The organism is Halorubrum coriense DSM 10284 (genome assembly GCF_000337035.1).
GTDB classification, from domain to species: domain Archaea; phylum Halobacteriota; class Halobacteria; order Halobacteriales; family Haloferacaceae; genus Halorubrum; species Halorubrum coriense.
On sequence record NZ_AOJL01000027.1, the window covers coordinates 1 to 53,880 of the forward strand.

56 protein-coding genes and 1 pseudogene (1 of these 57 only partly in view) are annotated in these 53,880 nt (G+C 71.1%); 27 read left to right on the forward strand and 30 right to left on the reverse strand.

Annotation, left to right across the window (positions count from 1 at the left end):
- Window positions 1-23 precede the first annotated feature (23 nt).
- Window positions 24-416, forward strand: a pseudogene (locus C464_RS06240) (acetamidase/formamidase family protein); the annotation flags it as partial.
- A 12-nt stretch (window positions 417-428) separates the two neighbouring features.
- On the opposite strand, the gene C464_RS06245 reads toward C464_RS06240, so the two are convergent.
- On the reverse strand, window positions 429-2,450 hold the full coding sequence (locus tag C464_RS06245; protein WP_006112783.1) for a helicase HerA domain-containing protein: 2,022 nt from the start codon (window positions 2,448-2,450) through the stop codon (window positions 429-431).
- 125 nt (window positions 2,451-2,575) lie between these two features.
- Here C464_RS06245 and C464_RS06250 point away from each other — a divergent pair, with 125 nt between their 5' ends.
- Entirely contained in the window at window positions 2,576-2,956 is a 381-nt protein-coding gene (locus tag C464_RS06250; RefSeq protein ID WP_006112784.1) for a DUF5518 domain-containing protein, read from the forward strand.
- A gap of 36 nt (window positions 2,957-2,992) precedes the next feature.
- Here the strand turns inward: C464_RS06250 and C464_RS06255 are convergent, their stop codons facing one another.
- Window positions 2,993-4,681, reverse strand: coding sequence for a tryptophan--tRNA ligase (locus tag C464_RS06255; RefSeq protein WP_006112785.1), 1,689 nt, complete (start codon window positions 4,679-4,681; stop codon window positions 2,993-2,995).
- Between the two features lie 77 nt (window positions 4,682-4,758).
- Complete coding sequence (locus tag C464_RS06260; RefSeq protein WP_006112786.1) at window positions 4,759-5,550, reverse strand: TOBE domain-containing protein; 792 nt, start codon at window positions 5,548-5,550, stop codon at window positions 4,759-4,761.
- Window positions 5,551-5,677: 127 nt separating this feature from the next.
- Here C464_RS06260 and C464_RS06265 point away from each other — a divergent pair, with 127 nt between their 5' ends.
- Genes C464_RS06265 through C464_RS06275 form a run of 3 tightly spaced genes read left to right on the forward strand, consistent with a single transcriptional unit; the run spans window position 5,678 to window position 8,170 of the window.
- The gene (locus tag C464_RS06265; RefSeq protein WP_049910920.1) at window positions 5,678-6,643 is read left to right on the forward strand and encodes a substrate-binding domain-containing protein; all 966 of its coding nucleotides are present in this window, start codon (window positions 5,678-5,680) and stop codon (window positions 6,641-6,643) included.
- 2 nt (window positions 6,644-6,645) lie between these two features.
- Complete coding sequence (locus tag C464_RS06270; RefSeq protein WP_006112788.1) at window positions 6,646-7,395, forward strand: ABC transporter permease; 750 nt, start codon at window positions 6,646-6,648, stop codon at window positions 7,393-7,395.
- 22 nt (window positions 7,396-7,417) lie between these two features.
- Complete coding sequence (locus C464_RS06275) at window positions 7,418-8,170, forward strand: amino acid ABC transporter ATP-binding protein (RefSeq protein ID WP_006112789.1); 753 nt, start codon at window positions 7,418-7,420, stop codon at window positions 8,168-8,170.
- A gap of 266 nt (window positions 8,171-8,436) precedes the next feature.
- Here C464_RS06275 and C464_RS06280 read toward each other — a convergent pair whose 3' ends face one another.
- The 3 genes from C464_RS06280 to C464_RS06290 all read right to left on the reverse strand — a co-directional run bounded on the left by C464_RS06280 (window position 8,437) and on the right by C464_RS06290 (window position 12,072).
- Entirely contained in the window at window positions 8,437-8,988 is a 552-nt protein-coding gene (locus C464_RS06280) for an HIT family protein (RefSeq protein ID WP_006112790.1), read from the reverse strand.
- Window positions 8,988-9,896: a type II methionyl aminopeptidase gene (gene map / locus C464_RS06285; RefSeq protein ID WP_006112791.1), complete on the reverse strand. Its 909-nt coding sequence runs from the start codon at window positions 9,894-9,896 to the stop codon at window positions 8,988-8,990. Before map ends, C464_RS06280 begins: the two co-directional genes overlap by 1 nt.
- A 124-nt stretch (window positions 9,897-10,020) precedes the next feature.
- The gene (locus C464_RS06290) at window positions 10,021-12,072 is read right to left on the reverse strand and encodes a histidine kinase N-terminal 7TM domain-containing protein (protein ID WP_006112792.1); all 2,052 of its coding nucleotides are present in this window, start codon (window positions 12,070-12,072) and stop codon (window positions 10,021-10,023) included.
- 74 nt (window positions 12,073-12,146) lie between these two features.
- Here C464_RS06290 and C464_RS06295 point away from each other — a divergent pair, with 74 nt between their 5' ends.
- Complete coding sequence (locus C464_RS06295) at window positions 12,147-12,614, forward strand: peroxiredoxin (protein ID WP_006112793.1); 468 nt, start codon at window positions 12,147-12,149, stop codon at window positions 12,612-12,614.
- 139 nt (window positions 12,615-12,753) lie between these two features.
- Window positions 12,754-13,905, forward strand: a complete 1,152-nt coding sequence (locus C464_RS06300; protein WP_006112794.1) for a hypothetical protein — start codon at window positions 12,754-12,756, stop codon at window positions 13,903-13,905.
- A 26-nt stretch (window positions 13,906-13,931) separates the two neighbouring features.
- Here the strand turns inward: C464_RS06300 and C464_RS06305 are convergent, their stop codons facing one another.
- From C464_RS06305 to C464_RS06315, 3 genes are all read right to left on the reverse strand, one after another.
- Window positions 13,932-14,846: a DMT family transporter gene (locus tag C464_RS06305; RefSeq protein ID WP_006112795.1), complete on the reverse strand. Its 915-nt coding sequence runs from the start codon at window positions 14,844-14,846 to the stop codon at window positions 13,932-13,934.
- Window positions 14,847-14,932: 86 nt separating this feature from the next.
- Window positions 14,933-15,979 carry a geranylfarnesyl diphosphate synthase gene (gene idsA3, locus C464_RS06310; RefSeq protein WP_006112796.1) on the reverse strand — a complete coding sequence of 349 codons (1,047 nt, stop codon included), beginning with the start codon at window positions 15,977-15,979 and terminating at the stop codon, window positions 14,933-14,935.
- Window positions 15,976-17,328, reverse strand: a complete 1,353-nt coding sequence (locus tag C464_RS06315) for a ribonuclease J (RefSeq protein WP_006112797.1) — start codon at window positions 17,326-17,328, stop codon at window positions 15,976-15,978. The genes idsA3 and C464_RS06315 overlap by 4 nt, the downstream gene beginning before the upstream one ends.
- A 255-nt stretch (window positions 17,329-17,583) precedes the next feature.
- On the opposite strand from C464_RS06315, the gene C464_RS06320 reads away from it, so the two are divergent.
- The 6 genes from C464_RS06320 to C464_RS06345 all read left to right on the forward strand — a co-directional run bounded on the left by C464_RS06320 (window position 17,584) and on the right by C464_RS06345 (window position 22,752).
- On the forward strand, window positions 17,584-18,234 hold the full coding sequence (locus C464_RS06320) for a hypothetical protein (RefSeq protein WP_006112798.1): 651 nt from the start codon (window positions 17,584-17,586) through the stop codon (window positions 18,232-18,234).
- The gene (locus tag C464_RS06325; protein WP_006112799.1) at window positions 18,231-19,523 is read left to right on the forward strand and encodes a hypothetical protein; all 1,293 of its coding nucleotides are present in this window, start codon (window positions 18,231-18,233) and stop codon (window positions 19,521-19,523) included. The genes C464_RS06320 and C464_RS06325 overlap by 4 nt, the downstream gene beginning before the upstream one ends.
- Before the next feature lie 80 nt (window positions 19,524-19,603).
- Window positions 19,604-19,846: an LSM domain-containing protein gene (locus C464_RS06330; RefSeq protein WP_049910922.1), complete on the forward strand. Its 243-nt coding sequence runs from the start codon at window positions 19,604-19,606 to the stop codon at window positions 19,844-19,846.
- Entirely contained in the window at window positions 19,843-20,019 is a 177-nt protein-coding gene (locus C464_RS06335) for a 50S ribosomal protein L37e (RefSeq protein WP_006112801.1), read from the forward strand. The genes C464_RS06330 and C464_RS06335 overlap by 4 nt, the downstream gene beginning before the upstream one ends.
- A 174-nt stretch (window positions 20,020-20,193) precedes the next feature.
- Window positions 20,194-21,231 (forward strand): MsnO8 family LLM class oxidoreductase, encoded by a 1,038-nt coding sequence (locus C464_RS06340; protein ID WP_006112802.1) that lies wholly within the window; start codon window positions 20,194-20,196, stop codon window positions 21,229-21,231.
- 111 nt (window positions 21,232-21,342) lie between these two features.
- Entirely contained in the window at window positions 21,343-22,752 is a 1,410-nt protein-coding gene (locus C464_RS06345) for a carotenoid oxygenase family protein (RefSeq protein ID WP_006112803.1), read from the forward strand.
- A gap of 39 nt (window positions 22,753-22,791) precedes the next feature.
- Here the strand turns inward: C464_RS06345 and C464_RS06350 are convergent, their stop codons facing one another.
- Genes C464_RS06350 through C464_RS06370 form a run of 5 tightly spaced genes read right to left on the reverse strand, consistent with a single transcriptional unit; the run spans window position 22,792 to window position 27,664 of the window.
- Window positions 22,792-23,511, reverse strand: coding sequence for an SDR family NAD(P)-dependent oxidoreductase (locus C464_RS06350; protein WP_006112804.1), 720 nt, complete (start codon window positions 23,509-23,511; stop codon window positions 22,792-22,794).
- Window positions 23,512-23,559: 48 nt separating this feature from the next.
- Entirely contained in the window at window positions 23,560-24,678 is a 1,119-nt protein-coding gene (locus tag C464_RS06355; RefSeq protein ID WP_006112805.1) for a deoxyhypusine synthase, read from the reverse strand.
- A 39-nt stretch (window positions 24,679-24,717) separates the two neighbouring features.
- Window positions 24,718-25,002 (reverse strand): ubiquitin-like small modifier protein 1, encoded by a 285-nt coding sequence (locus tag C464_RS06360; RefSeq protein ID WP_006112806.1) that lies wholly within the window; start codon window positions 25,000-25,002, stop codon window positions 24,718-24,720.
- A 23-nt stretch (window positions 25,003-25,025) separates the two neighbouring features.
- A complete protein-coding gene (locus C464_RS06365; protein WP_006112807.1) occupies window positions 25,026-26,402 on the reverse strand; it encodes a TrkA C-terminal domain-containing protein in 1,377 nt (458 codons plus the stop codon).
- Complete coding sequence (locus tag C464_RS06370; protein ID WP_006112808.1) at window positions 26,399-27,664, reverse strand: potassium channel family protein; 1,266 nt, start codon at window positions 27,662-27,664, stop codon at window positions 26,399-26,401. The genes C464_RS06365 and C464_RS06370 overlap by 4 nt, the downstream gene beginning before the upstream one ends.
- Before the next feature lie 122 nt (window positions 27,665-27,786).
- Between C464_RS06370 and C464_RS06375 the strand changes: the two genes are divergently transcribed.
- Window positions 27,787-28,953 carry an NAD-binding protein gene (locus tag C464_RS06375; protein ID WP_006112809.1) on the forward strand — a complete coding sequence of 389 codons (1,167 nt, stop codon included), beginning with the start codon at window positions 27,787-27,789 and terminating at the stop codon, window positions 28,951-28,953.
- A gap of 27 nt (window positions 28,954-28,980) precedes the next feature.
- Here C464_RS06375 and C464_RS06380 read toward each other — a convergent pair whose 3' ends face one another.
- The 6 genes from C464_RS06380 to sdhC all read right to left on the reverse strand — a co-directional run bounded on the left by C464_RS06380 (window position 28,981) and on the right by sdhC (window position 33,825).
- On the reverse strand, window positions 28,981-29,616 hold the full coding sequence (locus C464_RS06380; RefSeq protein ID WP_006112810.1) for a uracil-DNA glycosylase: 636 nt from the start codon (window positions 29,614-29,616) through the stop codon (window positions 28,981-28,983).
- Window positions 29,617-29,718: 102 nt separating this feature from the next.
- Window positions 29,719-29,946, reverse strand: coding sequence for a helix-turn-helix domain-containing protein (locus C464_RS06385; protein ID WP_006112811.1), 228 nt, complete (start codon window positions 29,944-29,946; stop codon window positions 29,719-29,721).
- Between the two features lie 299 nt (window positions 29,947-30,245).
- Window positions 30,246-32,075, reverse strand: a complete 1,830-nt coding sequence (locus C464_RS06390) for an FAD-binding protein (protein ID WP_006112812.1) — start codon at window positions 32,073-32,075, stop codon at window positions 30,246-30,248.
- A gap of 53 nt (window positions 32,076-32,128) precedes the next feature.
- On the reverse strand, window positions 32,129-33,019 hold the full coding sequence (locus tag C464_RS06395; protein ID WP_006112813.1) for a succinate dehydrogenase/fumarate reductase iron-sulfur subunit: 891 nt from the start codon (window positions 33,017-33,019) through the stop codon (window positions 32,129-32,131).
- Window positions 33,020-33,026: 7 nt separating this feature from the next.
- Window positions 33,027-33,398: a succinate dehydrogenase hydrophobic membrane anchor subunit gene (locus C464_RS06400; RefSeq protein ID WP_006112814.1), complete on the reverse strand. Its 372-nt coding sequence runs from the start codon at window positions 33,396-33,398 to the stop codon at window positions 33,027-33,029.
- 1 nt (window position 33,399) lies between these two features.
- Window positions 33,400-33,825: a succinate dehydrogenase, cytochrome b556 subunit gene (sdhC, locus tag C464_RS06405; protein ID WP_006112815.1), complete on the reverse strand. Its 426-nt coding sequence runs from the start codon at window positions 33,823-33,825 to the stop codon at window positions 33,400-33,402.
- 243 nt (window positions 33,826-34,068) lie between these two features.
- Between sdhC and C464_RS06410 the strand changes: the two genes are divergently transcribed.
- From C464_RS06410 to C464_RS06425, 4 genes are all read left to right on the forward strand, one after another.
- Window positions 34,069-34,263 carry a cold-shock protein gene (locus tag C464_RS06410; RefSeq protein WP_004046659.1) on the forward strand — a complete coding sequence of 65 codons (195 nt, stop codon included), beginning with the start codon at window positions 34,069-34,071 and terminating at the stop codon, window positions 34,261-34,263.
- Window positions 34,264-34,437: 174 nt separating this feature from the next.
- A complete protein-coding gene (locus C464_RS06415) occupies window positions 34,438-35,184 on the forward strand; it encodes a TetR/AcrR family transcriptional regulator (RefSeq protein WP_006112816.1) in 747 nt (248 codons plus the stop codon).
- A complete protein-coding gene (locus C464_RS06420) occupies window positions 35,181-36,554 on the forward strand; it encodes an MFS transporter (protein WP_006112817.1) in 1,374 nt (457 codons plus the stop codon). The genes C464_RS06415 and C464_RS06420 overlap by 4 nt, the downstream gene beginning before the upstream one ends.
- Window positions 36,555-36,679: 125 nt before the next feature.
- The gene (locus tag C464_RS06425) at window positions 36,680-37,156 is read left to right on the forward strand and encodes a 50S ribosomal protein L11 (RefSeq protein WP_006112818.1); all 477 of its coding nucleotides are present in this window, start codon (window positions 36,680-36,682) and stop codon (window positions 37,154-37,156) included.
- Window positions 37,157-37,202: 46 nt separating this feature from the next.
- On the opposite strand, the gene C464_RS06430 is transcribed toward C464_RS06425, so the two are convergent.
- Window positions 37,203-37,925 (reverse strand): DUF4013 domain-containing protein, encoded by a 723-nt coding sequence (locus C464_RS06430; protein ID WP_006112819.1) that lies wholly within the window; start codon window positions 37,923-37,925, stop codon window positions 37,203-37,205.
- Between the two features lie 128 nt (window positions 37,926-38,053).
- Between C464_RS06430 and C464_RS06435 the strand changes: the two genes are divergently transcribed.
- Entirely contained in the window at window positions 38,054-38,341 is a 288-nt protein-coding gene (locus C464_RS06435; RefSeq protein WP_006112820.1) for a hypothetical protein, read from the forward strand.
- A 23-nt stretch (window positions 38,342-38,364) separates the two neighbouring features.
- On the opposite strand, the gene C464_RS06440 is transcribed toward C464_RS06435, so the two are convergent.
- On the reverse strand, window positions 38,365-38,817 hold the full coding sequence (locus tag C464_RS06440; RefSeq protein ID WP_006112821.1) for a universal stress protein: 453 nt from the start codon (window positions 38,815-38,817) through the stop codon (window positions 38,365-38,367).
- A 123-nt stretch (window positions 38,818-38,940) separates the two neighbouring features.
- On the opposite strand from C464_RS06440, the gene C464_RS06445 reads away from it, so the two are divergent.
- Window positions 38,941-39,351, forward strand: coding sequence for an RDD family protein (locus C464_RS06445; RefSeq protein WP_006112822.1), 411 nt, complete (start codon window positions 38,941-38,943; stop codon window positions 39,349-39,351).
- 13 nt (window positions 39,352-39,364) lie between these two features.
- On the opposite strand, the gene C464_RS06450 is transcribed toward C464_RS06445, so the two are convergent.
- Complete coding sequence (locus C464_RS06450; protein ID WP_006112823.1) at window positions 39,365-41,257, reverse strand: ATP-binding protein; 1,893 nt, start codon at window positions 41,255-41,257, stop codon at window positions 39,365-39,367.
- Window positions 41,258-41,382: 125 nt separating this feature from the next.
- Here C464_RS06450 and C464_RS06455 point away from each other — a divergent pair, with 125 nt between their 5' ends.
- Entirely contained in the window at window positions 41,383-41,718 is a 336-nt protein-coding gene (locus tag C464_RS06455) for a DUF7113 family protein (RefSeq protein ID WP_006112824.1), read from the forward strand.
- 79 nt (window positions 41,719-41,797) lie between these two features.
- The gene (locus tag C464_RS06460) at window positions 41,798-43,192 is read left to right on the forward strand and encodes a M28 family peptidase (RefSeq protein ID WP_006112825.1); all 1,395 of its coding nucleotides are present in this window, start codon (window positions 41,798-41,800) and stop codon (window positions 43,190-43,192) included.
- A gap of 54 nt (window positions 43,193-43,246) precedes the next feature.
- On the opposite strand, the gene C464_RS06465 is transcribed toward C464_RS06460, so the two are convergent.
- The 4 genes from C464_RS06465 to C464_RS06480 form a co-directional block, all read right to left on the reverse strand.
- Complete coding sequence (locus C464_RS06465) at window positions 43,247-43,453, reverse strand: hypothetical protein (protein ID WP_006112826.1); 207 nt, start codon at window positions 43,451-43,453, stop codon at window positions 43,247-43,249.
- 157 nt (window positions 43,454-43,610) lie between these two features.
- A complete protein-coding gene (locus tag C464_RS06470; protein ID WP_006112827.1) occupies window positions 43,611-43,802 on the reverse strand; it encodes a hypothetical protein in 192 nt (63 codons plus the stop codon).
- 47 nt (window positions 43,803-43,849) lie between these two features.
- On the reverse strand, window positions 43,850-44,590 hold the full coding sequence (locus C464_RS06475; RefSeq protein WP_006112828.1) for a helix-turn-helix domain-containing protein: 741 nt from the start codon (window positions 44,588-44,590) through the stop codon (window positions 43,850-43,852).
- Between the two features lie 340 nt (window positions 44,591-44,930).
- Window positions 44,931-46,004, reverse strand: coding sequence for an aldo/keto reductase (locus C464_RS06480; RefSeq protein ID WP_006112829.1), 1,074 nt, complete (start codon window positions 46,002-46,004; stop codon window positions 44,931-44,933).
- Window positions 46,005-46,181: 177 nt separating this feature from the next.
- On the opposite strand from C464_RS06480, the gene C464_RS18920 reads away from it, so the two are divergent.
- From C464_RS18920 to C464_RS06500, 5 genes are all read left to right on the forward strand, one after another.
- Window positions 46,182-46,358, forward strand: coding sequence for a hypothetical protein (locus C464_RS18920; protein WP_161781665.1), 177 nt, complete (start codon window positions 46,182-46,184; stop codon window positions 46,356-46,358).
- A 62-nt stretch (window positions 46,359-46,420) separates the two neighbouring features.
- Complete coding sequence (locus C464_RS06485; RefSeq protein ID WP_006112830.1) at window positions 46,421-47,332, forward strand: acyltransferase; 912 nt, start codon at window positions 46,421-46,423, stop codon at window positions 47,330-47,332.
- Window positions 47,333-47,446: 114 nt separating this feature from the next.
- The gene (locus C464_RS06490) at window positions 47,447-48,040 is read left to right on the forward strand and encodes a DJ-1/PfpI family protein (RefSeq protein ID WP_049910923.1); all 594 of its coding nucleotides are present in this window, start codon (window positions 47,447-47,449) and stop codon (window positions 48,038-48,040) included.
- 15 nt (window positions 48,041-48,055) lie between these two features.
- On the forward strand, window positions 48,056-48,874 hold the full coding sequence (locus C464_RS06495) for an Nmad3 family putative nucleotide modification protein (protein ID WP_006112832.1): 819 nt from the start codon (window positions 48,056-48,058) through the stop codon (window positions 48,872-48,874).
- A gap of 82 nt (window positions 48,875-48,956) precedes the next feature.
- Complete coding sequence (locus C464_RS06500; protein WP_006112833.1) at window positions 48,957-49,370, forward strand: DoxX family protein; 414 nt, start codon at window positions 48,957-48,959, stop codon at window positions 49,368-49,370.
- Between the two features lie 18 nt (window positions 49,371-49,388).
- Here C464_RS06500 and C464_RS06505 read toward each other — a convergent pair whose 3' ends face one another.
- The 3 genes from C464_RS06505 to C464_RS06515 form a co-directional block, all read right to left on the reverse strand.
- A complete protein-coding gene (locus tag C464_RS06505) occupies window positions 49,389-50,465 on the reverse strand; it encodes a CNNM domain-containing protein (RefSeq protein ID WP_006112834.1) in 1,077 nt (358 codons plus the stop codon).
- A gap of 55 nt (window positions 50,466-50,520) precedes the next feature.
- Window positions 50,521-51,843, reverse strand: coding sequence for a histidine--tRNA ligase (gene hisS, locus C464_RS06510; protein WP_006112835.1), 1,323 nt, complete (start codon window positions 51,841-51,843; stop codon window positions 50,521-50,523).
- Window positions 51,844-51,921: 78 nt separating this feature from the next.
- Window positions 51,922-53,880 carry the 3' portion of a methyl-accepting chemotaxis protein gene (locus tag C464_RS06515; protein ID WP_006112836.1) on the reverse strand. It continues 441 nt past the right edge of the window, so 1,959 of the gene's 2,400 nt are visible here — the last part of the coding sequence; its start codon lies beyond the right edge, outside the window; the stop codon is at window positions 51,922-51,924.

The following is a 53,880-nucleotide window of genomic DNA, read 5'->3' on the forward strand; positions in this document are numbered from 1 at the left end:
AGAGATGTGTATAAGAGACAGACTTCCCCGTCTTCCAGCCGGGCGCGATGCTGGCGATGGGCGACGCGAAGGCGGCAATGGCCGACGGCGAGATGTGCGGGACCGGCGCGGAGATCGCGGTCGAGGTCGACGCGACGCTCTCCGTGATCGACGACCCGGCCGTCCCGCTGGACCGGCCCCTCCTCGACACCGGCGACGCGGTGAAGACGGTCGCGAGCGCCGAGACGCTGGAGGAGGCGGTCGAGAAGGCGAACCGCGACATGCTGGGGCTGCTGGCGCACCACCACGGCTTCTCGCGCACCGAGGCGTACCTCTTCTCCAGCCTCGTCGGCGGCCTAGAGATCAGTCAGGTTGTCGACCCGCAGGTCACGGCGCGGAACGCCGTGCCGAGCGAGTACCTCTCGGTCCCGTTCTGATCCCGGCGAGAGTCAGCGCTCCGTCCGCTCGGCGAACCGGCGCGCGGCGTCGCTCAGGCCGGCGTCGGCCGCCGTTTCGCCCTCGTCGGCGTCGGCGGCGTCGGGGGGCGCCGCGTCCCGAGCGCGGTCCGCGGCGGTCCCGTCGTCCGCGGTGACGGGGTCCTCGCCGTCGGCCGACGCCGTCGTCTCGGCCTGATCCCCGCCGGACCGGTCGGTCGGCCCTCCCGCGGGCGGCTCGCCGACGTCGGTCGGGGCGGCGTCCGGCGGGTAGCTCAGCTCCGCGGGCGGGACGAAGACCGATTCGACGGCGCTCACGACCTCGTCGACCTGCGCCTCGTCGAGCCGGTCGGCGTACGCCTCGCGGACGAGGTCCGGGACCGCGTAGGCGTAGTGCCCGCGGCCGGCGTGACGGATGAGCCCCGCGCGGCGGATCGGGCGGTGGCGGCTGTAGGCGTGTCCGGAGTCGCCGTCGCCGCCGGCGTCGATATGGGCCGCGACGGGGTCGCTCGCGCCCTCGCGCCGGTAGTGACGGAGCATCCCGCGGGAGAGCTCCGGGAGCGCCTCGATGCGCGAGCGGAGCTCCTCGATGACCGCCTCGCGGGTGCCGAGTTCGATCGCGTCGTCGAACCGGAGCGCGCTCTCGGCCACGTCGTCGCGGGTGACCGGGTCGACGTCGTCCGGCGGCCCCGACGCGGACGCGACCGCGGCGTCGGAGTTGGGAGTTGCGGAGTCGTCGGAGTCGCCCTCGGAGGCGTCGGCCGGAGATTCGCTGCCCGTCGACGCGGCGGCCTCGGAGCCGTCGTCGGCCCCGGGACCGCCGTCCGCGGCCGACGCCGCCGAGTCGCCCTCGGTCGCGGCGACCGCCTCGTCGTACGACTTGAGCACCGACTGGTCGCCGTTTCCGTCGTCGCCGCCCGCTCCGCCGTCGTCTCGGGACCGGTCAGGGCTCGCCGCGGACGGACCACCGCCGCGGTACGGGGCCTCCGCCTTGCCCAGCAGCGCCTGCGCGAACTGGTCGGCCATGTTGCTCAGGTCGCGGGCCTCCTCCAGCTCGCGTTCGAGGTCGGCGATCCGCCGGTCCCTCTTCTCTAGCTCCTGCTTGAGGTCCGCGATCTCGGACTCGCGGCGCTCCTTCTCGTCGGAGATCGATTCGAGCTCGCCGACGAGGTCGCTGGAGACGGACTTCAGCTCCGGGCGCTCGAAGTCGTCGAGCCCGGGGGTCGCGCCCGCGTCGAACGTCTCCTTGCGGTGGAACTGGATCCGGCGGATCGACTCGTCCCAGTCGGTCATCAGGAACGCCTCGCCGTCGCCTAAGTCCTCCACCGCGCTCGCGTACTTCGAGCCGAGGATGCGCCCGACCACCTTCGTGTCGTTGTCCCAGGTGAGCCGGTGCCAGCAGAGCCAGTCGCACTGGGTGATGAAGTCCTTCTTGACGTCCGCCGGGCGCTGGCTGATGCCGACGATGCCGAGCCCGTGCTTCCGGCCGCGTTTCCCCACCTTGATCAGCATCTTCCCCGTCTCGTCCATCCCGCCGCCCTCGGGGATGTACTCGTGACACTCCTCGATCACGAGCAGGAAGGGCTTCTTCATGCGCTTCTCCTTCGCGAACAGCTGTCTGACGACCTCCAAGAGGAGCTCGTTGGCGGTCTCCTCTTCGAGGTAGCCGGAGACGTCCAAGATGATCGGGACGTTCTGCTCTAAGGCGAGGGCCGCGATCTTCTCGGCGTGTTCGGGGGAGACGACGATGTCGCACTCGTCGTCCGCGCCGGCGTGGAGGATCTCGTACTCTTCTTTTAAACCGTAATATTCGCCGTCCGTGTCGACGATAAGAACCGGGAAGCCGCTGTCGAGCAGGTTCTCGATGACGACCGAGGCGGTGTTGCTCTTCCCGGAGCCGCTCTTCCCCGTGATAAACGATCGGCCGGTGAGGACGTCGACGACCGGGAGCTCGACCGGCGACCCCGGCTCCGCCGTCGCGTCGCCGCCGATCCCCTCGCTGACGTCCGCGACGTGGATCGTCTCTGCCTCGCTCATACCCGTGAGAGGTAGCGCCCGCCTCATAAACCATCGCCTCGGTCGTCGGCCGGGTACACCGGTCGTAGGCGAGTCGGGTTCGAGGCTCCGCAAGACGTATGCCGCCGCCGGGAGTGCGGCCGCGTATGGACAGCGAAAACACCCTCCTCAACGCGCTCGTCGGCGCGATCGCGACGACGGTGCTCTCGTTCACCGGCATCTCGCCGCTGCTCGGCGGCGCGGTCGCCGGGTACTTAACCAGCGACGGTGAGCCGGACGGCGGCGACGGGCTCCGGGTCGGCGCGCTCTCCGGCGCGATCGCGTCGATTCCGATCGTCGGACTGCTGCTTCTCGGCCTCGTGTTGTTGCCGTTCTTGGGACTCTTCGGGTTCCCGCTCGAAGCCGGGATCGCAGTCGGCGGGGTCGTCGTCTTCGGCGCGATTATCGTGATCGGCGGCGTCGCCTACACCGTGGTGCTGAGCGCGCTCGGCGGACTGCTCGGCGTGTACGTGAAAGAAGAGCTGTAGGGGCCGCGCGTGGCGGGCTCGGTCCGTGCCGCGGGCTCAGTGCTCGCCGCCGGTGCCGCGCCGGTCGGAGTCGAGGTCGATGTCGAGGTCGTCGAGGAGCTCCTCGGCCTCCGCGCGCTTCTCTTGATGATCTTCGAGGAACTCGCGCATCAGCTCTGCCGCCTGCTCCTTACAGCCGCCACAGAGGCGCTCGCCGTTGACGCACTCGGCGTACACCTCCTTGGTCAGCTCGTCGTCGTCGCCCGCGAGCAGGTAGGCGTACAGCTCGTAGACGGGGCACTCGTCGGCCTCGCCGCCGAGCTCGCGCTGCTCCGCGGCGGTGTCGCGCCCGCCGGTGGTCGCCGCCTTCACCTTGTCGTAGCCGTCCTCGGGGTCGTCGAGCAGCGAGATGTGGCTCGCCGGGATCGACGAGGACATCTTCCCGCCCGTGAGCCCGGTCATGAACCGGTGGTAGATCGAGGAGGGCTGCCGGAAGCCGAACCCGTCGTGGTCGATCTCGACCTCCCGCGCCAGCGACTCGGCCTCCCCGCGGGTGAGTTCGAACGCGTCGACGTGGCCCTCGAAGACGCGCTTTTCGCCCGCCACGGCCTCGATCAGCGCCTCGAACGCCTCGTCGGTGGCGTTGCGGTCGAAGAACCGCACGCGGGGGCGGAGCGGCTCCTTGCCGCCGGCGCGGAGCTTGTCGAGGGCGGTCGACTTCGCGGCCGCGAGGTCGACGCTGTCGCGGTCGGTCTCGGGCGGCTCGTAGTCGGCGAGCCACTCGGCGGCGTCCTCGCAGCGCACGTCGCTCTCGGCGGCGTCGCCCTCTTCGGCAGCGTCACCGTCGCCGTCGCGGGCCGCGAGCGCGTCGTAGGCGGCCCGGACGAGCCGCCGCTCGTCGTCGTCGAGCTCGAAGGAGGCGAACGCCTCGGTCACCTTGAAGTAGCGCACGCGGGTCGCCAGATCGCGGGTGAGCCTGACGTGCGGGTCCTGGTCGGGGCCGACCGGGATCACCGTCGGCTTCGGCTCGTCGACGAGCTGCGGGTAGAGGATGTCCGCGGTCTGGGTGATCACGCTCTGCATGTGCGAGATGTTCGTCTCGCCGTCGAAGCCGTAGATCGCCTCGAACTCCGAGAAGTTCGCCTTCGAGCCGAGCTCGAACCCGAGGTCCTGGACCGCGCGGTTGTCGGACTGGCGGTACAGCTCCCCCTCCTCGGCGTCGAAGCCGAGCGCGAGCAGGGAGAGGAGGTAGTTGCGGGCGTGCTCGTCGATCTCGTCCCACGACATCCCGCGCGCGGAGTGCGCCTCGAGGTCGGCGATGAGGCCGAAGGCGTCGCCGCCCATCCGCTGGTGCCAGATGATCTCGTCGAACACGAGCTTGTGGCCGATGTGCGGGTCGCCGGTGGGCATGAACCCGGAGAGCGCCGCGAACGGCTCGTCGTTCGCCATCGCCTCCGCGACCGCGTCGTACTCGCGGTGACCGAAGATGACGCCGCGGCGCATCAGGTAGTGCGGGTCCGGCACGTCGTCGTCGACCTCGTCGAACGCCTCGATGCCGAACTCCGCGAAGAGGTCCGCGTAGTCCCCGACCGACGCCGACCCCCACGGGTCGAGCGCGACGTCCTCGGCCGGCTCGTCCGCGCGCTCGGTCCCGCCGTCCGTCCGAGGGGCGGCCGGGTCGGCCGCGGCGTCGCCGCCGCGCCCGTCGCCCGGCGGGGTCGCGCCCTCGGGGGTGTCTTCGTCCATACCAACCCTCCCGTCGGTCGACGCAAAAACCGTTCGCTTGCGCGGGACCGGTTGGCACAGTGTGTCGGCCGACCGAGTCACTCCGCGTGCGCCACCAGCCGCGTCGCGGTCGCCTTCCACCGGAGCGACACCCGGTCGCCGGGAGCGAGACCGAGCCGACCGACGCTCTCGGCGGTGATCAGCGCCGCGACTTCGACGGCGGCCTCGACTCTCTCTCCCCGGTCGACCGGTTCGACCCCGATCCGAACCGTCGACACCGTCTCGCCGGAGTCGATGCGTGAGACGCGGCCGGTCAGGCGGTTCCGGGCGCTCGTCGCGTCCGGATCGACCTCGCTGGCCGCGTCGTTGACCGTGACCGCGTCCGCGCCGATCCGGACCTGGACCGGATCGCCCGCGGCGACCGTGCCGCCGTCGCTCCCGTCACCCCCGGCGTCCTCGTCGCCGGTCGCGCCGTGGAGCCCGGAGAGCGCCCCGACCGCGGTGTCGACGACCGCGATCTCGCCGTCGATCGCCTCGACCGTCCCGCGCAGCACCGTCTCGGGGACCGACGCGGTCGCCGCGAGGACGGCCTGAAGCCGGTCGTAGCGGTCGAGGAGGTCTCGGCCCGACGCGGCGAGTCGGCTCCCGCCGCCGCCCTCGCCGCCGCGGCGGCGCTCGACGAGCGTTCCGTAGGCGTCCTCCAGCGTCTCGATCCGCGAGAGCGCCCGGGCCCGGGAGCGACCGAGCGCAGACGCGGCCCCCGCGACCGACCCCGCGGCGTCGACCGCGCGCAGGAGCGCGGCGTCGCGGCCGTCGAACTCCACGCCGTCCTCGACGAGCGCGGCGTGCCCCCGCCCCGCGGCCGCGTCCGGACCGGTCGCGTCGCTCATGTCCGGAGGATACGTCCGGGCCGTGTTGGGAGTTTCGACGCGCCGTCGACCCCCGCTCCGGTCGCGTCGATCCGGCGTACGGGGCCGTGACGCAACTTATATGTCGTGTCGACCCACCGTTGTATCTATGCCGATACAACGACGTACGTTCGTGGCTGCGCTCGGTGCCGGGACGATCGCGAGCACGGCGGGCTGCTCGTCGACGGGAGGCACCGGCGGCGACGGGAGCGACGGCAGCGGCGGGAACGGCACCGCCGACGGGACGCCCTCGGTCGCCGGCGAGACGCTGACGCTCACGACGACGACGAGCACCTACGACACCGGGCTCCTCGACGAGATCCACACGGACTTCGAGGAGATGTACGGCGTCACGGTCGACGCCGTCGCCCAGGGGACCGGCGCGGCCCTGGAGACCGCCCGCAACGGCGACTCGGACATCGTGATGGTCCACGCCCGCGGGCTCGAAGACGAGTTCATGCGCAACGGGTACGGGATCAACCGCCGGGACCTGATGTTCAACGACTTCGTGATCGTCGGCCCGGCGGACGACCCGGCCGGGATCGAGGGGACGGGCTCCGCGACCGAGGCGCTGACGACCGTCGCGGAGGCGGAGGCGACGTTCGTCTCCCGCGGCGACAACTCGGGGACGCACACGAAGGAGCTGAACCTCTGGGAGGCGGCGGGCACGGACCCCGGCGGCGACTGGTATCAGGAGACCGGCACCGGGATGGGCGAGGCGCTCAACGCCGCCAACCAGCAGGGCGCGTACACGCTCTCCGACCGCGGGACGTTCATCTCGCAGCGGTCCGAGATCGACCTCACGATCCTCGTTCAGGGACCGATCGAGGGCGGGCCGGAGATCCTCGCGAACCCGTACGGCGTCATGGCGGTGAACCCCGGCGTCCACGAGAACGCCAACTACGACCTCGCGATGGCGTACATCGGGTGGATCACCAGCCCGGGCGTCCAGAACGCCATCTCCGAGTACCAGGTGAACGGCGAGCAGCTGTTCTTCCCGGAGGCCGTCTCCGAGGACCCCGACTTCCGGCAGTACGTTCCGGAAGGCTGGAGTAGCGACGACTCGGACGCGTAAGCGTGCCGCTCGAACCGGTCGCACAGCTGGCCCCCGCCCTCCTCGACGGGGGCGCGGGCCCCGCGGCGTCCCTGCTCGGCGTCTCGTTCAGAGAGGGATACGTCGGGAGCGTCATCGCGGTCTCGCTGTACGTGAGCCTCACCGCGGTCGCGTTGAGCACGCTCATCAGCGTCCCGGCCGCCGTCGCCATCGGCCTCACGGAGTTCCCCGGGAAGGGGTTCGTGAAGTCGGTCGTCAACACGGGGATGGGGTTCCCGAGCGTGGTCGTCGGACTGGTGGTGCTGTTCGCGGTCTCCAACCAGGGGCCGCTGGGGTCGCTGGAGCTCATCTTCACCCGCGAGGCGATGATCATGTCGCAGTTCGTCCTCGCGACGCCGCCGATCACCGCGATCAGCCTCGCGGCCGTGAGCGGCGTCGACGACGGCGTCCGCGACGCCGCCCGCGTCCTCGGCGGGACCCGCGTCGACGTGGCGCTGGTGGTGATCAAGGAGGCCCGCTACGGGATCGCGACGGCGGTGTTGGCCGGGTTCGGCCGCGCGATCAGCGAGGTCGGCTCCGTGCTGATCGTCGGCGGGAACATCACGAGCGCGGACGGCATCTCCAAGACGCGCACGCTGACGACGGCCATCCAGCTGGAGGCCAGACAGGGACGGTACGAGACCGCGATGGTGCTCGGTGCGGTGCTGGTCGCGCTCGTGTTGACGGTCAACGCCGTCGTCGTCCGCTTCGGCGATCGGGGGGTGACCGGTTGATGCGAAGGGAGGTGACCGGCTGATGCTCCGCGCCACGGGGGTGTCGCGGTCGTACGGCGACGATACCGTGTTCCGCGACCTCACGATCGACGTCGACGCCGGCGAGGTCGTCGCCGTCATCGGTCCCTCCGGCGTCGGCAAGACGACGCTGTTGCGAACGCTCGCGCTGTCGCTGGAGCCGGACGAGGGGAGGGTGAAGCTCGACGGGACCGACCCGTGGACGGCCGACGAGGCGGAGCGGCTCGTGCTGCGCCGCCGGGTCGGCATGGTGTTCCAAGAGGCGAGCCTCTTCGCCGGAACGGTCGCCCGCAACGTCGAGTACGGGCTCCGGGTCCGCCGCTCGTGGAGCGAGCGGATCGCCTCGCTCTTCCGGCTGTCCGGCGCGGCGGACGCGGTCCGCGAGTCGCTCGACGTCGTCGGACTGACCGACAAGACGGACCAGCCGGTCGACTCGCTCTCCGGCGGCGAGGCCCAGCGGGTGTCGTTCGCCCGCGCGCTGGCGTACGACCCCGACGTCCTGCTGCTCGACGAGCCCACCTCCGACCTCGACCCGCGCAACACCGCGGTCATCGAGGACGCCGTCGGCGAGGCGAGCGACAGGGGGATCGGCGTCGTCGTCGCGACCCACGACATGCATCAGGCCGAGCGGGTCGCGGACCGCGTCGCGGTGCTGTTGGACGACGGGATCACGGAGGTCGGGCCGACGGCGGAGATCTTCGAGGACCCCGCCGACGAGCGCACCCGGAAGTTCATCTCTGGCGAACTGGTGTACTGATATCGAGAAAGAGGAGGAATCCGGTCGGATTCCGGCGGCCTGACGTGGCTGGCCGACGTATCTGCGGAGTACGCCTCCAAAGCCCCGGCCTCGTCGTTGGCACCCTCCGCTTCGCTCCGGGGCCAGCGACTCCAGCGAGGGACCGGAGCTCCCTCTGGCAGCCGGCGCGTAGCGCCGGCGATCTCGCGCGTGCGACTCGCTCCCTGCGGGCGCTCGTCGGCACGCGCCACCGCGACGTTTGTTTATCTGTGATCGACACCGCCGCTTCAGATGTCGAAGTCGAGTTCGACCGCGTCGCCCGCCTCCGCGTCGCCCGGATCGACGGCGTTCTCGTCGGCCGCGAAGCCCGCGTGGAGGTGGTCGTAGGTGCGCTCTATCGCCTCCACGATCACCTTCGTCTCGCCGGTGACGGGCATGAAGTTCGTGTCGCCGCTCCAGCGCGGGACGACGTGGGTGTGGAGGTGGTCGATCGACCCGCCCGCGGCGTCGCCGCCGAGGTTCTGTCCGGTGTTGACGCCGTCGGGGTCCATGTCGCGGCGCAGCGCGGCGAGCGTCGCCGCTTTCAGCTTCGCGTGGTCGAGGAGGGTCGCGTCGTCGAGGCCGGTCGGATCCTCGCGGTGTTCGTCCGGGATCACCATCGCGTGGCCGGGGTTGTACGGCGCGTTGTTCAGCAGGACGTAGTTGCGCTCGCTGCGGGCGACCACGCGCGCCTCGCGGGCGTCCTCCCGCTCCGGGAGCACGCAGAACGGGCAGCCGTCGATGGGGTCCGCGTCGCGTTCGACCCACTCGATCCGCCACGGCGCGAAGATCTGATCCATCAGTCGTCGAAGCCGTGGATGCCCGCGGTCGTCACCTCGACGCCGTCCTCGGTGACGAGGAGGGTGTGCTCCGCCTGACTCACGAGGGCGTCGTCGTCCTCCTTCAGTACGGGGTAGCCCTTGATCGCGTTCGCCTGCTTCAGCCGGCGCAGCGCCATCTCCGCGCGGTCCGTCTCCAGCCACCGCGCCGCGAACGGGAGGTCGTCGAACGCCTCGATCTCGTCGAGCGCCTGCCGCGCCCGCCGGTCGCGCACGCTCGCGGAGCCCCGCTGTTCGAAGATCTGCTCGTCGGTCCCCTCGCCGACCTTGCCGCGGCCGTCGGTGGCGAACGGCTCGATCGCGACCGCCTGCCCGGGCTCCAGTTCGACGGAGCGGTCGACGCCGCGGTTCGGCACCGTCGGGCCGGTGTGGGCGTCGTAGCGCTGGACCCCGTGGCCGGAGAGGTTGAGGACCGGCGTGTAGCCGTACCCGCGGATCACGTCCTCGATCGCCTCGCCGACGACGCCGACCTCGACGCCCGGGCCGGCCTCGTCGAGCGCAGCTTCGAGGGCCATCTCGGCGGCCTCGGCGAGCTCCGGCGTCCCGCTGTGGTCGACCGTCACCGCGGCGTCGGCGATGTAGCCGTCGACGTGGACGCCGACGTCGAGACACACCATCTCCTCGCCGAACTCGGTCTCGTCGTCGCGGCTCGGCGTCGCGTGCGACGCCTCCGGATCGACGCTGATGTTCACCGGGAACGCGAGGCCGGCCCCCTGCTCGCGGACGAAGTCCTCCGTCCACTCGGCGACTTCGAGGTGGGTCCGGCCCGGTTCGACCATCTCGCGGGCCTCGTTCATCGCCTCGACCAGCACCGCGCCGGCCTCGCGGTAGCTCTCGACCGCGTCCTCGTCCAGAGGTCCGTGACTCATGGCTTCGGCTTCGGCGAGGGCGCGCAAAGAGGTTGCGGAGGGCGGTCGACGCACGGCGGCGGTCGACCGCGGCGATCCCACCGGGAACCACGTCTGAGCGGGACCGCCGCGAGAGACGGCGGGCTCAGTCGCTCCCCTCGGTCGCCCGCGGGAGCCACATCTGTACCACCGTGCCGGTCGGCTCGCGGGTCGCTATCTCGACGTCCCCGCCGGACTCCGTGATTATCCAGTGGACGAGCCAGAGGCCGAGCCCGCTCGCGTGTTCGAGCGCCGTCTCCCGGGCCTCCGAGAACACCGTCCGCTCGACCGGCGGGATGCCCGGCCCGTCGTCGGCCACGTCGACTCGGAACCGGTCGCCGTCGGCGACGACCGTCGCCTCGACGTGCGGGTCGTCGCCGTCGTTGTGGACGACGGCGTTCTCCAACACGTTCCGGATCGCGGACTCCAGCAGCTCGTCAGCGGCGACGACCGCCGACTCGGGGGCGGTCACCGACACGGTCGCATGGGGGAACGACGACTCCAGCGACTGACAGAGTCGGACGACGAGCGCGGCCAAGTCGATCTCCGTCCGGGCCGCGTCGCTGTGGAGCGCGACGTCGATCTCGCGGGCCTGATCGCTCAGGTGCGTCAGCGTCCCCACCTTCCGGTCGATGACGTCGAGGTAGGGGTCGCCCTCCTCGTCGACGTGGTCGCGGAGCAGGTCGGCGTACCCGCCGATGACGTTGGTGTCGTTCTTCAGGTCGTGACGCAGCACGCGGTTCAGCACTTGGAGCCGCTGCTCGTACCGCCGAGCCTCCGTGACGTCGGTGGCGGTGATGACGACCTCACGGGCGTCCTCGAACAGCCGTTCGATCACCGTCTCGAACAGCCGCCAACTGCCGTCGCCGCGGGCGATGCGGTGCGTGAGCGACTGGGGCTCGTCACTGTCGAAGGCGCGCTCGAACGCGTGCTGTGCCTCGCGGCGGTCCTCGGGGTGGACCAAGTCGATGACCGGGCGGCCCTCGATCTCGTTCGGCCGGTGGCCGATCAGCCGCTCTATCGACGGACTCACGTACCGGACCAGGCCGTCCTCCCCGCAGACCGCGATCACGTTCGGGGACTTCTCGATGAGCGCGCGGTACCGCCGCTGGAGGGTCTCGCGCTCCGTGATGTCCCGGAACAGCAGGACGATCCCGCCGCGAGTCGTTCCCGGGCCCGTGATGTCGTGGACGTCGACCGTCAGGAACTGGGGCGCACCGCCCCCGTCGAGCGTCACGCGGAACTCGTCGTCCGAGCCCTCGCCCGTCACCGCGTCGGCGACCGTCGGGAGATCGTCGAACGCCTCGCCGACCTCGACGCCGATTTCGGCCTCCGGGAACAGGGCCTCGGCCGGATCGTTCCGGTCGACGACCCGCCCGTCGGCGTCGCAGACGACGACGGCGTCGGAGAGGTTCGCGAACACCGCGTCGCGCGCGACGGGAGAGACGTCGAGCAGCCGGTATCGGAACACGAGCCACGCCAAGAGCGCCGAGGTCCCGCCGAAGGCGACCGGCGTGAAGTCGACGACGCCGTTCTCCGGACCGATGACCCCGGAGATGCCGGCCGCGCCGAACGCCATCGGCGCGACGCCGGCGACGAAGAGGACGGCCGCCTGCCGGCGGAACACGCCGTCGCGCGCGACCGCGGCGTAAGCGAGGACGGCGAAGGTGAACAGGTTGACCGCGTAGGTGTAACCGACGAATCCGAGCAGCGCCGCCGTCGGGGTGTACTCCAAGACGCGATAGCCGTCGGCGTCAACGAGGGCGGGGTCGACGTAGAAGAGCGGGTCGACGCCGACCGTCCAGACGGCGACCGCGACCGCGGCGGGGACCGCCCAGAAGAGCGGGAAGCGGCGGCGACCGAGCCACGCCGTCCGGTCGACGTACGAGAAGACGAAGGCGGGCCACGCGACCGCTAACCCGGCGGAGGCGAACCAGACGAACCGGTTGAAAAACAGCGCGGGACCGAGCGCTGGGGCCGACAGCTGGGCCGCGTACGCCAGCGCCCAGACGCCGGCGGTGCCCGCGACGCCGACGAAGCTCCACAGGAGCGCGTGGCCGCCGCGTGAGCGGTTTCCGACGGCGTACACGGTGAACCCGAAAGAGGCGACGGCGGCGACGAGCAGCGGAACCGTGTACGGCGTCGGTTGCCACGTCATCGATACGGGTAGGATGCGAGAGGCCGGTAAAAATGGACCGAATCCCCTAACTCGGTTGAGGAGAGTCAATCCGTATGCTCGAACCCGGCGACGCCGCGCCCGACATCGCGCTCACCGACCACCGCGGCGAGGCGGTCACCGTCGACCCGGCCGCGGCCAGTCACACGGTAGTGTACTTCTATCCCCGCGCCGACACGCCCGGCTGTACCGCCGAGGCGTGTAGCTTCCGCGACGAGTGGGACGCGTTCGAGGACGCCGACGTCGCCGTCGTCGGGATCAGCGACGACCCGGTCGAGGACCTCGAACCGTTCGCCGCGGAGTACGACCTCCCCTTCACGCTCCTCTCGGATCCCGACGGCGCGGTCGCGAGCGAGTACGACTCCTACGGCGAGAAGTCGATGTTCGGGAACACCTTCGACGGCGTGTTCCGGAACACGTACGTCCTCGACGACGAGGGCACCGTCGTCCTCGCGTACGAGGGCGTCTCTCCCGAGGACCACGCCGTCGAGATACTCGACGATATCGACGCGCTCGACGACTGAGCGGAGCGGTCGACGCCGCCGCGCCCGGTCGCTATCGCCCGGAAGCCGGGGACCGCATCCGGTCGCAGTCACGGGCCGCCGAGCGACCGTCCGGTCGCCACCCGGCAGTATTATACGCTCTCGTTAGTCAGGTGAAACGATGCCCTCCAAACGAGCGTTCGCGAAGCGCCTAGCCGCGCTCGCGGCGACCGGGTTGGGAGTCGGTGACCCGATCGACGCCCTGACGGCCGAACAGTTCGGAGACGGAGCGCTCGCGGTCGAGTCGAGCCCGACCAGAGCCCGCTCCGCAGGCGACAAAGCGGCGACCGGCCGGTCGGACACCGCCTCGGGCGGCCCGCGGTCGGCGGTCGCCGCGGGAGCCTACGATCCGGCCGCGACGGCCGCGGCCGACGCCGACACCGTCGTGACCGGGAGGCTCGATCCGACCGTTCTGGCGGCGACCGGCCTCCCGAGCGGGCTCGGGAGCCGGGTCCGTCGGCTCCTCGGGCGATACGACAGCGTGTCGCTCGGCGCGCTCCGTCGGGCGGCCGGCGGGGCCGCGCTCACCGCGGACGGGCCGGCGGGGTGCGCGGTCGCGGTCGGCGACGTGGACGCGGCCGCGCTCGTAACCGAACTCGACGCGGACCCCGACGTGACCCGCGAACCGGACGAGCGCGCCGGATTCGTCCGGTTCCGCGCGCGCGAAATCGGGTCGGCGGTCGCGGTGACGCCGGACGAGGTCGTGGCCGCGTTCGGGCCGACCGCCGCCGCCGCCGCGGCGCACCGCGACGCCGGAGTCGGAGACGAGTCTCGACGGGGGGCGGGCACGACCGCGAACTACGGGCCGCTGCCGTCGCTCCTCGGCGGGGACGCGACGGTGTGCGTCGACCTCGGCCCCGACGCCCGGCGGCGGCTTCGGCGTCGCCTCGGCGACGCGCCGGCCGAACTCCGCGCCGTGCTCGACGCGTCGAGCGCGGTCGGCGCGTCGCTCCGCGTGATCAAAAGCGGACCGGCGGCGACCGCCGACGCGGGCGCGACCGGCGACGCGGACGGGGACGGGGAAGACGGCGGCGGGCCGAGCGTCGCGCTGCGCTACGGAGCGGTCGCGGACCCGCGGCGGCTCGATCGGGAGACCGCGGAGGCGCTCGCGCGGGCGGTCCGCGAGGGCGACGCGGCGCTCTCGGACGCGACCGTCGCCCGGCACGGGCGGACCGTTGTCGTCGACGCCGCCGCGGGGGGCGACCTCTTCGCGGCACACGGCTCGCTGTTCGGTGTCGACGTCGGCGACCCGGTCGACGTGGCTGTCGATTGAGGCGACCCGCTTCGGGCGGGTCGCCGCTATCCGGCCGGCCGGACCTCGGCGACCGCGGCGGCGATCTCGCGGCGCTTCAGCAGGCCGAACCCGGCGACGATGACCGCGAAGCCGGCGACGGTGAACGCCGTCACCGGCTCCGCGAGCAGGACGGCGCCCGCGACGGTGGCGACGACCGGGACGACGTAGGAGACGAGGTTGATCTCGAAGGGACCGAGCCGGTCGAGCAGCGTGAAGTAGATGGTGTACGCCACCGCCGACGAGAGGAGCCCGAGGAACGCCAGCGAGGCGACAGCGCGCGGCGCCGCGGCCGGGAGGCGCTGGCTCTCTCCCAAGCCGAGGCTGAGCGCGTGGATGGCGACCGCGCCGAACCCCATCGCCCAGCCGGTGAGCGCGACGCTGGAGAACGTCGTCTCCACGGTCCGGAGGCCGACGCTGCCGACCGCGACGGCGATCACGCCGACCGCGATCAGCCCGACGCCGACCGCGACGCCGCCGCCGAGGTTCGCGGGGTCGGGCTGCGCGACGAGCCCCACGCCGAGGAACGCGAGGACGACCCCGACCGCGCCGCGCGCGTCGAGGTCCGCCCCGCCGATCCACGCGGCCGCGACCGCCGCGGTGGCGATGGGGACGAGGCTGTAGGTGATCGAGGCGATGCCGCTCGTCGTGTACTGCTGGCCGACGAACAGCAGCGAGTTGTTCGCGGCCACGGAGAGCCCGCCGCTGAACCCGATCGCGGCGAGGTCGCCCCGCGTCCGCGGGAACGGGTCGGACTGGGTGAGGAGGACGTACGAGATCAGCGCCAGCGCGGCCACGTCGAACCGGTAGGCGGCGTACAACACCGGCGGGTAGTAGTCGAGGCCGACCTCGATAGCGACGAAGGAGCCGCCCCAGAACAGCGCGAGGAGGCAGAACAGCGCGGCGTTTCGGTACCGTGACACGGTCGCTCCGACGCGGGCCCCGGATAAAGCCGTGTCCGTCGCGGCCCGGACCGCCGGTGCCGGCTCGTCCGGATCGGGCGCGCGGCTCAGTAGCCGCGGACGATGAGGTAGTCCGCGAGGTCTTCGAGCAGCCCCCGGGAGCCGCTCTCGGGGAGGATCTGGAGGTGCTCCTTCGAGCGCTCCGTGAGGTCCTCGGCGGTCTCCCGGGCGTACTCGATGGACCCGACCTCCTCCAACGCGGCGACCGCGTCGTCGATGGCCGCCTCGGTCACCTCGGCCGGGGTGTCGGCGTCGACCAGCCCGTCGACGTCGACGCCCTGTTGCCGGGCGTGGAGCGTGATGAGCGTCTCCTTCCCCTCGACGAGGTCGGAGCCGCGCTGCTTCCCCAGCTCCTCCGAGGGGACGGTGAGGTCGAGCACGTCGTCTTGGATCTGGAACGCGCGCCCGGAGTCGATCCCGTATCGGTAAAGGGCGTCGACGACCGCCTCGTCCGCGCCGAGTAGGAGGGCGGGCGTCGCGGCGGACGCGCCGTACAGCACCGCGGTCTTCAGCTCGACCATGTCCAGGTACTCGTCGGGGAGGATGTCGTCGCGGCTCTCGAAGGCGACGTCAAGCGCCTGCCCCTCGCAGATCTCGGTACAGGTCGACGCGAGCATTCGCATGGCTTCGAGGCCGTGCTGCGGGTCCGCGCCGGTCTCGGTCATGAACTCGAACGCCTTCGAGTAGAGCGTGTCGCCCGCGAGGATCGCCGTCGAGACGTCGTACGCCTCGTGGACCGCCGGGACGCCCCGGCGCAGGTCGTCCTCGTCCATGATGTCGTCGTGGATCAGCGTGAACGACTGGATCACCTCGATGGCGACCGCGGCGCGCATCACGTCGACGTCGTCGCCGCCGAGCGACGAGAACGCGCGGAAGTCGGCCCCCATCGGCTCCGTGCCGGTGACCGCCTCCGCGGCCAGCGTCGTCACCGTCGGCCGGAGTCGCTTCCCGCCGGCTTCGAGGATGTACCGGGTGGCCTCGTACAGTCGCTCCGGCTCCTGTACCGGCAGCTCCTCGTCGATAGCGGCGTTGACGAGGTCACGCCGCTCGCGGATGGCGTCCAGCACCCGCGCCTCCTTCGTCTCGCTCGTCATTCGACGAGTTGGATCGTGGACCCGTTCTGCGTCACGTGAACGTCACGTCCGAGCTTGTACCCCTGCGTCTTCGCGAGGTCGACGTACGGCGAGCGGCCCTTGAGCGTCTGGTGGCCGGGAATAAGGTGCTGCGGCTGGAGCGCCTGGAGCATCTCGTAGTGCCCCTCCTCGCGGAGGTGGCCGGAGACGTGGATGTCGTCGTAGAGGCGGGCTCCCTGCATCCGGAGCAGCTGTTCGGACTGGTAGCGCTGCCCCTCGTTGGTGGGCTCCGGGATGACGCTCGCGCTGAAGACGACCTTGTCGCCGTCGTCGATCTCGTACGGCGTCTCGCCGCGGCCCATGCGGGTGAGCATCGCGCGCGGCTCGCCCTGGTGGCCCGTCACGATGGGGAGGAAGTTCCCCTTCCCCTCCTTCATGATCCGCTTGAACGCGCGGTCGACCGACTTGCGGTGGCCGTACATGCCGACGTCGCCCTGGAAGTCGACGAAGTCGAGCCGCTCGGCCGTGCCGGAGTACTTCTCCATCGAGCGCCCGAGCAGGACCGGCTGCCGGCCGATCTCGCGGGCGTACTCGACGAGGGTCTTCACGCGGGCGATGTGCGAGGAGAACGTGGTGGCGATGATGCCGCCCGTGTAGTCCTCCATCGATTTCAGCGTGTCCTCGACGTGCTTCTTCGCGTACGACTCGGAGGGCGTGCGGCCCTTGCTCCCGGCGTTCGTACAGTCCTCGATGTACGCGAGGACGCCCTCGTCCTGCCGGCCGATCTCGCGGAACCGCTCCATGTCGATCGGGTCGCCGATGACGGGGTCGTGGTCCAGGCGCTTGTCGAGGCCGTAGACGACCGCGCCCTCGGGCGTGTGGAGGACCGGGTTGATCGCGTCGATGATCGAGTGGGTGACGTTGACGAACTCCAGTTCGACCTGCTCGGAGTCGCCGATCGCCATCGACGCGCCGGGCTTCATCTTCACGAGATCGTTGTCGACCTGGAACTTGCCCTCGTCTTCGATCTGCTGGCGGACCAGCTCGATCGTGTACGGCGCGGAGACGATCGGCGCGTCGTAGCGGTGGGCGAGCTTCGGGATCCCCGCGATGTGGTCGAGGTGACCGTGGGTGGGGACGATCGCCTGAACGTCGCCCTCCAGTTCGCTCATGACCCGGTCGTCCGGGATGGCGCCCATGTCGATCAGGTCGAGGCTGTGCATGCTCTCGGTCTCCACGTTGTCGTGGATGAGGACCTTACTGAGGTTCAGGCCCATGTCGAAGATGACGATGTCGTCGCCCGCGCGAACCGCCGTCATCTGTCGACCGACCTCTTCGTAACCGCCGAGTGTCGCAATTTCGATTTCCATAGTGTGTCCGTGTGTGACGCCGTGGTCGGCGTCGGTCACTGAACCCCGCAAGGAGCCGTCGGCGCTACGTCCTACCGCGCGTCGTTGAAGGCCCCGCTACGGCCGAGTCGTCGCGACTCACCGTGTCCCGCGGGAGTGTGGTACTTCGGCGTACTCTCGCCCACGTTAAAAACTCCCGGGTTCGCCCCCGCGACGTCGGTTCGCGTCCGAGCGGCTCCCACAAAGCGTTTCACGCCCTCGGTCGAACCGCCGGCGATGGCAGACGTTCCCCGCCGCCGAGCCCTCCTCGCGGCCGCGTCAGGGATCGCCGCCCTGGCCGGCTGCGCCGGCAGCGAGACGGCGTCGAACAGCTACCCGACCAGAGAACGGCCGATCGACGGCTACGAGCTCGAGAAGGCGCGCGACGAGGCGGGCGACGCGCTCGTCGCCGCGGGGGACGCGCTCCCGTCGCCGTCCACCGACGAGCCGGCGCGACAGCGCCGAGGGGCGCGGCGAGTGCTGGTCGCGGACGACGACCTCGCGGAACTCACCTTCGCCGAGACCGACCCGGGCGAGGCGCTCCGGTCGTTCTGCGAGGCGACCGACTTCGACGCCGCGTCGGTGTACCTCCTCGCGATGCCCGTGATGGCCTGCCGGGAGATCCGGTTCCGGTCGGTGTCCGTCGAGCCGGACGACGCCGCCGAGGGCGACCTCCACCCCTACGCGCAGTTCTGTGAGGCGTACCGCCCGGCCGACGCGGCGTGCGCCCCCGACGAGTTCCACACCGTCGGGTTCGCGATCCGGCTGCCCGTCGCAGCCGACCGCTCGACCGGAAGCGGGCGCGGCATGAGCGGCTCCTGTCGGCGGCGGGGTCGGCCAGCAGTGTTCAACTCGTCGGCGACCGAGTCGGGGGGTGACGACGCGTGACCGCCGACTCCGGCTCCCGCCGCCGGTTCCTCGCCGGGATCGCGACGGCGGGCGCGGCGGCCCTCGGCGGCTGTTCGGCGCTCCCGTTCGCCGGCGAGGAGGGGCGGCCAGAGGCGCCCGCGTCGCTCCCGTCGGACGCCGTCGGATCGGTCGAGTGGCCGGCGTCCCCGTTCCCGGCGGCCGTCCCCGGGTCGCTCGCGGACGGCCACGAGACGCGGGCGCTCGAGATGCTCGCCGACGTGCCGGCCGACCCGGACGTCCCCAACGTCGCCGTCGCCGAGAAGATCGGGAACGACCGGGAGCGCGCGATGGAGCGGACGAACGCGGCCCCGCCCGACGGCTGGCCGGTCGACGCCCTCTCCGCGTGGCGGCGACGGCGGGAGGACGCCGCGGCGGTCCGCGGCGCGCACCGCGCGGCCACCGGGACCGACGACGCGGCGGAGCTGGCCGCTCGCCGGCGCGCGGTCCGCGCCGACCGCAGTTCGCTCGCGGCCGACCTGACGTACCGCGCCGGCTCCCCCGCGGAGGCGGTCGTGGCGTACGAGCCGGTCGAGTCGCTGCTCGCGCGGTGCGCGGCGCACGTCGAACCCAGTGTCGCGTACCCCGCGGACCCGGTCGCCGACCCGTTCCGGGCCGGCGAGGCGATCGCCCGCGTCGAGCGCGCGCGAGCCGCCGCGAGCGACGCCGAGGGGCTCCGGGACGCATTCCTCGGCGAGCGCGACGACCCGGCCCCGCAGTGGGCGTCGCTGGTCGCGGCCGCCGACGAACTGCGGGCCTCGGTGAGTCGGACGCGCGCGACCGTCCGCGAGCGGCGGCGCGGCGAGGACCCGCTCGACGGCGAGGACCTGAGTGGGACGGTCGCACAGGAGCTCGTCGCCACGAGCGAGAGTCGGGTCGAGTCGGTCGTCGACGACGTGGAACGGGCGGTCGACGACGGCGACCACGCGACCGCGGTGGTCGAGGCCGGCACCGCGCTCGCCGAGGTCGACGCGTACCGGCGGATCGTCGACGAGATTCGCGACGGGAACCACCGGGAGGTCCCCTCGGAGTCGTCCGTCCGGTCGGCCGCGGAGCGAGCGAGGACGGCGGTCGACGAGGCGGGCGCGGTCGACGATCCGCTGGCGGCGCGGCTCGTCCGCCCCGAGGTAGAGCTGTTCGGGTACGTCGCCGACCGCGTCGGGGAGGGGTACGGCTCGGCCCGCCGGACGCAGGCGAGTCTGGTGTACGCCGCCCGCTACGCGAGCGCGGTTCCGGCGGCGGCCGACTTCGTGCGGGACCGGCTGGAGTGACGGCCGGCTCGTGTCAGTCCGACCGGGTTCGGCGGCTCGTCCCGGTATTTTTATTATCGCGACGGGCGGCGGTACGGACAATGAGTGGACGACCCCTCGACGTGCTCGAAGCGTCGCTCGAGGAGCCGGTGACGGTACACCTGAAGGACGGGACGACGTACTACGGCGTCCTCGGCGGGTACGACCAGCACATGAACGTGGTCATCGAGCCCGAAGACGGCGTGGGCGACCGCGTCGACGGCGACCTCGACGGCGAGTTCGCGGTCGCGATCGAAGACACAACGATTATACGCGGCGATAACGTCGTCACCATCAAAGCATGACCGGCGCAGGTACGCCCTCTCAGGGAAAGAAGAACAAGACGGTCCACGTGAAGTGTCGACGCTGCGGTGAGAAGTCCTACCACGTCAAGAAGGAGCGCTGCTCCTCGTGCGGCTTCGGCGAGTCCGCCTCCCGGCGCGACTACGCCTGGCAGTCGAAAACCGGCGACAACTGACGACGCGGTTCTTCTCTTCGCTTTCGCTCACCGACCAGCCGCGGCGCTCAGCCGGGTTTGTTCTCGTGACGTCACAGTCCGCGCGATTATGATCTCGCGGCTCGCGCGGTTTCGATCCCCCGACCGCTCCGCCGCCGAGCCAACCGTTAACCGGATCAGTCGCCGACCGGGGGTATGGACCTCTCAGTCGTCGACCTCTCGCCGGTCCCCCGCGGCGGCACCGCGGCGGACGCGTTCGCGAACACGGTCGACGCCGCGCGCCACGCCGAGCGACTGGGCTACGAGCGGTTCTGGGTCGCCGAACACCACGGCATGGGCGACCGCCTCGCGGGCACCACGCCCGAGGTGCTGCTCGGCCGTCTCGCGGGCGCGACAGACTCGATCCGGATCGGCTCCGGCGCGATTCTACTGAACCACTACAGCCCGTTCAAAGTGGCCGAGTCGTTCGGCGTCCTCGACGGGCTGGCACCGGGCCGCGTCGACCTCGGGATGGGGCGCGCGAACGGCTCCGCCGCGTCCGACCGCGCGCTCGGCACCGACCGCCGCGTCGAGAAGCCGAACGAGGACCACCGCGAGCGGATCACGGCGGTGGTGAACCACCTCCGCGACGCCTACCCCGACGAGCACCCGTACGCCGACCTGTCGGTGCCGGGCTCGGCGGAGGGACCGGCCGTTCCGTGGGTGCTGGGGTCGAGCCCGGCGAGCGGCGAGATCGCCGGCGAGCTGGGGCTGCGCTACTGCTTCGCCGGCTTCATCCGCCCCGGGTTCGGCGAGCGCGCGTTCGCCGAGTACCGCGAGGCGTTCGACCCTGAGGCCGGACCGGGCGGACTCGACGAGCCGCGGGGGATGGTCGCGGTCAACGCGGTCGCGGCCGAGACGGACGCGGCCGCGGCCCGGCGGCGCGCGCCCGCGGAGGCGACGTTCCGGCGGATGAAGCGCGGCGAACTGGGAGACGAGACGCCGACCGAGGCGGAGGCGATAGACGAGTTGGGCGGCGCGCCGGACCCGACGCCCGCGACGTTGGACGACGGCGAGTGGCCGCGGTCGATCTCCGGGAGCCCGGAGACGATCAGCGGGTTGCTGGAGCAGTTGGCCGACCGCGTCGGCGTCGACGAGGTGATGATCCAGCACACCGTGCCGGACCCCGAGGCCGCGCGCGACTCGCACGCGCTGCTCGCCGAGGCGATGGACTTGGAGCCGCGCGCCGACTGACGCGCGGGCGAGTGAGCGAGGGTTCGACGCGAGTCGGACCCGCTCCCGGGTTTTCCGCACTTCCAGAGGAGAGGTCATTTGATTAGTGAACGGTCCGTATCGGCGGTTCGTATGGGACAGGGCTACGGAATCGGGTTCCGATCGCTCGCGACGGAAGTCACCGACCACCGCCCCGCGGTCGAGGGCGAGATCCCGTCGTGGCTGTCGGGGACGCTCGTTCGGAACGGTCCGGGGCTGTTCGACGTCGACGGCGAGCGACTCGGGCACTGGTTCGACGGTCTCGCGATGCTGCGGCGATACGCGTTCGACGACGGGACGCTCTCGTACTCGAACCGCTTCCTCCGCACGGACGCCTACGCGGACGCGATGGATGGCTCCGTCTCCGGGCAGTTCGGCACCGACCGGACGGGCGTGGGGAAAATCGCGTCGTGGCTGCGGGCGCTCGGCCCGCCGGAGATCACGGACAACGCGAACGTTCACGTCGCCCGACTCGACGGCGAGTACGTCGCGCTCACCGAGGCGCCGCGTCGGGTCGCGTTCGACCCCGCGACGCTCGAGACGCGAGGCGTCTTCGACTTCGACGACGACCTCGGCGAGCACGTCACCGCCGCTCACCTCGTGCGCGACCCCGAGAGCGGCGCGTGGTTCGGCTTCGCGACCGAATTCGGCCGGACCCCCGAGTACCACGTCTACCGACTCGGCCCGGACCGCCGCGCCAGGGAACGGGTCGCGTCGATCGAAGCGGACGGGCCAGGGTACGTCCACGACTGTAGCATCACGACCGATCACGTCGTCCTCGTCGAGACGCCGCTCGTGATGCCGATCCGCCGCGCGCTGAGCCCGTTCTCCGAGGGGATTCTCGACGTCTTCGACTGGCAGCCGGAGCGCGGCACGCGCGTCCTCGTCGTCGATCGCGAGACGGGCGATCTCGTCGCCGATCCCGCGCTCCCGCCCGTCTTCGCCTTCCACCACATCAACGCCTACGCGACGAGCGACGAGGTCGTCGCGGACCTCGTCGAGTTCCCCGATCCCGGCATCGTCGACGCGATGCGCCTCGACGCGCTCGACGAGGACTCCTCGGACGCCGATATCCCCGACGGTCGCCCCGTCCGGTACCGCATCGACCTGCGGGACGACGGCGTCGATCGGTCGACGCTCCACCCGGTCGGCGTGGAGCTCCCCCGAGTCGCCCGCGAGGTCGTCGGCCGCGAGTACCGGTACGCGTACGCGCAGGCGACGGATCGGGAGGGCGCGAACGGGCTGGTGAAGCTCGACGTCGAGACCGGACGGACGCGCGAGTGGTGGGAAGACGGGGTCTTCGTGGAGGAGCCCGTCCCCGTGCGGCGGCCGGACGCGGACGCCGAGGACGACGGCGTCGTCGTCGCGCCGGCGCTCGACAGCCGCGCGGAGGAGACCCGCCTCCTCGTCTTCGACGCCGACACGCTCGCGCTCCTCGCCGACGCGTCGCTCCCCCACGTCGAGCCGTTCGGCTTCCACGGTCGCTTCTTCCGTGACGTCTGAACGCCACCGCACCGTCCGTTGTCCGCTGTACCGATCCCGTTATATGAACTCGGAGTTCCGCGGCCCGTTGGTGATGTGAACCTCGAACGGCTGCGTGCCGACGTCGTCCCGTTCGACGAGATGCCAGTACGTCTCCGCCATCTCGTCGGGGTCGAGGAACGTGTCGCCGTCCCGGTCGGGGGACCGTTCGCGAACACCCGGCGAGTCGATCTGTCCGTCGATGACGACGTGGGCGACGTGAACGCCCTCCGAGCCGAACTCCTGCGCGACGTCCATCGCCATCCCGCGGGCCGCGAACTTCGCGGCCGTGAACCCGACTGCGCCGCCGAGACTCCGCACCGAAGAGGTGGCTCCGGTGAAGACGACCGTCCCCCCGCCGGTCTCGAGCATGTCGCCGACCGCCTCCTGCGAGCAGACGAACGCGCCTCGGCCGTTCACCGCCCACGCCCCCTCGAACTCCTCGACGCTCGTGTCCATGAGCCCCGTCCACGAGGCGGCGCTCGCGTGGTTCACGAGGACCTCGACCGGACCGAACGCCTCTCGAACCGTCTCGAACCCGGCTCGGATCTGCTCGACCTCCGCGAGATCCGTCGGGACGGCGAGCCCCTCACCGGGGTCCGGCAGATCCGCGGCGAGGTCTTCGAGATAGTCCGCCGAGCGAGCGAAGAGCGCGACTCGACAGCCCTCGGCTGCGAACTTTCGGGCGAGCGACTCGCCGAGCCCCGGACCGACGCCTGCGATGATCGCCGTTTGGGTCATACGTCGCGTAGACGCCCCGCTCGTGTAAATCGTGGTGGCGACACGCCACTACTCCACGCGGTCGCGGGCCGCGGCGATCAGCATCGGGAGCATCACGGTCGCGTCGCCGTAGACGGAGGCGTTGCGCGCGTCCTTCTCCAGCTTCCCCCACGAGCGCGCCTCTTCGAGCGTCGCGCCGGAGAGCCCGCCGGTCGCCTCCGGGTCCATCGTGATCTGGACGGCGTAGTCGTACGCCCGCGGCGTGACGAGCATCGTCTGGAGCGTGAAGTTCTTCGGCACGCCGCCGCCGACGAGCAGGCAGCCCGCGTCGTCGGCCTCGAACGCGAGGTCGGTCAGCTCGGTCATGTCCGCGAGGGCGTCGAGCGTGAAGTCCGCGGTCTGCGCGTACATCCACGCCTGGAGCCCCAGCACGGAATCCTGAACCGCCGGGCAGTAGATCGGCACGTCGGACTCGTAGGCGGCGGCCGCGACGCCGGGCCCCTCGGGGACGTCGTCGCGCTCGTTGACCTCAGCGTTCGCGCGGCCGAGCTCGCGCGTGAGGTCGGCGATCGAGACCGCGCCGCCGCCGTCCGCGTCGGGGTCGGCCTCCAAGGCGGGGAACACCTCCTCGCGGAGGTGGCCCTCGAACTCGGCGAAGTGTTCCTGCGGGAGGTAGACGTTGTAGATGCGGTCGACCCCCTCGTCGCGGAGCCCCTCGTCGTGTTCGCGGAGGCTCTTCTCGGGGTCGTGAGTGCGACCGTGGTGGTGTTTCCCGCCGATGGCCTCGATGGCGTCGTGGGTGAGGTTCGCCCCGGTCGTCACCAGCGCGTCGACGTAGCCGTCCCGGACGAGGTCGGCGACGATCCGGCGCATCCCGGCGGGCACCATCGCGCCCGCGAGCGAGAGGAACACGGTGCAGTCCTCGTTCGCGAACATCTCCGCGAGCACGTCGCCCGCCTCGTTGACGGACGCCGCCCCGATCCCCGCGTCGCCGTAGCCGTCGACGAGTTCGCTCACCGTCATTCCGGCGGTCGCGCGGGTGTGACCGACCGGGTCCTCGTGGAACTCCTCGCGGTGCGGCTCGTGGTCGGCGCGGTCGTCGCCGTCGGTTTCGTCGCGGTGGGCGTCGCCGTCGACGTCTCCGGCGTCCGAACCCTCATGTCGCGTCTCCTCGTCGCTGTCTGTCATGGCTGCGGGTGGGGCCGGCGCGCGTTTGAAACGACCGATCTATCGGTCGGCGAGACCGCCGCTCACCGGCGGGAACAGCGCCAGCTCGTCGCCCGCCTCCAGCGTCGCGTCGAGCCCGTCGTCGTGACGGACGCTCCGCCCGTTCCGGAGGACGTTGATGTGGTCCGCGACGGTCCCGTCCTCCAGCACGCGATCTCTGAGGTCGGGGTGCGCGTCCAGCAGCGCGTCGAGGGCGTCGCCGACCGTGTCGCCCGGCTCCGCGTCGACGGCCACCACACGGTCGCCCGCGATCTCCGCGAGGTCGGCGAACAGCTTCCACTCCATGGCGTGATCCCCGCGCGGGCGACTCAAGAGCGTTGCGTCCCGTCGGGATTCGCGGCGGAAGCGCCGTCGCGGTCGGCGGTGTCGTCGGACGGGGGTTCACCGGGGGCGTCGGCGTCGTTCGGTTCTGCGTCGTTCGGTTCGGCGTCGCGGTCGGCCGCGGGGGTCTCGCCGTCCGCGTCGGCCCAACCGTCCGCGTCGGCCCCACCGTCCGCTTCGGTCGGCGTCGCGGCCGCCGCCTCGAACCGGCGGATCGCCCCCGGGCCGCCGACGAGGTACACCAGATCGCCGGCGCCGAAGACGTAATCGCGCGGCGGGATCGGCTGGACGGACCCCTCCGCGGGCCGGACCGCGGCGACGACGGCGTCGACCTCACCGACGGCGTCGAGCTTGCCGACCGTGCTCCCGTCGAGGGCGCTCCCGGCCGCGACGGTGACCGAGGCCATCGTCTCGTCCGCGTTCCGCAGCAGGGAGGCGAACTCCCGGTCCGCCCGCGGCTCGGCGGGGAGCGTCACGAGCCGGTAGCCGCCCTCGTCGGTCAGGCGTTCGGCGTCCGACTCGTCGAGCGCGACGGTGACGGCGTCGTCGGCGACGCCGCGGAGTTCGCCGGTCGTGACGCGCTTCGGCTCCGGGTCGTCGCGCCACAGTTGGACCGTGTCTCCGACGGTGGCGCTGTTCGGCGGGTCGGCCGAGACCGCGATCGCCGCCGACCCGGGCGCGAGCGTCGGGCCGAGCCCGGCGGCGCGGGAGCCGACCGCGAAGTACTCGACGGTCCCGTCGGCGGCGAGGTCGACGTCGACGTAACCGACGCCGTACTCGTCTTTGAGCCGGGTGACGAGCCGCTCGCGGAGCGCCTCCGGGGAGAGCTTCCGCGGGAAGAGCAGCGTCTTCTCGGCGAGTTCGGCCTTCTTCTCGGGCGAGGCGGGATCGTAGGTGTCCACGTCGCCGATCTCGTCCGCGGGCGGGAGCGTCACCGCGGTGAAGCGCCCGAGGGCGCGCACGACCCCGCTGAGTTCGCCTTCGAGCTGTTTGGCCCCGGAGAGCGCGAACACGTCGACCGCGAGCCGGTCGCCCGCGTACCGACCGACGGGCGCGGTCACCGCCGCGACGCCGAGCGAGACGAGGTTGAAGAAGACGCTCTCGGGCGCTAACAGCGCCGGGTTGTCCCCGATCGCGACCGACCCCAGCGAGGTCGTGTTGAGGTACAGCGCGACGACGGAGACGCCGAGCAGCGCGGTCACCCCCTCGGGTATCTCCGTGCGGAAGTACCAGCGGTAGGCCAGCGCCGCGCCCCCGGCCGCGAGGGCAACGACGACCGCGAAGGTGACGAGCGTGACCGCCGCCTGTCGCGGGCGGGCGAAGCCCACGTCGACGGCGGCGGCAGCAGCGACCGCGAGCGTCACGCGGCCACCTCCGCGAACCGGTCGAGCGCCTCGCCGCTCCCCACCACGAACAGGTCGTCGCCCGCCGACAGCGACTGCGAGCCGCCGGGCGCGAGCGTCCACGAGTCGTGCCGAGCCGCGAGGACCGCCACGCCGTACGCCTCGCGCACCTCGGCCTCGCCGATGCTGTGACCGTCCAGCGGTCCCCCGGCGACGACTGAGACCCGCCGGAACCGCTTGCCGGTCCGGCGCAGCAGGGCCGTGAGCTCGTACTCGCGGCGGGTTCCCCGTGACAGCACCAGGACGCGACCCCGGTCGGCGCGGAGGAGCGCCGTCGCCTCGGCGCGGTCGAGCGCGAGCGTCACCCGGCCCTCGCCGCCGGTCGTCGTGGGAGCGGTCGCCGCCGGGGGCGACGAGACGGCCGCCTCCCCGCCGTCGGTTCGGAGGTCGTCCGGGTCGGCGTCGTCGCCCCCGGCGGGAGCGGGGGTCGACGCCGCGGCGGCTCCCGGCTCGGGCTTCCCGCTCGACCGGGCGGCGATCACGGGCCCTCGGGCGTCGAGGTCCGGGGTGATCACGCGGACGACGTCGCCGCGAGCGATCCCCGTCGGGACCAGCGCCGACACCGACACCGCGCGCTTCCCCGCGGGCACCCGCTTCGAGAGCGCGCCGGTCGGCGGGGCGGCGGCCACGGTCGCGCGCGCCTGCTCGTCGATCCTGACCGCCACGTCGGCCAGGTCGAGTTCCGCCCGGAGCCGCTCGGCGAACCGGCCTTCGAGTTCGGCGAGCGGGAGGTCGGCCGGGAACGTCCAGTCGCCGTCGAGGATCGCGCGGCGCGTGTCGGCCGGCAGCGGCGGGTACCCCTCCATGTCGTTCACCTCGCCGGTCACCGCGACGGAGACCCGGCCGCGGCCGCCGACGAGTTCGATCACGTCGGTCGAGAGCGTCCGGTCGCGCAGCTGTTTGAGCGAGATCCGCTTCGGGACGCTGGCGCCGAGCCGGTCGCCCTGCGCGTGGGCGTACAGCGAGATCATCAACACCACGACGATCGCCGTGAGAATGGCCGGCGCGCGCTCCGACGACCGGATCGTCTCGTCGTTGAGCGCGAGGAGCCCCCCGTTGACGCCGGCGATCGCGAGCGACAACACGACGACGCCGAGCCCGGGGATCGTCACGTCGGTGACGTACTTGAACACGAAGCCGAGGGTGCCGGCCACCAGCGCGGGGACGATTCCGGTGATGACACCGAGATAGATGCCGAAGACGATCTCGACGGGCAGCGACATACGGCCTCCAATCCGCGGCGCGGTTAAACGTGTGTCGGCGGGATCGGCCCGCGGATCGCCCGCCGGGGTCGACTCCGAGGCGGCCTCGCGGGGTTTAAGTTCGGTCTCGGCGACCCGGGGACATGGAGCTGACCCGGGACTGGGTGACCGTCCGCGCGTCGATCCTGTTGACGTTCGCGGTCGCGGTGCTGTCGATCCTCGCCGGGCTGGCTCAGATCGGCGGCCTCGGCGTCTCTGGCCCGCTCGCCCCGTACGTTCCGGACGTCGTTCGACAGACCGTCGGGTTCACCGGGACGATAACCGGCTTCGCGATGTTCGGAAGCGGGTTCGCACTGCGGAACGGGTACCGGGTCGGGTGGTACACCACGGCGGTGTTGCTGCCGCTGACGGCCGTCCAAGGGCTGATGCAGGCGTCCGTCCTGTCGTTCCCGCTCGTGGCGCTGTCGGCGCTCTCGGTGCCGACGCTCATGATCAACCGGGGCCGGTTCGACAGGAGCTACTCGCCGTCCCCGACGCAACTCGCGGCCGCCGCCGCGCTGGTGACCGCCATCTCCTACGGGACGGTCGGCGCGTACGCGCTCCGCGACCAGTTCGGCGGGGTCGAGACCATCGTCGACGCGTTCTACTTCACCGTGGTCACTGCTTCCACGGTCGGCTACGGCGACATCAGCCCGACGACCGACATCGCCCAGCTGTTCGCGCTCTCCTCGCTCGTGATGAACGTCGCCGCGTTCGCGGTGGCGCTCGGGGTCCTGCTCACGCCCGCCATCGAGGCGCAGCTCTCCAAGGCGCTCGGGAAAATGACAGACAGACAGATAGACCTCCTCGACGACCACGTCCTCGTGCTCGGCTACGGGGACCTGACGGAACCGATACTCGAAGAGCTCGACGCCCGCGACGGCGTCGAGTACGCGGTCGTGACGCCGGACGAGACCGCCGCGAGGCGGCTCGCGGACCGCGACATTCCGGTGTACACCGCGGACCCCAGCGACGTCGACCCGCTCGAACGGGTCAACCTCGGCGACGCGCGGGCGGTCGTCGCCGCGACCGAAGACGACGCGCGCGACGCGCTCGCCATCCTCACCGCGCGCCAGCTCAATCCGGACGTGCGGATCGTCGCGGCGGTGACGCAGCGAGAGAACGTGGACAAGCTCCGGCGCGCCGGTGCCGACCAAGTGATCTCGCCGTCGACGCTCGGCGGGCACATCCTCGTCGACTGCGCGTTCGGCGCGGACAGCAAGGACGCGACCGAAGGGATCCTCGACGACGTCGACCTCGACGACGACTGAGCGAACCGGCGACTGCCGGCTCCGAACTCAGCGGTTCCGCCGCCCCTTCGTCTGGCGGTAGTCCCGGCTCAGCACGTTCTCGCGCATGTGCTCGCGGAAGGCGTCCGCCTCGTCGTCGCTCATCTCGGCCGGCTCCTTCATCGGCACGAGCTCGAACCCGCGCCCGCGGATCGTCGTCGCGTGCTCGGCCTCGACGTCGAAGGAGTCCGGCCGGCGCGTCGTGTACTCGACGGCCAGCTCGCGGAGCGGTCGGTCGCCGACCGGCACGATGATCTGGGGGTTTATCATCCGGATCTCCGCGTTGAGGAACGGCTCGCAGGTGTCGACCTCCCGGTCCGTCGGCCCGCGCTCCGGGTGTCGACACCGCGTCAGGTTCGTGAAGAAGACGTTCTGGACGTCCGGCTCCGTCGCGTCCGGCTCCGACCGGACGAAGCCGAGGTCGGCGAAGATCGATTGGACCAGCTCGCCGCCGCCCGCGCCGGTGAAGGGGACGCCGTTGCGTTCGGCGGCCGCCGTGGGTCCGGTCCCGACGACGAGGAACTCCGCGCCGACGTCGCCGTAGCCGTGAACGACGCGGTCGCGGGCGCCGCACAGCTCGGCGCAGTTCTCGCAGTCGGCGTCCATCGCGAACGGGTTCTCGAACTCCGTCTGGTTCGCGTCCACGGTGGACCTGTGCGCTCCGCATGCCTAAACGCTCCGGCGCGGGGGGGCCGTCGCGAGCGATAGTTCGGGAGGAATAGCGGTGCGCGGCCGGAACCGGCCGGGTCAGTTCGGCACGTAGCGGTCGCCGTCGCAGTCGACCAGCCCCTCGCTGCGGAGGGTCTTCAGGATGCTGTACAGGGAGAGCTTCTTCATCCCGAGCGACTCGCCCATCTCGGACACCGTGGCGTCGCCGTTCGTGGTCAGGAACAGGTACACGAGTTTGGCGCGGGGCGACTGGAGCTCCCGGGGCAGCGCGGGGGCCGCCGCGGACGCGGTCTCCGTCTCGAACATCTTGTTCGGAACGATGGGTTCGACGATAATAAACCCCCTTTTCAACGTTCGTCGAAACAGCAGGAAGGGACCGGAAACCGCCTCAGACGCCCGTCTTCGCTGAAACCGAACCGATAACGTCGATCGACGAACCGTAAATCGACGCGTATCGACGCTCGGTTTCGACCGTCGACGGATAGGAGACCGTGAACGATCCGGATCGATAAGGCGAAACGAGGCGGTTCGCGAGCACGGGAGTCCGCCCCGCGGAGTCGAAGCCCGCGACGCGTCGCCGCGGGCGACCGCGCGCGCCGGACGGTTCAGTACGACCGGCTCTTCGGCTCGTACGTCTTGTTCTCGCCTTCGAGGACGACCGGCTTGTACCACAGCTCCGGCTCGCCGTCGTTCCACGAGATGAGCGTGTGCTTCAGCCAGTCCTGGTCCTTGCGCTCCTGGTGCTCCTTGCGCCAGTGCGCGCCGCGGAACTCCTCGCGGGCCAGCGCGCCCATCGTCAGGGCCTCCGCGAGGTCCAAGATGTTGCGCGTCTCGATGGTGTGGATGAGGTCGGTGTTGAACGTCCGGGACGGGTCCGACACCGCGACGTCCTTGTACGCCTCGCGGGCCTCGCGGAGGTCTCCGAGCGTCTCCTCCAGCCGGCCCTCCTCGCGGAACACGTTGACGTTGCCCGTCATCGTCTCCTGGACGGCGGAGCGGATCTCCGCGTGGTTGCGCCCCTTCCGCGAGAGCAGTTCGTCGACGCGCTCCTGCGCCCGGTCGACGGCGCCCCCGAGGACGCTCTCGGCGTCGGTCACCACCGCGCCGCCGTCGGCGGCGGCCGTGCCGGAGCCGCCCGTCTCGCCGACCTCGACGCCGAACTCGTAGTCGGCGGGCTGCCAGTCGCCAGACCGGCCGGTCTCGATCTCGGCCTCGCCCATCTCCTCGCCGGCGGCGTGGCGGCCGGCGCGCTTCCCGAAGACGATGAGCTCCGGCAGCGCGTTGCCGCCGAGGCGGTTCGCGCCGTGAACGGACGCGCAGGCGCACTCGCCGGCGGCGTACAGCCCGTCGATGACGGTCTCGCCGAACTCGTTCGTCTCGATGCCGCCCATCGCGTAGTGCTGACCGGGCTTGACCGGCATCGGCTCCGTGAGCCCGTCCGCGCCCTCGAAGTCCTCCGCGAGGTGGAGGATGTTCTCGAGCCGGTCGAGGATGCGCTCCTCGCCGAGGTGGCGCATGTCGAGGTGGACGTACTCGTCCTCGATGCCGCGCCCCTCGTTGACCTCGGTCAGCTCGGCGCGGGAGACGACGTCGCGGGAGGCGAGCTCGCCGTCGTTGTTCGCGTAGCCGTGTTCGAACATGAACCGCTCGCCCTCGCTGTTGTAGAGGATTCCCCCCTCGCCGCGGACGCCCTCGGAGATGAGGACGCCGGTCGACGGCAGCGTCGTCGGGTGGAACTGGATGAACTCCATGTCCTCCATCGGGACGCCGGCGCGGTAGGCCATCGCGACGCCGTCCCCGGTGTTCGCCACCGCGTTGGTGGTGTGGTCGAACACCTGCCCCATCCCGCCGGTCGCGAGGATGACGCCGTTCTCGGCGCGGAAGCCGCTGATCTCGCCGCTCTGGATGTCGTACGCGACGACGCCGTGACAGGTCCGCTCCGCGGGGTCGTCCTCGTCGGTGACCGCGAGGTCCATCACGTGCCACTCGTCGTACACCGTGATGCCCCGTTTGACCACCTGCTCGTACATCGTGTGGAGCATCTGGTGGCCGGTCTCCGCGCCCGCGTACGTCGTCCGCGGGAACGAGAGGCCGCCAAACGGTCGCTGGGAGACGCGGCCGTCGTCCTCGCGGGAGAACGGCATCCCCCAGTGTTCGAGCCGGATGACCTCCTCGGGGCTCTCCTGACAGAGCGCCTCGACCGCGGGCGCGTCGCCGAGGTAGTCGGACCCCTTCATCGTGTCGTAGGCGTGGTCCTGCCAGGAGTCGGCGTCGCGCAGCGCCGCGTTGATCCCGCCCTCAGCCGCGCCCGTGTGCGACCGGACGGGGTGGAGCTTCGACACCATCGCCACGTCCGCGCCCGCTTCCTGTGCCGCGATCGCCGCCCGGAGTCCCGCCCCGCCGGCCCCGACGACGACGACGTCGTGTTCGTACATTGTTGGTATGTAATTTCGTAAGTTCCGGAGTCCCTTGATACTGTCTGTCGGAATTACCAGAATTTCAGGTTGTTCTTGACCGCCTCGCGCTTCAGCTCCTGGATGTGCTCGGTGAGGGGGATGTCCTTCGGGCACACCTCCGTACAGGAGAACTGGGTCTGACACCGCCAGACGCCGTGTTCCTGCTCGATGATCTCCAGGCGCTTCTGTTTCATCTCCTCGCCCTCGCGCTCGTCCATCGCGAACCGGTACGCCTTGTTGATCGCGGCCGGCCCGAGGTACTCGTTGTCGCCCGCGGCGATGTTACACGAGGACATACACGCGCCACACCAGATACAGCGCGTGGACATCTTGATCTTCTCGCGGTTCGCCCGGTCCTGGCGCTGCTCTTCGAGCTCGCCGTCCGGGTACTCGTCCGTCTGGAAGTACGGCTCGACGGCCTCCATCTGCTCGTAGAAGTGCTCCATGTCGACGACGAGGTCCTTCGTCACCTCGGCGTGCGGGAGCGGCTCGACGCGGACCGGCTCTTCGAGGTCCGATATCTGCGTCTTACACGCCAGCTTCTGGCCGCCGTTGACGAACATCGCGTCGGAGCCGCACACCGCCTGCCGGCAGGAGTGACGGAACGTGAGCGAGGAGTCGTAGGTGTCGCGCGCGTACATCAGCGCGTCGAGGACGGTCATCCCCTTCGTGAACGGGACGTGGAACGTGTCGAACCGCGGCTCCTGTTTCCCCTCGACCTGCGGGTCGTAGCGGAACACCTTCAGCTCCACCGTGCTCTCGTCGGCGGCCGCCTTCTCCGCTTCCTCCTCCTGCCGCTGTTCGCGGCGCTCGGCGGCGCGACGCCGCTTCTCGGCGCGGCGCTCCTCGCCCTTCGAGGCGGGCTGCGTCTCGGCTTCGGTCTCGGTCGATTCCTCGGTCTGCTTCGGAATTTGCGTGCTCATGGTCGGTTCAGTAGAGTCCGATACCCGCCCACGCGTTCGCGGTGCGGATTCCCTGCGCGATCAGCACGACGCTCGCGGCGACGAGCGTCCACTTGATCACGGTGCGTTTCGTGCCGGTGAGCCCCTGGTTCACCAAGGCGTTGTACACGCCGTTGACCCCGTGGAACGTCGCCGTCACGAGGAAGAGGATCATCAGCGAGTAGTAGCTCAGCGACTCCATCCGGGCCGAGCTCGCGAGGAACGACACCTCGTCGGCGTGGTGGACGAAGTGGAGCAGGAAGAAGTGGAACGCCAACACGACTAAGAGGAAGACCGCGGTGATCCGCTGGAGCAGCCACATGCGACCGCCCGACTGGAACGAGGAGTAGCGCTCGGCCATCTCAGAACGCCCCCGCGATGAACGTCGGCACGGACGCGACGGTGATCGCTCCCGTGAGGATCAGCGACGCGTAGAAGCTCTTGTCCTGTGCGTCGAGCCCGATTCCGAGGTCGGTGAGGAGGAGCCGGGTCCCGTTGAGCATGTGGAAGACCGCGACGGCCAGCAGCCCGACCTCCAGGAGGCGGACGAGCAGCAGCCCTTCCAGCGAGACGATGGTCTGCGTGTACACGTCGTTTCCCGCGGCGATCGCCGCTTCGCTCGCGCCGGCCGCCGGGATTCCCGTACTCAACACGGCGATGTGCGTGAACAGGTACCCGATGAGCACCCATCCCGTGAACTTGTGGAAGATCCACGCCCACATCCCCGCCTCGAACTCCCGCCAGCGGGCGAAGTCCTCGATGAGGCCTCGATTGTACGACTGACTCATACCTAACGGTTCTGAACCGGGGTCGTATAGTAGTTACTAACACGGCGGCGCTCGCTTCCGCGATCGGAACGCGGGCGATCCGCCCGTTCGGCCGTGAGCGACCCCCAACACTCCGATTCCGAAACGTGCCGCGAGCGCCGCGACGCGACGAATCGCGACGCCGAGCCGCCCCGTGAGACGGCGTTCCACGCCGCGGTTCGTCGCGGAAGCCTTTTATGTCCCACACTCGCTTCTTCGGTCGCAATGGCGAAAGGCGAAGTCGATTTCTTCAACGACACTGGCGGCTACGGATTCATCGAGACCGACGACGCGGACGAGGACGTGTTCTTCCACATGGAGGACGTCGGCGGCCCGGACCTCGAAGAGGGTCAGGAAGTCGAGTTCGACATCGAGGAGGCGGACAAGGGTCCGCGCGCCACGAACGTCACCCGTCTGTAAGTCGACGACGACACCCGAGGCGAATCGATTTTCGACCGATTTCTACCCGCCGAGCGACGGCGCCGGGACGCGTCGCGTCACGGACGGCGGACCCGCCCGTTCGTCGAGCGAAGTCGCGCGTGAGACGCCCCCGACCGATAGGAATTTACCGCTCGTTGACTGACCGGTCAGTCAATGAGCGACTCGCCGAGCGCGGCCGCGGAGATCATGGACGGGGTGTACAGCGCCCTCCGCGCTCACGGCTACGCCGACCTGACGATGCAGGACATCGCCGACGAGTGTTCCAAGAGCAAGTCGCTGCTCCACTACCACTACGACACGAAGGAGGACCTGCTCGTCGCGTTCCTCGAACACATCATCTCCGACTCCGAAGAGCGGATCGCGGCCCGCGCCGACGACCCGCCCGTCGACCGGTTGGTCCAGTTCGTCGGGTGGTTCGTCTTCGCGCCCGACGAGACGGACCGCGAGGCGTTCCACATCGCGCTGTTGGAGCTGCGCACGCAGGGACCGTTCAACGAGCGGATCCGCGAGCAGTTGGCCCGCAGCGACCGGCTCCTCCGGGGCACTGTCGCCGACATCCTCGCGGAGGGGATCGAGGCCGGCGTCTTCCGCGACGTGGACGTGGAGGAGACGGCGGCGCTGCTCGTGGCGACGCTCGACGGCGCGCGGACCAGACAGATCACCCTCGCGGGGGCCGAACGCGACGGCGACGCGGCGGGGTACACCCGCGAGGTCGCCGAGGCGGCGCTCCAGCGGACCGTCGGGCCGCTGCTCGCGGAGGGGGTGGAGCCGCCGCCGCTCGACGCGGCGCTGGAGGCGCTCCGGCGCGACCCAGACGCCGGCGAGACGGACGGCGCGGCGGTCGGCGATTCCGGAGGAGACGGCTCGGACGGCGACGAGTCCGACGACGAGCGCGGATGAGCCGCCTCGGGTTCGGGCGGCCGCCGCCGGTGCTGCTCGCGGTGATCGCGAGCACCTTCTTCGTCGGCTTCGGCGGCGGCGTCGTCTTCCCGATCCTCCCCAACCTCGGCGCGGTCCTCGGCATCTCGGCGTTCATGGTCGGCGCGATCCTCTCCGCGAACCGATGGGTCCGGCTGGTCGCGAACGCCCCCGCCGGCGCGCTCGTCGACCGGTACGGGACGCGGACGCCGTTCGTTGCCGGCCTGTTCGTCGAGGGAGTCGCCACGCTCGGCTACGTCGTCGCGCTCGCGATGCCGCCCGCCGAGTCGCTCCGCCCGCTGGCGGCCTCGCTGCCGACGCTCGCGGCCGGCCCGCTGGTCGTCGGACCCGAACAGTGGTTCGCCCCGATCGGGCTCGCGGTCGCGCCCGAGACGTGGTTCCTGCTCGCGCGCGTCCTCTGGGGGCTCGGCTCGGCCGCCGTGTTCGCGACCGCCTACACCATCGCCGCCGACCTCTCCGACAGCGGCTCGCGGGGGACGAACATGGGGATCGTCCGCGGCGGGATCACGATGGGATTCCCGGCGGGCCTCGTGCTCGGCGGGGTCGTCTCCGCGCTCGCGGGAAACGTCGCGGCGTTCACCGTCGCCGCCGCGTTCGCGCTCACCGCCAGCGTCGTCGCGTACCGCTACGTACCGGAGACCCACGTCACGGGCGACCGCTCCGAGGACTCGATCAAGCCGTGGGAGGTCGACACCGCCGTCCCCGCCGTAACGGTCGGCCTAGTCAACTTCGGGCTGATGTTCGCGTACATCGGCGCGCTGTTCTCCACGCTCGTCCTGTTCCTCGGCGCGAACGACATCTCGCTGTTCGGCCTCGCCCCGCAGGGGACCTCCGGGCTGTTCATGGCCGGCACCGTCCTCTCGGCCGCGTTCTTCATGCTCGTCGGCGGTCGCGTCTCGGACACCCGCGAGTCCCGGACGCCGATCCTCCTGACGTTCCTCGTCGTCTCGTTCGTCGGGTTCCTGCTGCTCGCTCGGGCCGGGTCGGTCCTCTCGCTCGGCCTCGCGTGCGTCTTCATCGGGGCCGGACAGGGCGGGACGAGCGGCCCGATGATGGCCCTGCTCGCGGACCTCACCCCCGACGAGCGGATGGGCCGCGCCTCGGGAACGAACAACGTCCTCGGCGACGTGGGCGGCGGGCTCGGACCGTTGGTGTCGCTCCCGCTGATCGAGGCGGTCGGCTTCGCGCCGATCTACGCCGCCTGCGCGGCGCTTCCGCTGCTGGCCGGCTGCGTCCTCCTCCTCGGGGTCCGGCGGGAGACCGGGACGTTCCTGCCCGGGCGCGTCGCGGGCGAGGCGGGCGGGGGCGAAGCCGTCCCCACCGACGCGTAGCCGCGCCCGCCGCTTCCCGGCCGACGGACCGCCTCCGTCGGGTCGCGGGGACGCCGTATGCGAACCGCTATCGCCCTCTGCCCGAAAGAACAACCGTTAAAAGTCGGCGTCGGGTTCGTACGGACATGGCTGGAACTATCGAAGCGCTCGTCCCCGGCGGGCAGGCCAACCCCGGCCCGCCGCTCGGTCCCGAGCTCGGACCGACGCCGGTGGACGTCCAGGACGTCGTCGCGGAGATCAACGATGAGACCGCTGCCTTCGACGGCATGGAGGTGCCCGTCACCGTCGAGTACGACGACGACGGCTCCTTCACCATCGAGGTCGGCGTGCCGCCCACCGCGGAGCTCATCAAGGACGAGGCCGGCTTCGACACCGGCTCCGGCGAGCCCCAGGAGAACTTCGTCGCCGACATGTCGATCGAACAGGTGAAGAAGGTCGCCGAGCAGAAGTCGAGCGACCTGCTCGCGTACGACACGAAGGCGGCCGCCAAGGAGGTCGGCGGCACCTGCGCCTCCCTCGGCGTCACCATCGAGGGCGAGGACGCCCGGACGTTCGACGACCGCGTCGACGCCGGCGAGTACGACGACGTCCTCGACGAGTAACGCCGCGGTCGCGGTTTTTCGACGCCGTCCGTTTCTCACCGACCGTCTACACGACTGGCCGTTCCGCCGGCTCGGCCTCTGTCGACTCGGCCGTCACCGGTCGCACGTCCGTCCACGTCCAGCCGATGATAGCGGCCGCCGCGACGACGGCGTAGAACTGGACGAAGAGTCCGGCGATCGTCCCCAACACCGGAACGATCGAGAGGACGCCGATCGCCAGCGCGCCGGCGAACGCCACCGCGGCGGCCGTGAGCCAGCCGACGGCGTACGCCCGCTTCGTGACGATTCCCCAGAGCGTGCCGAGGGCGAAGCCGTCGCCGACGCGTCCCGAGTCGGCGACAGCGGCCAGCGCGGCCGGCGTCACGTAGGCGCCGGCGAGCGAGGCGGCGAGCGCGACGACGACGAGTGCCGGCGCCACCAACCCGCCGGCCAAGCCGCCGAGGAGGCCGCCCGCGCCCTCGCCGAAGCCGAGGACGGCGGCGCCCACGCCGAACACGGCGGCGACCGCGAGGACCGCGAGCGGGACGAGCGAGTAGACGAACGTGACCGCGAACGCTTTCAGCCCCTCGACGAGGAGGTCGCCCCACGCCTCGAAGACCGGCGGTTCGTCGTCGCCGTCGGCGGTCTGCCGGATGACGCGCGCGAGGTACCCGAGCAGGAGGAACGACGGGATCAGGAGCGGGCTCGCGAGGAGCAGGACGCCGCCGATCAGGGTCGTGACGAGGGCGTCGTCGCCGTCGCGAAGGTAGTTGAGTGACGCTTCTATCATGGTTTATCAGGCGGACGTACGCGCCGTGAGGGCGTAAAGTAGTACGACGAACGCGGACCGCGGGGCCTTCGCCGCGCCGCGACGAGCGGAGCCGTCCATTTATTTCCGAACCGGACGGAGTCGCCGACATGCCGGATCTCAATCCGATCGCGAAGCGGATCCACAACGTCCAGCCCCGACCGGTGCGGCTCGAACTCGACTCCGGCGAGACCGGCGTCTTCGAGTTCTCGTCGACGGAGTTCTTCCAGCGGGAGTTCCGCGGCGAGGGCGTCCGGACCGACGCCGACCCCGAGGCCGACTTCCGGCTGATCAGCTCAGAGGACTACGAGGATATCCTGCTCGGCCGCTCGGGTCCCGACGAGGAGGGCTGGTCGATGGTCGGCGAGGTGGTCGCGGCCGAGCGCGCCGAGGAGTAGCCGGAACCGCGCCCGAGAGTCGCTCAGCGGACGACCGTCACGGGCACCTCGGCGCGGCGGACCACCCCCTCGGCGACGCTGCCGAGGAGGACCCGCGAGAGGCCGGTGCGACCCCGGCTCGCCAGCACGAGGTGGTCGAACGGCTCGCCGGCGTCCCCGTCGCCGCCGACCGGCTCCTCGCCGCCGGCCACGCCGAGGATCGTCTTCGTCGGACGGCCGACCTCCAGTCGCGTCTCGACGTCGCGGTCGACCGCCTGGGTCGCCTCGGAGAGGGTCCGCTTCCCGCGCTGTTTGGCGCTCTTGTACCACTGGTCGGACGCCCCCGGGAACCCGCCGTCGGCGCCCGTCGCCGAGTCGGCGGGGTTGATGACGTGGAGCGCCGTGAGCTCGGCGTCCGGCCACTCGGTGGCGGCGAACTGTAACGCCTCGATCGCCTCCGACGACCCGTCGACCGCGACGAGGATGCGCTTGGACATGGGTGTCGGTTCGCCCGCTCCGGGCAAAAAGGGCGGCGGCGACTCCGGGGCGGCGACAATCCACCGCGCGGCGCGACGGGAGCGTTCACAAGGCACTTCCCGGACCGCGGGTCACCCGGGCACATGAGCAAGCCGTACACGCGGTCGCAGTTGGCGTCGGTCACCGCGCGCGGCGGCGCCTGGCTCGTCGACATCGTCGCGAGCCTCGTGGTCGCCGCGGTCGTCTCGGGGGTCGTCGGCGTCGCCGCGGACCCGCTCGGGGCCCTCGCGTTCCTCCTCGTCTCGGTCGGCTGGTACGTCGTCTCGGAGGCGGTCTGGGGCCGAACGCCGGGCAAGTGGGTCGCCGGGATCAGAGTCGTGGAGGCCGACGGCGGCGACGTCTCCGCGCGCGCCGCCGTCGTGCGGAACGCGACGAAGGTGATCGGCGGCGGCTCGATCCTGTTGGTCCTCGCGGGCGTCGTGTTCATCGCCGACTCGCGCGACAACCAGCGGCTCGGCGACCGGTTCGCCGACACGCTGGTCGTGCGGGTCTAGCGGGACGCCGCCGTCAGTCGTGCCGCGTCACGCACTCGGAGAGACCGATCAGCTCGACGGGCTCGGAGTTGTCCGGCGAGTAGACGACCATCTGCCCCTTCTCCATGTACGGGACCTTCCCGGCGAGGTTCGACGGGATGTTGACGCTGGAGATGGCGTCCTCGTCGCCGAGGTTCAGGACTATCTTCGTGTTCACCTGCTTGAACACCGACTCGGCGACGTCCTGCGGGTCCTGCGTGATCAGGAAGAGCCCGAGCCGCTCCTTGCGACCCTGCTTCGCGGCCTCGGTGAACTTCTGGACCACCTTCTGGGCCTGGACGTTGTCGGCGTCGGCGAGGAAGTTGTGCGCCTCGTCCATCCCGACGAGGAGCGGCGTCTCCTTGATCCGGTCGCTCGCCGGGTCGTTCGAGAGCTTGTCGTCGACGAGCAGGCCCGCGACCGCGAGGACGACGATCTCCTTCTGCCGCGAGGTCGGCAGGTGGTAGGTGGGAACCACCGAGAGCCCGCCGGGGCGCACCAAGGTGTGGTCGAGCTCGGTGATCGGCTTCGCGTCCTGGTCGAATATCCCGCTCGGGACGCCGCGGACCCGCCGTTTGACCGCGTCGAACGTCGCCTCGTGGATCCGCCCGCTCTCGTGGAGTTCCTCTTTGAGCGCCGGGTCGTCGAGGTACGAGAGGAACTGGCTGTACGTCCCCGCGTCGCCGTAATCGTCGAAGAAACGGTTCAAGAGGGTCAAAAGCGCCGGGTACTGGTTGTCGTTGAGCCCGGAGCCGGCCACCAGCCACGGCATGTCCCGCGCCAGCGAGAAGGGGATCGTGAACTCGACGCGCTCGGCGCGGTGCCCCTCGCCGGGGTACGTCGCGTTCGCGACGCGCGGCACGAGCGCGACGGTGTCGTCGTGGCCGCCGTGCGCGATCCCCTCGCGCTCCAGGCGACGCGCGAACGCGTCGTCGAGGTCGGGGTTGTCGTCGTGCATCTGCGCGTACTCGTCCTGCGGGTCGAACTGCACGACGGCCATCCGCGACTCGCGGCCGTCCCCCATCGGGTACGTCCGGTCGGCGTCGAGGTACTGCCGCAGGACGTTCTTCGAGGCGTGCGTCTTCCCCGACCCGGTGCCGCCGGCGACGAGCGTGTGCCGGAACGCGAGCGGGTCGCCGTCGCCGTAGTCGTCCTTCACGCGGTAGTCGACGGTGGGCGGCTCCGCCGCGGTCCGGACCTTCTCGCCGCCGACGGAGAGGTGGCCGAGGAAGACGCCGTCGTCGGGGATCTTCAGTCCCGTCTTGATCTCGGCGTCGTCGGCCGCCTCCTCGACGACCGCGCCGGGCTTCGGCACGCGGTCCGTCATCCGGCGTTTCATCCCCTCGCCCTCGCCGTAGACGACGGACATCGGCTCAAGGTCGGCGACGAACTTGTAGTCGCGCTCGGCGAACTCGTCGCGGCGCATCTGCCGGCGGGCGTGGATCTCGGTCGCGTCGTCCGACTGGAACTCCTGTGCGTACTCCAGTCCAGTGATCCGGCAGAACAACCGCTCGCCGTCCGGGTACGGTATCAGGAGGTACTTGCCGAGCCGGACGGACTCGCGGTTGCCGGTGGTGACGAACGCCTTCAGCGACGTCTCGTCCTCCTCCTCGGCGACGCGGAGCCCCTGCGAGACCGACACGACGCCGAGGCCCGAATCGCTCCCGGCCGGCGTCGCCTCGTAGTCGGCGAAGGCCTCGCCCTCGCGGTCGTCGTTCGCGTCGGGTTCGGGCGCGTCCGAGGTGGCTCCGCCCGCCGCGCTCCCCCCGTCGACGGCGGACTCGCCGCCGGACCCGACCGCGGCGTCGCTCCCGCCCTCGGCCTCGTCCGGGGAGCCGCCGTCACCGTCGCCGTCACCGGTGAACTCGGTGAAATCCTCCAGCGTCATGGCGGATCCACCGGTCGCCGGGCCGAAAGCGTTTGCCCTCGCGCGCCGGGGCACCGATTCGCCGCCGGCCGGCCCTGCGCGACCGGTCACGGGGCCCTTATCCGGCTCGACCTCGTACGTGTGCCATGATACTCGTTCGCGGTAGCGGCGGCGGGACGGACCTCACCGGGACGGTGTTCGAACGCGGTGAGGAGCCGCCCGCCTACAAGGGTGCGCCCGACGAGGACGCGCCGTACGTGTGGGTGTGCGACTCGTTCTACGAGGTCGAGAGCGGCGGCTCGCCGCTCGTCGTCGACGGCGAGGAGATCCGCGTCGCCTTCGAGGAGCCGATGCCGCGCGGGTTCGACACGCGCGACCAGGCGGTGGAGGCGGCCCGCGACCACGTCCGGACGCAGTTCGCCCGGATCGGCGTCGATCCCACCGAGGTCGAGGTCGAGGTGACCGCGGCGGACCCCGCCTGAGCGCCGGCGACGAGCGGAAGCGAGCCGACCGGGCTCCGCCTCCCGCAACCCCTTTTCGCGCGCGGCCCAACCAGTGGATATGACGGAGCTACCGGACCGCGTCGTGGGCGACGCGCGGACGAGCGACTTCGGGTGGAACCTTCTCACGGACCTGACGGACATCGGGAACCGAATGGCCGGGTCGACCGGGGAGCGCCGCGGGGCCGAGCGGGTCGTCGAGGCGTTCGAGGCGGCCGGGCTGCGGAACGCCGGCCTCGACGAGTTCGAGATCCCCGGCTGGTGGCGCGGCGAGTCGTCGCTGTCGGTGTCCGGCGCGGTCGAGCGCCGCCACGAGAACTCCCACGAGGTGATCGCCCTGCCCGGCACGCCGAGTGGCGAGGTGACCGCCCCGCTCATCGACGTCGGCGACGGCACCGACGAGGAGTTCGCGGCCGCGGAAGACGACTTGGACGGCGCGGTCGCGATGGCCTCCTCGCGCACGCCGGAGAGTCACGACCGGTGGATCCACCGGATGGAGAAGTACGTCGCGGCGGCCGAGCGCGGCGCGGTCGGGTTCGTCTTCCGGAACCACATCGAGGGGGCGCTCCCGCCCACCGGCGAGATCGGGTACCACAACCGACCGGGGCCGATCCCCGCGGTCGGCGTCTCGAAGGAGGTCGGCGACCGGCTCGCGCGGCTCGCCGAGCCCGCGGAACACGGCGGTCTGGCGGGCAGCGACGGCTCGGGAGCCGGCGACCGCCCGACCGTCTCGCTCGACGTCGACTGCCGCAACGAGCCGACGACCTCGGTGAACGCGGTCGCGGAGGTCGGGCCGGACACCGAGGAGGCGGTGTACCTCACCGCGCACGTCGACGCCCACGACGTGAGCGACGGGGCCAACGACAACGGGGCCGGCTCGGCGCTCGTCGCGGAGGTCGGCCGCCTGCTCGCGGCCGTCGAGGGCGACCTCGACACCCGGGTGCGGCTCGTCACCTTCGGCTCGGAGGAGATCGGGCTGTGGGGGGCGTATCACGCCGCGGAGACGACGCCGCGCGAGGAGATCGCCTGCGTGGTCAACCTCGACGGCGCGTGTAGCTCGCGGAACCTCCGCGTGGGGACGAACGGGTTCGACGGGATGCGGTCGACGTTCGAGGCGGTCGCGGACGCGTTCGACGCGCCCCTCGCGACCGGCGAGACGATCTCGCCGCACGGGGACCAGTGGGCGTTCGTCCAGGAGGGGATCCCGGCCGTGATGGCGTCGACGACGAGCGACCAGTCCGGCCGCGGCTGGGGCCACACCCACGCCGACACCCTCGACAAGCTCGATTCCCGGGACCTCGGCGAGGTGGCGACGCTCGTGACCGCGGCCGTCTACCGGTTCGCGACGGGCGAAGTCGGAGCGACCCATCGGTCGCGGGAGTCGATCCGCGACGCCATCGACGAGGGGTACGTCGAGGAGCTGAAGACGGGCGGACGGTGGCCTTACGACGAGTGACGGCGGCAAGGCCGGGGCGGCCGCGACCGCGTCCGGCGGCGACTCGCGGCTCGGCTACTTCTCGGCGTACAGGAGCGTCCGTCGGCAGGCGGGACAGACGTACGGAACCGGCGTCAGGATCTCGTCCGCTCTGATGCCGCTCAGCAACCCGTCGTCCGTCGACGGGGAGACGACGGACAGTTCGCCGACGGCGTCGGTCCCCTGTAGTTCCATCCGCTCGAGCGGCTCGTCGCAATCGGGACAGGTCCTCTCGGAGGGCATCTCCGCTAGAAGTACGGATGCCGCCGGAAAAATCGGTTCGGTGTGAGCGCCGGCTCGACGGGCGTCTCCTATCGGACTGAAACCTCGTCGCGAAGACGACGGGTTACGGTCGAACCCGGCGCGGCGGCTCACGGACCCTTCCGGCCCGCCGCCCGGCTCACTCCTCGTCGGAGCCGTCGCAGACGCCGAGCGGGAGTGACTCGGGGGCGTCGACGTCGGCGTCGAGGCCGGCGTACGCGTCGTCGATGAGCCGGGCCAGTTGCGTCTCGGGGCTCACGCCGCGGGCGGCGGCGAGGGCCGCGAGCCGCTCGTACTGCTCGTCCGGCACGGTGACCGTTCCCTCGTCCATACGCGGCGGTGCGTCCCGGAGCTACAAAAGCGTTAGTCTGGCCCCGCTCACGACCGATCCGTTCGGTCCGCCTCGCGAACGGCACCGACCGGTTCGCCCTCGGCGAAGCGGTCGAACAGCGCGTTCATCACCGCCGACTCGGCGCGAGAGAGGTGTTCCCACACCGTCGTGGAGCCGAGCCCGAGCTCCGCGGCGACCTCCTCGACGCCCACGCCGCCGCCGTGGTCGTAGTAGCCCGCGGCGATCGCGGTCGCGAGCACCTCCCGCTGCCGGTCGGTAAGGTCGTCGAGGAGGCCGGAGGCGGGGAGCTGCGGCGAGCGTTCGATGGAGGCCAGCTCCACGTTCCGCGCCAGCTCCACCTCGTTGCCGCCGCGTTCGAGCTCCCGCATCACCGCCGAGAGGTCGTCGCCGTCCTCGAGGTACGCCGTCCAGCGCTCGACGCCGCCGGAGATGGTCGTGCCCATCCGGTAGTGGATCCCCATCCGCGAGAACCGCTCGCCGATCCCCTCCCAGTCGGCCGCCGAGACGTCGATCGTGAGGGCGACGTACGCGTGCGTGCCCTCGATCGGCGCGAGCGGCTCCGCGGAGACGATAAGATCGAACTCGCGGAACTCCTCGACGAACGCCTCGATCTCTGCCGTCGGTCCGGTCAGTTCCGCGATCCGCTTGCGCTCGGAGCCGCTGCCCGTCATCGACGAGACGGACCGGTACCGTACCTCCGGGTGACGCGCGCTCACCTCACACTCCGGCTCCCCGGCGTGGTGGATCCGAAACGTCACTTCCCGCATGGCGGATCCGAGACCGTCGGGGTTCAAACCCGTTCCGGACCGGTCGCGAGCCATTTATACCCGCGACCGCGCAACGGTCGACGTGGTGGCGATGACGAGTCGGTTACCCCCACCGAGCCCCTTGTGACGACGGGTTTCGACCGAGCCACCGTTCCCACCCGCGCCAGCGGCGCGGCCGTCCAGCGCCCCGGGCACCCGTCGGCTCGACGCGGTAGCGGCGGCGCTCCGCGGAGCGCGGTGAAAGTGATCCAGCGCCGTGACAACCGCTCGCAGTCGGGCGGTTTCGAGACGAAAAGGACGGGTCGAGCGGGGGCGGTCGAACGGGGCGCGGGCTCGGCGCTCAGTACGAGGCGGCGCGCTTGTCGAGGCCGGCGGCCTCGATGTCCTCGCCGTCGACGGAGGTGCGGAGGACGTCCATCCCGTCGTCGCGGTCGATGTCGAAGTCGCGCGCGTACAGGTCGTCCAGCCGCTCGTACTCCGCGTCGGAGAGCGGCGGCACGTCGCTCGCGGCGCTCCACTCGGCGATGTCGTCGCCGTCGCGGAACGTGGGCGTGACGGAGGCGACCTCGTCGTGGGCGAGCAGCCAGCGGATCGCGGCCTGCGCCATCGTGCGCGTTCCCTCGCCGTGGTCGGGGTCTTCGAGGAAGCGGATCGCGTCGACCTTCTCCCAGCCGGTCTCGTACCACTCCTTCGGGCGGTGCGAGCGGTGGTCGCCATCTTCGAGGACGGTGTCCGGCGTCACCTGCTCGTTGAGCAGCCCGGAGGAGTGCGGGACGCGGGCGATGACGGAGGTGTCCGAGCCGCTCTCGCGGATCGTGTCCACGAAGTGGCGGCCGGGCTCCTGCTCGAAGAGGTTGAAGACGGTCTGGACCGCGTCGAACTCCTCGTACTCGACGGCGGCGTCGCCCTCGGCGAGCCAGCCGATCGAGGGGCCGAGCGCCCAGCCGAGCGCGCGGACGCGCCCGTCGGCCTTCCACTCGCCGAGGAGGTCGCGCACCTCGGGCGTCACCTCGTCGACGTTCGCGTTGTGGAGCTGGAGCACGTCGACGTAGTCGGTGTCGAGGCGGTCCAGCGAGGCCTCGAACGCCTCGGTGAGGTACTCGCGGTTCAGCTCCTTGGGGAGTTCGCCGTGGCCGGCCTGCGGGTTGTCGTAGAAGTCGTAGCCGATCTTCGTCGACAGCGTCACCTCGTCGCGGCGGCCGTCGATCGCCTTCCCGATTATCGTCTCGCTGTCGCCGTGGCCGTACACGTCGCCGGTGTCGACGTAGGTGACGCCGGCGTCGAGCGCCTCCTCGACCATCCCGACCGCCTGGTCGTCCGAGCGGTCGCCCCACCAGTCCGTGCCGACGACCCACGCGCCGAAGCCGATCTCCGAGACCTCGACGCCCGAGTTACCGAGTTCGCGGCGTTCCATACACACCGGTTGTCGGTCGGGACACTTATCGGGCGCGGTCGGTCTCGCGCCGGTGGAACGGGCGGGGGGCCGCGGGGGTCGCGCTCGCGGAGGACCGCGGTCGCGAGGGTCGCGGCGGACCGCGGCTGCGCGTCCGATACCGTCGGCTATTACTCGCTCGCGGCTCGCTGACCGCCCATGGACGACTCCCTCCGTCGTCGACTCGACGCCGTCGTCGCCCTGCTCGGGGTCATCGCCCTCGTCGCGGTCACCGCGCTGTTGCTCTCGTTCGGCAGGGCCGCGATCGCCCCGTCCCTCGTGATCGCCTTCACGGGCGTCCTCGTCGCCATATTCGTCGACGCCGAGCTGTACTGACGGATGAGGCGTCGCGTTCGCACAACCGAATCCATTTGAACGACGGCGACGAAGTGGGCCCGATGACAAAGCGACACGTGTCCCTGCCCGACGGTGCCGAGGCCGGGGTCCGAGGGTTCATCGACGAGGTGGACGAGCGGCTCTCCTCGGACGAGGACACCTGCGAGGTCGTCCGCGACGTGCTGATCGACCTCCACGGCGACCGGGAGGCGTGGGAGGCGTGGCAGGACGGGGAGTCGGTGTCGCGCGCCGAGCGCGTCCGGCTTCAGGGGTACGACCCCTGTAACGCGACGCTGGAGTCGGAGTACTACGCCGAGAAGGACGAGGACCGATTCCAGCGCTCGAAACACCTCCAGTGGCTCTGGCGGCAGTTCGACGCCACGCCGATGGCCGACAACGTCGAGTTCGCGCTCCGCTTCCGCCAGATGCTCGGCAACCACCTCTTCGCCGAGTGCGGGGAGGACTGCCGCTTTTTCAAAGGGATCTCCGTCACCTACGGCCACAACATCGAGGTCGGCGACAACGTCGTGATCCACGACGACGTCCACCTCGACGACCGGGGGAAGCTGACGATCGGCGACCGCGCCTCCATCTCCGACGGCGTCCACCTCTACAGCCACGACCACGACATCGTCGACCAGACCGCGGTCCGGAACTTCCACACGATCGTCGAGGACGACGCCCGCGTCACCTACGACGCGATGGTCCGGGCCGGCTGCCGCGTCGGCGAGAACAGCGTCGTCGGCGCGCGCTCCGTGGTGCAGGGCGACGTGCCGGCCCACCACGTCGTCGTCGGGTCGCCGGCCCGCAGCGTCCGCGTGAAGCCCGGCTGGGAGGAGGCCGCCGACGAGTTGGAGGACGGCCGGCTCCCCGACAACCAGGACGACCGCGAGATCGAGTACGACCTCCCGGACGACCTCGAACAGTTCGACGAGTTTCAGCGGGACCTCCGCCCGCCGAGCCCGCAGCACTGAGACCCCCGTGCGGCCGTCCGCTCGGTGACCGCAGACGGCTTCTCCCGTGGTATGCCATCGCACGCCAGTATCGTTATTGGCCAGCGGCGCGTACGCGCAAGTGGTGTCTAGCACATGACAGGACAACGCGTACTGATGATCGCCGGCGACTTCGGCGAGGACTACGAGATCATGGTGCCGTATCAGGCGCTCCAAGCGGTCGGTCACGAGGTCCACGCCGTCTGCCCGGAGCGGGAGGGCGGCGAGTCGATCAAGACCGCAATCCACGACTTCCGCGGCGACCAGACGTACCTGGAGACCCGCGGCCACGACTTCGAACTCACGCACGGGTTCGACGAGGTCGACCCGACCGACTACGACGCGCTCGTCGTTCCCGGCGGGCGCGCCCCCGAGTACCTGCGGGGCTACGAGGAGGTGCTCGACGCGGTGCGGCACTTCTTCGAGGCCGACAAGCCGGTCGCGTCGATCTGCCACGGCCCGCAGATCCTCGCGGCCGCCGGCGTGCTCGACGGCTACGAGATGACGGCGTACCCGGCCGTCAAGGCCGAGGTCGAGGCCGCCGGCTGCTCGTGGGTCGACGGCGTGACGACCGACGGGAACCTCGTCACGGGGCAGGCGTGGCCCGACCACCCCGAGTGGATCGCGCAGTTCCTCGACCTCCTCGGAACGGAGATCGACCACGAACAGCCCGCCGCGACGGCGGACTGATTCCCCTCTTTTTCGATGCCCGGCCCCCGCGCCCTCGCGGTCAACGTCGCCGCCAACACGAACGAACCCGGCTTTCGGGGTCCCGTCTACCCCGACGGCTCCTTCGCGTACGTCCCGATCCCCGAGTCGGCGGCGACGCTGCCGCGCGGGCGAGCCCTGGTCGACGAGCCGGTCCCGACCTACGGCGACCTCGACCTCCCGTTCGCGGTCCCGGCGGTCCTGCGCGAGACGCCCGTCCACGCCGACCCCGAGTTCCCGGGCGTCCACGGCCGCGAGCGCGCGACGTACGGCGACCCGCACGGGGTCAAGGCCGGGCGGATCGCCGCCCTCGAACCCGGCGACCGGCTCTTCTTCTACGCGACGCTGTCGCTGCGGCCGCGCGACTGGGCCGGACCGGGGGGAGAGCGTCCGGGCGACGGTGGGGCCGACGACCGCGGCGGCGCGTGGCTCCGAGAGCGCGGCGTCGGCGTCGACGACGACCTCGCCCCCGACTGGGGCGCGTACCTCTTCGCGGGGATCCGGGTCGATCGGGTGCTCTCGCCGGCGGACGGCGATGGCGTCGTCGACCGCGCGGCCGCGGCGGCGGCCGCGCCGACCAACGCGCACCTGAAGCGCGACCCGTTCGACGCCCGCGTCGTCGCGGTCGGCGACCCGAAGGCGTCCGGCCCGTTCGACCGGGTCGTCCCGCTGAGCGCGCCGGACGCCGGCGCTGACGCGAACCCGATCGTCACCGACCTGTCGAGCGACTCCGGGAAAGGGCCCTGGTGGCGTCGGCCGATGGCCTTCGACGAGGCGGCGACCGCGGAGCTGCTCGCGCGGATCGACCGAGCGTGAGGGAGGACCGACGCGACCTGACGCGGAGCGCTCGCCGGCGTCGCCACCGCGATTTATGAGGCGCGGCCGCGTTGTGTCGCCCATGAGCGACGACGAATCCACAGACGCGACCGACGAGGCGTCCGGCCGCGGCGCGCCGTCGCGGCTCGGCCGCGTCCTGCTCGGGGTCGGCCTCGCCGCGCAGGCCTCGGAGGACTTCCGCGACATGGACGACACGATCGAGTACGCCGAGTCGGCGGGCGTCCCGGTGCCGGACGTCGCCGCACCGTTCGCCTCGGGCATGATGGTCGCCGCCGGCGTCGGCATCGCGCTCTGGCGGCTCCCGCGGGTCGCGACCGGCGCGGCGGTCGCGTTCCTAGCGGTCGTGACCGGGACGATGCACGACTTCTGGAACGCCGACGAGGACGACAAGGGCGGCGAGCGGCTCGCCTTCTTCGGCAACCTCGCGATGCTCGGCGGCGCGCTGGTGTTCCTGCGCGAGGCGTACGAGAACTGAGCGGGGTCGCGCCGCCCGTTACAGGTCGCCCGCGTCGAGCGGGTCCTCCAGTTGGCCCATCACCGCCTCCATGGCGTCGGTCGCGGTGAGCAGGCCGACGACCGCGCCGTCCGCGACGACGAGGGCGAGCTCCTGCGACTCGGCCTGGAACCGGTCGTAGGCGTCGCTGACGCTCGCGTCCGGGGAGACCGTCACCGGCGGGGCCGCGACGTCCGCGAACGTCAGATCGCCGTCTCGGAGCGCGTCGAAGCGGCTCACGATCGAGGGGGCGTACACGATCCCCTCGAAGTCGGTCCGGTCCTCGCCCACGAGCGGGAAGCGCGTGTGCGGGGTGTCCCGGATCCGGTCGAGGTTCTCCGCGACGGACGCCGTCGTCGTCAGCGAGACGATCTCGTCGGGGGCGGTCATCACGTCCGCGACGGTGACGCGGTCCACGTCGAGCGCGCTGAGGATCTCGTCGCGGCGCTCCTCCGGCAGTTCGATCTCCTCCATCATCGATCCGAGCCGGGTCCGGAGCTGCGCCCGCGTCTCCAACACCTCCTCTTCGGCCTCGGTCCACGAGCCGGTCATCTCGACGCCGAACAGCCGGAGCGTCGCCTTCGCGACCCAGTCGCCGAACGTGATCACCGGCGAGATGCTCCAGGCGAACCAGTACAGCGGCCGCGCGCCGTAGTTCGCGACCTGCTTCGAGCGCTCGACGCCGAGGTACGTCGGCGTCTGCTCGCCGTGCGTCAGGTGGACCATGTTGATGAGGAGAAAGCCCAAGAGCGAGCCCGCGCCGGCGGACGCGAGCGTCGTGTTCTCGAACAGCGGGGCGAACAGCGCCGCGAGCCCCGGCTCGGCGACGATACCGAGCGCGATGCTCGTCCCGGAGATCCACACCTGACAGGTCGTCAGGTAGAACTCCAGGTCGTCCGTCATCTCCCAGGCGCGTCGGAGCCCCGGGGTGTCCATCTCCGACTCGGGGTACTGGCGGAGGCGCGTCAGGCCGAACTCCACGGCCACGAAGTAGGCGTTGGTCAGGATGAGGAGGACGCCGGCGGCCACGCGGAGGGCGACCTCGGTCGGGGGCATCGCCGTCGCGAGCGGGAGCATCGTCTCCCGTTCCCCGTCCGACCCTCAAAAGGATACAGGCCGCGACCGGCCGAGCCTACTCGTAATCCTCGTACGTCGGCAGCCCCGCTTCGGGCGGGAACTCCTCGACCGGGACGGTCGTCTCGTCGCCGCTCGCCATGTCCTTCACCGTGTACTCGCCGTTCTCCAAGTCGCGCTCGCCGACGACCACGACCGTCTCGGCGTTGATCGAGTCGGCGTACCCCAGCTGCGCGCCGAACGACCGGTCGGAGACATCCTGTTCGACCACCACGTCGTCGCCGAGCGCCCGGAGGTCGCTCGCCAGCGCGGCCGCCTCGCTCCGCGTGTCGCCGACCGAGAGGACGTAGTAGTCGGTCGAGAGCTCCTCGCCGGGCCAGACGCCGGCGCGCTGGCAGAGCAGCTTGAGCGTCGCGTGACCGGGCGCGACGCCGACCGCGGGCGTGGGCTGGCCGCCGAAGCTCTCGATGAGGTCGTCGTAGCGCCCGCCGCCGAAGACGGAGCGGGACACCTCGCCGGTGGAGTCGAAGCACTCGAAGACGACCCCGGTGTAGTAGTCGAGCCCGCGGGCGGTCGTCAGCGACACGTCGCAGAACTCGCCCGCGCCGAAGTCGTCGGCCGCGGCGAGGACGTTCCGGAGGTTCTCGACCGCGTCCTCGACCGATTCGTCGCCCGCCGCGGCGACCGCGTCGAGGTCGGCGACGGTCTCGACGTCCGAGATGAGGTCGTCGAACTCGCGCGCCGTGTCGCGGGCGAGCCCCGCGTCGGAGAGGAGTCCGACGTACTCTGCGTCGTCGACCTTCGCGCGCTTGTCCACCGCGCGGATCGCGGCCGCGGCGTCGACCGCGTCGGGGTCGGCGGCGAGCGACCGGACGAGCCCGCCGAGGATGTCCCGGTGCGAGACGCGGAACTCGAAGTCGTCGCCGGTGAGCCCCAGGTCGGTCAGGGCGTCGGCGGCGACCGCGAGCACCTCGGCGTCGGCCTCCGGGACCGACGAGCCGAACACGTCGATGTTGGTCTGGTAGAACTCGCGGAAGCGGCCCTGCTGGACCTGCTCGTAGCGCCAGAACGGCCGGGTGGAGACCCATTTGATCGGCTTCGAGAGCTCCTGACCCTTCTCGACGACCATCCGCGCGACCGTCGGCGTGAGCTCCGGGGTCATCGAGACGCCGCGGCCGCCCTTGTCGTCGAAGGCGTACAGCTCCTCGACGATCTCCTCGCCGGACTTGTCCACGTACATCTCCGTCCGCTCCAGGGCAGGGGTGGCGATCTCGCGGAAGCCGTGGCGAGCCGCCGCGTCCTCGATCGCGTCGGTCACCTCGCGGCGGGCGGACTGCTCGCCGGGGTAGAAATCGCGGAATCCTTTGAGGCCGTCGTACATGACCGCCGCTTCGGCGAGCGCCCGCTTGAAAGCATCCCTTCGGGGGCGCTCCCCATGGCGGTTCGACGCCCCGCGCCGTTAGTCCGAGTTGGCCTCGCCAGTCGCGGAGCGGTCGGCGGCTTCCGGGTCGGCGGGACCGGCGGGGGTCGCGGCGCCCGCGAAGGAGCCCCCGTCGCCGTCCGCGGGCACCGCGTCCGCGTCCGTCTCGAACCGGTCGAGCGTCTCGGAGAGCCGGGCGGCGCGCTCGGAGAGCGAGGAGACGGACTCCGAGACCTCTGTGAGCGAGGTGGTCTGCTCCTCGGCGGCCGCGGCGACGGTGTCGGCTTCGGAGGCGGTCTCCTCGCTGATCGTCGCCACCTCGTCCGCCATGGAGACGACTTCCTCGGTGGAGGCGGCCTGCTCCTCCGTCACGTCGGATATCTCCTGAACGCCGTCGTTGGTCTCGTCCGCGAGGTCAGCGATGTGTTCGAGGTCGTCGACGGCGGCCTCGACGCGCTCCGCGGCGTCGTCGATTTGATCGCTCGTCGACTCGACTTCGGCCGTCGACCGGTCCATCCGGTCGCGGATCGCGTCGATTCGGGACTCCGCGGTCTCCGCGGCGTCTTTCACCTCGTCGGATAGCGCCTTGATCTCCTCCGCGACCACTTCGAACCCCTTGCCCCCCTCGCCGGCGGAGCGGGCGGCCTCGATGTTGGCGTTCAGCGCGAGGATGTTCGTCTGCTCCGCGATCTCCGAGATCCGGTCTATCAGCTGGTCCACCTCGCTCACCTCGTCGTCGAGCGCGTGGATCGCCGCGACCGCGTCCTCGACCGTCTCCTCGGTCGTCTCCATCTCGTCGATCGCGCCCCTCGCGGCCTCCTGCCCGCGGTTACCCGCCTCCGCCGTCCGTGCGGCGGCGTCGGCGACCCGATCGGACGAGGAGGCGACCTCCTCGATCGTCGCCGAGAGGTCGCTCATCTCATCGCTCACCTCCGTCAGCGACTCGCTCTGGTCGGCGGCACCTCGTGATATCTCGTCGACCGAGCCGGCGACCTCCGACGCCGTCTCGGCCACCTCCTCGGCCGACGCCGTCGCCCGCTCGGACGCCGAGGCGACCTCGTCCGCGAACGCCGAGAGGCGGGCGTACGTCCGCTCCATCTCGGCGATCATCCCGTTGAACTCCTCGGCGATCGCCGCCATCGCCTCGTCGTCGGCGTCGGTCCGCATCCGCGCGGTGAGGTCGCCGTCGGCGGCCTCCCGCATCGTCTCGCCGTAGTCGTCGGCGGTCGACTGGAGCCGCTCGTTCCGGCGCGCCATCCGCTCGCGTTCGGTCTCGGCGGCCTCCTGCGCGGTTTCCGCCTCGTCGATCTTGAGGCTGAGCGAGTCGCGCATCGCGCCGAAGGAGCCGTACAACCGACCGATCTCGTCGATCCGGTTCGTCTTCAGGTCGACCGAGAGATCGCCCGACTCCATGCGCTCCGCGCGGTCGCGGAGGTCGCGCAGCGGGCCGACGGTCTGCCGGCTCAGCGCGAGTCCGACGACGACGAGCGAGAGCAGCCCGGCCCCGATCACCGTCAGGACGCTGGTGCCGACCGCGTCGCTCGCGCCGAACGCCTGCGCGGTCGGGACGGTCGTGACGGCGACCCACTCCTTGTCGCCGGTCGAGGCGTACGCGGCCACCTCATCGCCGCCGCGCTCGAAGGCGGTCCCGTCGCGGGACGCGCCGAGCGCGGCGACGATGTCGTCCGCGGCGTCCAGCGTGTCGCCGCCGCCGGAGAGGATCTCTTCCCCGTTCGCGCCGACGATCGTCGTCTCTTGATCGGCGTGGAGCTGCCGGAGGTTGTCGACGCGGTACTCCAGCGTGCCGACCAGCACGACGACGCGCGACTCGTCGCCCGCGACGGGGCTGGCGAACGCCATCACCTGATCGCCCATGGCGCTCGACTCGTAGGCGGTCGGCGAGTTCCACACGTCGTTCGACGAGGTGAGGTCGACGCCCGGCTCGACGTCGGTCCACGGGGCATCGACGCCGTCGACCGACTCGCCGCGGAGCGCGGG

Excerpts from the sequence above, each read along its gene's own strand:
- C464_RS06450 (WP_006112823.1), bottom strand. The coding sequence starts at position 41,257 with ATGACGCTGGAGGATTTCACCGAGTTCACCGGTGACGGCGACGGTGAC.
- C464_RS06475 (WP_006112828.1), bottom strand. The coding sequence starts at position 44,590 with ATGCGGGAAGTGACGTTTCGGATCCACCACGCCGGGGAGCCGGAGTGT.
- C464_RS06355 (WP_006112805.1), bottom strand. The coding sequence starts at position 24,678 with ATGACAGACAGCGACGAGGAGACGCGACATGAGGGTTCGGACGCCGGA.
- C464_RS06500 (WP_006112833.1), top strand. The coding sequence starts at position 48,957 with ATGAGCGACGACGAATCCACAGACGCGACCGACGAGGCGTCCGGCCGC.
- C464_RS06425 (WP_006112818.1), top strand. The coding sequence starts at position 36,680 with ATGGCTGGAACTATCGAAGCGCTCGTCCCCGGCGGGCAGGCCAACCCC.
- C464_RS06490 (WP_049910923.1), top strand. The coding sequence starts at position 47,447 with ATGACAGGACAACGCGTACTGATGATCGCCGGCGACTTCGGCGAGGAC.
- C464_RS06255 (WP_006112785.1), bottom strand. The coding sequence starts at position 4,681 with ATGGACGAAGACACCCCCGAGGGCGCGACCCCGCCGGGCGACGGGCGC.
- C464_RS06340 (WP_006112802.1), top strand. The coding sequence starts at position 20,194 with ATGGACCTCTCAGTCGTCGACCTCTCGCCGGTCCCCCGCGGCGGCACC.
- C464_RS06435 (WP_006112820.1), top strand. The coding sequence starts at position 38,054 with ATGCCGGATCTCAATCCGATCGCGAAGCGGATCCACAACGTCCAGCCC.
- C464_RS06400 (WP_006112814.1), bottom strand. The coding sequence starts at position 33,398 with ATGGCCGAGCGCTACTCCTCGTTCCAGTCGGGCGGTCGCATGTGGCTG.
- C464_RS06455 (WP_006112824.1), top strand. The coding sequence starts at position 41,383 with ATGATACTCGTTCGCGGTAGCGGCGGCGGGACGGACCTCACCGGGACG.
- C464_RS06280 (WP_006112790.1), bottom strand. The coding sequence starts at position 8,988 with ATGGATCAGATCTTCGCGCCGTGGCGGATCGAGTGGGTCGAACGCGAC.
- C464_RS06265 (WP_049910920.1), top strand. The coding sequence starts at position 5,678 with ATGCCGATACAACGACGTACGTTCGTGGCTGCGCTCGGTGCCGGGACG.
- idsA3 (WP_006112796.1), bottom strand. The coding sequence starts at position 15,979 with ATGACGAGCGAGACGAAGGAGGCGCGGGTGCTGGACGCCATCCGCGAG.
- sdhC (WP_006112815.1), bottom strand. The coding sequence starts at position 33,825 with ATGAGTCAGTCGTACAATCGAGGCCTCATCGAGGACTTCGCCCGCTGG.
- C464_RS06370 (WP_006112808.1), bottom strand. The coding sequence starts at position 27,664 with ATGTCGCTGCCCGTCGAGATCGTCTTCGGCATCTATCTCGGTGTCATC.
- C464_RS06430 (WP_006112819.1), bottom strand. The coding sequence starts at position 37,925 with ATGATAGAAGCGTCACTCAACTACCTTCGCGACGGCGACGACGCCCTC.
- C464_RS06345 (WP_006112803.1), top strand. The coding sequence starts at position 21,343 with ATGGGACAGGGCTACGGAATCGGGTTCCGATCGCTCGCGACGGAAGTC.
- C464_RS06480 (WP_006112829.1), bottom strand. The coding sequence starts at position 46,004 with ATGGAACGCCGCGAACTCGGTAACTCGGGCGTCGAGGTCTCGGAGATC.
- map (WP_006112791.1), bottom strand. The coding sequence starts at position 9,896 with ATGAGTCACGGACCTCTGGACGAGGACGCGGTCGAGAGCTACCGCGAG.
- C464_RS06275 (WP_006112789.1), top strand. The coding sequence starts at position 7,418 with ATGCTCCGCGCCACGGGGGTGTCGCGGTCGTACGGCGACGATACCGTG.
- C464_RS06260 (WP_006112786.1), bottom strand. The coding sequence starts at position 5,550 with ATGAGCGACGCGACCGGTCCGGACGCGGCCGCGGGGCGGGGGCACGCC.
- C464_RS06395 (WP_006112813.1), bottom strand. The coding sequence starts at position 33,019 with ATGAGCACGCAAATTCCGAAGCAGACCGAGGAATCGACCGAGACCGAA.
- C464_RS06245 (WP_006112783.1), bottom strand. The coding sequence starts at position 2,450 with ATGAGCGAGGCAGAGACGATCCACGTCGCGGACGTCAGCGAGGGGATC.
- C464_RS06460 (WP_006112825.1), top strand. The coding sequence starts at position 41,798 with ATGACGGAGCTACCGGACCGCGTCGTGGGCGACGCGCGGACGAGCGAC.
- C464_RS06360 (WP_006112806.1), bottom strand. The coding sequence starts at position 25,002 with ATGGAGTGGAAGCTGTTCGCCGACCTCGCGGAGATCGCGGGCGACCGT.
- C464_RS18920 (WP_161781665.1), top strand. The coding sequence starts at position 46,182 with ATGGACGACTCCCTCCGTCGTCGACTCGACGCCGTCGTCGCCCTGCTC.
- C464_RS06445 (WP_006112822.1), top strand. The coding sequence starts at position 38,941 with ATGAGCAAGCCGTACACGCGGTCGCAGTTGGCGTCGGTCACCGCGCGC.
- C464_RS06315 (WP_006112797.1), bottom strand. The coding sequence starts at position 17,328 with ATGGAAATCGAAATTGCGACACTCGGCGGTTACGAAGAGGTCGGTCGA.
- C464_RS06420 (WP_006112817.1), top strand. The coding sequence starts at position 35,181 with ATGAGCCGCCTCGGGTTCGGGCGGCCGCCGCCGGTGCTGCTCGCGGTG.
- C464_RS06495 (WP_006112832.1), top strand. The coding sequence starts at position 48,056 with ATGCCCGGCCCCCGCGCCCTCGCGGTCAACGTCGCCGCCAACACGAAC.
- C464_RS06470 (WP_006112827.1), bottom strand. The coding sequence starts at position 43,802 with ATGGACGAGGGAACGGTCACCGTGCCGGACGAGCAGTACGAGCGGCTC.
- C464_RS06485 (WP_006112830.1), top strand. The coding sequence starts at position 46,421 with ATGACAAAGCGACACGTGTCCCTGCCCGACGGTGCCGAGGCCGGGGTC.
- C464_RS06385 (WP_006112811.1), bottom strand. The coding sequence starts at position 29,946 with ATGTTCGAGACGGAGACCGCGTCCGCGGCGGCCCCCGCGCTGCCCCGG.
- C464_RS06375 (WP_006112809.1), top strand. The coding sequence starts at position 27,787 with ATGGAGCTGACCCGGGACTGGGTGACCGTCCGCGCGTCGATCCTGTTG.
- C464_RS06410 (WP_004046659.1), top strand. The coding sequence starts at position 34,069 with ATGGCGAAAGGCGAAGTCGATTTCTTCAACGACACTGGCGGCTACGGA.
- C464_RS06300 (WP_006112794.1), top strand. The coding sequence starts at position 12,754 with ATGCCCTCCAAACGAGCGTTCGCGAAGCGCCTAGCCGCGCTCGCGGCG.
- C464_RS06290 (WP_006112792.1), bottom strand. The coding sequence starts at position 12,072 with ATGACGTGGCAACCGACGCCGTACACGGTTCCGCTGCTCGTCGCCGCC.
- C464_RS06320 (WP_006112798.1), top strand. The coding sequence starts at position 17,584 with ATGGCAGACGTTCCCCGCCGCCGAGCCCTCCTCGCGGCCGCGTCAGGG.
- C464_RS06440 (WP_006112821.1), bottom strand. The coding sequence starts at position 38,817 with ATGTCCAAGCGCATCCTCGTCGCGGTCGACGGGTCGTCGGAGGCGATC.
- C464_RS06250 (WP_006112784.1), top strand. The coding sequence starts at position 2,576 with ATGGACAGCGAAAACACCCTCCTCAACGCGCTCGTCGGCGCGATCGCG.
- hisS (WP_006112835.1), bottom strand. The coding sequence starts at position 51,843 with ATGTACGACGGCCTCAAAGGATTCCGCGATTTCTACCCCGGCGAGCAG.
- C464_RS06330 (WP_049910922.1), top strand. The coding sequence starts at position 19,604 with ATGAGTGGACGACCCCTCGACGTGCTCGAAGCGTCGCTCGAGGAGCCG.
- C464_RS06295 (WP_006112793.1), top strand. The coding sequence starts at position 12,147 with ATGCTCGAACCCGGCGACGCCGCGCCCGACATCGCGCTCACCGACCAC.
- C464_RS06350 (WP_006112804.1), bottom strand. The coding sequence starts at position 23,511 with ATGACCCAAACGGCGATCATCGCAGGCGTCGGTCCGGGGCTCGGCGAG.
- C464_RS06505 (WP_006112834.1), bottom strand. The coding sequence starts at position 50,465 with ATGCTCCCGCTCGCGACGGCGATGCCCCCGACCGAGGTCGCCCTCCGC.
- C464_RS06415 (WP_006112816.1), top strand. The coding sequence starts at position 34,438 with ATGAGCGACTCGCCGAGCGCGGCCGCGGAGATCATGGACGGGGTGTAC.
- C464_RS06465 (WP_006112826.1), bottom strand. The coding sequence starts at position 43,453 with ATGCCCTCCGAGAGGACCTGTCCCGATTGCGACGAGCCGCTCGAGCGG.
- C464_RS06390 (WP_006112812.1), bottom strand. The coding sequence starts at position 32,075 with ATGTACGAACACGACGTCGTCGTCGTCGGGGCCGGCGGGGCGGGACTC.
- C464_RS06335 (WP_006112801.1), top strand. The coding sequence starts at position 19,843 with ATGACCGGCGCAGGTACGCCCTCTCAGGGAAAGAAGAACAAGACGGTC.